The following is a 57671-nucleotide window of genomic DNA, read 5'->3' as shown; positions in this document are numbered from 1 at the left end:
AGGTGATGTCTGGGATCATGGTTATGTGATGTTTGAAGATACAAAGATTCTGGCAGCAGGACCGGAGGAAGAGCTTGAGAAGGCGCTTCAGGCGCTTACTGCGCAGGGGATTTTAAAGGCTGGCGAGACCTTCGAGGAGATCGACGCAAAGCGCGCCGTCGTGATCCCAGGCCTCGTAAACACCCACTGCCACCTCGGCATGATCCCGTTCCGCGGCCTCGGGGACGATTGTAAGGATCGCCTGCGGGTGTTCCTGCTTCCGATGGAGAATCAGGCCATGGACGCGGAGATGGCCAGGCTTTCCACGCGATACGCCATAGGCGAGCTGCTGCTCTCCGGTGTGACGACAGTGCTTGATATGTACTATTTCGAGGAAGTTGTGGCGAAGGTCATGGACGAGATGGGGATCCGCGGAATCGCCGGTGAGACGGTGATGGAAAAGGATTCCTGCGACAGTAAGAACGCGGATGAGGCCATCGAGCGTGGAATTGCACTGATCGAGGCGTACAAAGATCACCCGCGCGTTTCCGGAGCGATCACGCCCCACGGAACGACGACCTGCAGCCCGGAGACTTTAAAACGGGCATATGAGGAGGACGTGAAGGCGGGAACCGTATTTACGCTCCATGTGGCGGAGATGGACTACGAGATGACCCAGTTGAGGGAACAGTATAATATGACGCCCATCGAGTTTATGGAGCATATCGGAGTCCTCGGACCGAATACGCTGGCGGCCCACAGCATCCGCACGACGGAACATGACGTGGAGATCCTCGCGAAGCACGGAGCGTCCGTGGCCCACTGTATCGCCTCCAACACGAAGGCCGCAAAGGGCGTGGCTCCGGTGTCCCTGATGCATAAGCACGGCATGTCCGTCGGCTTCGGTACCGACGGTCCGGCGAGCGGAAATACGCTGGATCTGTTCATCCAGATGCGGATGTGCGAGAACTTCCACAAAAATGAGCTCCACGATCGCAGCGCGTTCCCGGCAAAGGAGGTCGTTTCCATGGCGACGATTGAGGGAGCAAGAGCGTTAGGACTCGGCGATATCACTGGTTCCATCGAGCCCGGAAAACAGGCGGATCTCGTCCTCGTAGAGACCGACTCCCCAAATATGTTCCCGGTATACGACCCGTATTCGGCTCTTGTGTATAGCGCGATTGCATCGAATGTGAGAGATGTTTATGTTGCGGGTGAGTGCCTCGTAAAAGAAAAGAAGCTTGTCCGTGAGGACTTCGCGAAGATCAGGAATGACCTTCGGGAGAAGATGGAGCGGACAGCGTTTAAGGATATGAAGAATCTGGTGTAGAAGATAGAAAAACGGGGCTGTCGCACTAACGTGCGGCAGCTCATTTCATATTCCCAACACAAAACGCCGAGCTTCGAAAAGCCCGGCGTTCGTGGTATACTGTCTGATGCTGCACGGGCTTCGGTATGGGGTTTTCCTGAATGCCATGCCGGTAAAACTGGAAAATGATGAGATCGTTCTGAAGGAAACCCTGATTTTTGAGGTTCCTGGATTTGACGAATATTCGGAAAACTTGATAAAAAGTTCGACGATAGGAGCTCAAAAAATCGCTTTCGGGAAAGAATTTGTTGCGGAAACGCTGGAAATACCGTATAATAATGCGGTCTGATCTGTACATTTAGAGTGGATTTATCCGTAAAATGATGGAAAATCCGAATTGTGCGTATTTCAGAAAAAACTTTTTTTGTCGTAAGAGCGAAAAATATTATGTAAACTGTCCGTGAGATAAAAACGCTTGACAAGAATTTGTGTTTTTACGCTTCCGGAGAAGAGCAGAGAAAAAGAACTAAAAAGAACAAAAAACAGCGATGAACACATCGCAAAAAAACGTGAGAAATGTAGGTAAAATAAGGCTTTATGAGAAAGTTAGCGTTAAGTGATGAAATTTTATTAACGGTTCAACAACCCGCCAGATACATTGGCGGAGAGGTGAACTGCGTCATGAAAGATCCGTCCACTGTGGACATCCGGTTCGCCATGTGTTTCCCGGACGTTTACGAAATCGGCATGTCTCACCTTGGCATGCAGATCCTGTATGCCATGTTTAACAGGCGGGAGGATGTCTGGTGTGAGCGTCTGTTCTCTCCATGGACGGACCTCGATAAGGTGATGCGGGAGCAGCATATCCCGCTGTTTGCGCTGGAATCCCAGGATCCGGTCAAGAATTTTGATTTCCTGGGCTTTACGATCCAGTATGAGATGTGTTACACCAACATCCTGCAGGTGCTGGATTTAAGCGGCATTCCGCTGCATGCGAAAGACCGTACGGAGGAGGACCCGATCGTCATCGGAGGAGGTCCGTGTGCATACAATCCGGAGCCGCTGGCAGCATTCTTTGATATGTTCTACATCGGTGAGGGTGAGACCCAGTACGATGCGCTTTTTGATCTGTACAAAGAGAACAAGAAGAACGGCGGCAGCAGAATGGACTTCCTGGAGGCAGCAGCCAAGCTTCCGGGCATCTATGTGCCGATGTTTTACGATGTGGCTTACAACGAGGATGGCACCATTGCCTCCTTCACCCCGAACAAAGAAGGTATTCCGGCGACCATCACTAAGGAGCTGGTTATGGACATGAACGATGTTCCGTATCTGGAGAAGCCGGTAGTTCCTTATTTAAAGGTTACCCAGGACCGTGTGGTTCTGGAGATCCAGCGCGGCTGCATCCGTGGCTGCCGTTTCTGCCAGGCAGGCAACATTTACCGTCCGCTCCGGGAACGCAGCCTGGAGTATTTAAAGGACCACGCCTATAAGATGTTAAAGAGTACCGGACATGAGGAGATTTCCTTAAGCTCCTTAAGCTCCAGTGACTACAGCCATTTAAAAGAGATCGTAAATTTCCTGATCGATGAATTTCAGGGCAAGGGTGTGAACATTTCCCTGCCTTCCCTGCGGATCGATGCTTTCTCCTTAGATGTCATGAGCAAGGTCCAGGACATCAAGAAGAGCAGTCTGACCTTTGCGCCGGAGGCCGGTACCCAGCGCATGCGCGATGTCATCAATAAGGGACTGACCGAGGAGATCATCTTAAAGGGAGCAGCAGAGGCATTCCACGGAGGCTGGAACCGTGTAAAGCTGTACTTTATGCTCGGACTTCCGACAGAGACCAGAGAGGATATGGAGGGCATTGCCCTGTTATCCGAGAAGGTGGCAGAGCTTTACTACGATGAGATTCCGAAGGAGCAGCGCAACGGCAAGGTACAGGTAGTTGCAAGCTCTTCCTTCTTTGTACCGAAGCCATTTACCCCATTCCAGTGGGCACAGATGTGCACCAAGGAGGAATTTTTAGAGCGTGCCTACATCGTAAAAGATAAGTTCAAGGAAATGTTAAACCGCAAGAGCTTAAAATACAACTACCATGAGGCAGACCTGACGGTGCTGGAGGGTGTTCTGGCCCGCGGTGACCGCAGGGTGGCAGCTGTCGTAGAAGAGGTATATAAGAACGGCGCCATGTTCGATTCCTGGGGTGAGTATTTCAACAACGATACCTGGATGCAGGCCTTTGAAACCTGTGGCGTGGACCCGGATTTCTATACCGTAAGAGAGCGCAGCCTCGATGAGATCTTCCCGTGGGATTTCATTGACGCTGGTGTGACCAAGGAGTTCTTAAAGCGTGAGTGGCTGACCGCCATCAGCGAGAAGGTAACTCCGAACTGCCGTCAGCAGTGTTCCGGCTGCGGCGCGAGAAAATTTGGAGGAGGTGTCTGCTTTGAAGATAAGAATTAAATTTGCCAAGGAAGGCACCATGAAATTCATTGGCCATCTGGATATCATGCGTTATTTCCAGAAGGTCATGCGCCGGGCCGATGTGGATATCCGTTACAGCGAGGGCTTCAGCCCGCACCAGATTATGTCCTTTGCGGCACCGCTTGGCGTAGGCTTAGAGAGCCGCGGTGAATACGTGGATATTGAAGTGCTGAGCACTGATTCTTCCAAAGAGATGCTTCGCCGCATCAATGAAAACATGGTTGAGGGCATGGAGGCACTTTCCTATAAAGCTCTTCCGGATGATGCCGGAAATGCCATGTCCCTGGTAGCAGCAGCCGACTATAAGGTTCGTTTCCGCGAAGGCTACGAGCCTGCTGACCTGGATGCTTTCTTTGCCGGGATTCCAGCGTTCCTGGAGCAGGAAGAGATCGTTATTGTGAAAAAGACCAAAAAGGGAGAGCGTGAGGTGGACATCCGCCCGCAGATCTACCGGATGGAAACACGCCCGGATCATATGATCTTTTTACAGATCGCGACCGGAAGCGCGGCAAACCTGAAGCCGGATGCTGTCCTCCGCGCTTACGCAGAAAGCCGCGGCGAGACCCTGGGTGAGTTTGCCCTGATGGTAACCCGCCTGGAAGTATATGCAGATAAGGGCACAGAGGAATCACATCAGTTTGTGACCCTGGATTCATTTGGAGAAAATATTGAATAAGCTGATCATTACCCGATGGAATAGCCGTGTCCTGACCGCTCTTGTTTCAGAGAAAACTACCATAGAGCTGGGACTTGCGGACACGTCTTCCGTTCTGGGAAATATTTATATTGGAAAAGTAAAAAAGGTTGTCAAAAATTTAAATTCCGCTTTTGTAGATTTTTCCGAAGGCCGCACCGGCTATTACAGTCTTACCGATAATAAAGTGACGCTGTTTGCCGACGGGCATGAGGGAAAACTCAAAGAGGGCGATGAAATCATTGTTCAGGTGGCAAAGGATGCTGTGAAAACCAAGGACCCGGTCCTGACCGGGAACCTGAATTTTTCTGGCAAATATGCTGTCCTGACTGCCGGAAAACAGGTCATCGGATTTTCTTCCAAGATTGAAGACCGGGAATGGAAAGAACAGATGCGTCCGCAGATAGAAGCACTTCTTGAGGGAAAGCATACCGGCATCATCATCCGCACAAACGCATACGGACAGGAAACAAAGCTCCTTCGGGAGCTTTCGGTGTTACTGGAGCTGTTTGAACGGGTCATAAACACGGCCCGCTATCGTACCTGTTACACCCTGCTTTACGAGTCAGAGCCGGATTATATCAAAAGTCTGCGAAACAGTCCTGCCGGAAGTCTGGAGGAAGTCGTGACTGACCAGCCGGATCTGTATGCGCGGCTGCAGGAGTATTTCCGGGTTTCCGACATTTCAGAGACTACCGGTCTGCGCTTTTACGAAGACCATCTGCTGAGCCTTACCAAGCTTTACTCTCTGGATCATGAAATGGAACAATCTTGTCAGAAAAGGGTATGGTTAAAGTCCGGCGGATATCTTATAATAGAATGCACGGAGGCTATGGTGGTCATCGATGTAAATACCGGAAAATATTCCGGAAAAAAGAATCTTGCCGACACCATCCGCCTCATCAACCTGGAGGCCGCAAAGGAGATCGCGCATCAGCTTCGGCTGCGCAACCTTTCCGGCATTATCATGGTTGATTTCATTGATATGGATGCACAGGAAGATAAAACGCTTCTCATGGATACTCTGAGAGCGGCGGTCCGTCCGGACCCGGTTAAGACAACCGTTATTGACATGACGCCGCTCAATCTGGTGGAAATGACAAGAAAAAAAGAAAAGAGACCTCTCTGGGAACAGATCGCGCAGGTTCAGAAAAAATCGTGACCATGTTGCGGGAGGCAGGTAAAGGGGATGTGACATGAAGATTATCATTGTAGGCTGTGGCAAGGTAGGGCTTACCCTGACCGAACAGCTGAATAATGAAGGCCATGATATCACGGTGATCGACAAGGACGGGGCAAAGCTTCGCTCTGTTACTGATAATATCGATGTTATGGGAGTGGAAGGAAATGGCGCAATTTATCAGGTACAGATAGAGGCCGGCATCAAGGAAACCGATCTTCTGATCGCGACCACCAACTCGGATGAATTAAATATGCTCTGCTGCCTGATCGCGAAAAAGGCAGGTAACTGTCACACCATCGCACGAATCCGAAATCCGGAATATGCCAATGAGGTACAGTATATCCGGGAGGAGCTAAACCTTTCCATGGCTATCAACCCGGAGCTGGCTGCAGCGACTGAGATTGCCCGCCTGTTAAAGTTCCCGTCTGTCATCAAGATCGATGCGTTTGCCAAGGGACGTGTAGAGCTCATGAAGTTTATCATACCGGACAATTCCGTGCTGGATAACATGCAGGTCTATGAGGTGGCTCCTCGTCTGCACTGCAGCATCCTGATCTGTGCTGTGGAGCGAGGTGCCGATGTGATCATTCCGGACGGTAATTTCCGTCTGCAGAAAGGGGACAAGATCTCTTTCGTAGCTTCATCCTCCCAGGCATCCGAGTTTTTCCGGCAGGTTGGTATCTCCAACACAACCGTTAAGACGGCCATGCTGGTAGGCGGCGGTAAGATCACATATTATCTGGCGAAGATGTTAGAGGATACCGGCATCAAGATCAAGATCATCGAGCAGGATCTGGCACGCTGCCATGAGCTGAGTGAGCTGCTGCCAAAGGCCATGATCATTCACGGCGATGGTTCCGACCAGCAGCTTCTGATGGAAGAGGGCATTGCCCAGACAGAATCCTTTGCGGCTCTGACCGGCTTCGATGAGGAAAACATCATGTTATCCCTCTACGCAGCCAGTGTATCAAATGCCAAGCTCGTGACCAAGATCAACCGTATTGCTTTTGAGAACATCATCCAGCAGATGAATCTCGGCAGCATCATTTATCCGAAAATGATCACCGCGGACGGCATCATCCGCTATGTCCGTGCTATGCAGAATTCCATGGGAAGCAACGTGGAAACCCTCTACAAGATCGTGCAGAACAAGGCAGAGGCTCTGGAGTTCCGTGTCGGCAAGGATGCGCCTCTCATCGGAATCCCGCTTGAGAAGCTTTCCTTTAAGGACAACCTGCTGATTGCCTGCATCAACCGCGGCGGGCAGATCATTACCCCGCGCGGTAAAGATACCATTGAACCGGGAGATACTGTAATCGTGGTTACCACGCATTCCGGACTGAAGGATTTAAAGGATATCTTAAGGTAAGGGGATGGGTGAATTATGAATATTGGAATCGTGTTTTACTTTTTGGGCTGGGTACTTGGCATAGAGGGCATCCTGATGATCCTTCCCTGTGTGGTGGCTCTGGTCTACCGGGAGCCAAGCGGGTTCTATTTTCTGGGTGTGGCACTGTTCTGCGGCATCAGCGGATGGCTGCTGGCCCACAGAACGTTAAAGAGTACCGTTTTTTATGCAAAAGAGGGCTTTGTAGCCGTGTCCCTGAGCTGGATCGTTCTAAGCTTCTTTGGCGCGCTTCCGTTTTTCCTGAGCGGAGAGATCCCACTTTTAGAAGATGCGCTGTTTGAGGTCATTTCCGGCTTTACCACAACCGGAGCCAGTGTTTTGCCGGATGTAGAGGCCTTAAGCCGCTGCATGCTGATGTGGCGCAGCTTTACCCACTGGATCGGCGGTATGGGTGTGCTGGTCTTTATCCTGGCTGTGCTTCCGCTGGCCGGCGGATATAACATTCATATCATGCGGGCAGAAAGCCCGGGACCATCTGTGGGAAAATTGGTTCCGAGAGTCCGCACCACAGCAAAGATCCTGTATCTGATCTACCTGTTTATCACAGTCGTACAGATCATTCTGCTGCTTTTTACCGGCATGCCGCTGTTTGATGCCATGGCCATGAGCTTTGGCACAGCCGGAACCGGCGGATTCGGCATTGTCAACAGCAGCTGCGGAGATTATACATCCCTTCAGCAGTGGATCTTTACCATTTTCATGATCCTGTTCGGTGTGAATTTTAATGTATATTACCTGTTTCTGATCCGCAAGCCGAAGGATGCCCTGCGCTGTGAGGAGATGAGAGGATATCTCGGGATCATCCTGGTAAGCACGCTGCTTATCACCTGGAATATCCGCGGCATGTTCCCGGATATCCTGACTGCATTAAAGCACGCGGCATTCCAGGTCGGATCCATCATCACCACGACCGGTTATTCCACCACGGACTTTGATCTGTGGCCCGGCTTTTCCCGGACAATCCTTGTGTGCCTGATGTTTATCGGGGCCTGTGCCGGAAGTACCGGAGGCGGCATTAAGGTATCCCGCATTGCCATTGCCGTGAAAACTGTGAACAAGGAGCTCTCCTCCCTGATCCATCCGCGAAATGTCAAGGTATTGAAATATGAAGGAAAGGCCATTGAGCACAATGTGCTGCGTTCCATCAACACCTACCTGGTAGCCTATATCCTGATCTTTTCAGTGTCCCTGCTGCTCATCAGCCTGGACAACTTTGATCTGACCACGAACTTTACGGCTATAGCGGCAACCTTAAACAACATCGGTCCGGGACTTTCCAAAGTCGGGCCGACCTGCAACTTCGGTATTTTCAGCCCCATCAGCAAATATATCCTGATGTTTGACATGCTGGCAGGCCGCCTGGAGCTGTTCCCGATGCTGCTTCTGTTTGCCCCGCGTACCTGGATGAGAGAGTAGCAGACAACGCGTACGTTTCCCGTATTCAGCGATGCAGCCGCGCGGCAAAAAACTTTGAAAAAAGTTGAAATACAGGATTGACAGCCGCGTGGTTTCATGCTAATATACATGAGTATGTGCCGCACAGCGAGGTTTGAAAGTTCCGAGTCCATCGGATCCGGACACCGAAACTGGCGAGTAATGATAATAGGAGGTGCCATATGTACGCGATTATTGCAACAGGTGGTAAGCAGTACAAAGTAGCAGAAGGCGATATCATTAAGGTTGAAAAGCTTGGTGTAGACGCTGGCGAAACCGTTACGTTTGACCAGGTTCTTGCAGTTAACAACGGAGAGTTATCCATCGGATGCCCGACTGTAGCAGGTGCAACTGTTACCGGAACCGTAGTTAAAGAGGCAAAAGCAAAAAAGGTGATCGTTTACAAGTATAAGAGAAAATCTGGCTATCATAAAAAGAATGGTCACAGACAGCTCTTTACCGAGATCAAGATCGACAAGATCAATGCTTAATTAATCATGATTAACGTAACCGTATCTGTTGATTCCGACCATCGTTATCATGGGATTTCTTTTCTGGGTCACGCAGGTTATGCAGATGATCATCAGGAAGGACAAGAGCTGGTTTGTGCAGCTGTGTCTGCCCTGACACTCAATATGGCAAATTCTGTGGAGCATTTCACAGACGACCAGTTTGAGGCAGATGAGGACGAGCAGTCCGGGATGTTCCGTTTCCGGTTTACCGGGGCGATTAGTCCGGAAGCAGCACTCCTTATGAATTCTCTTGTGCTCGGCTTAGAGGACATTGAGGAAACATACGGAGAACCGTATATAAAAATTCGATTTGAGGAGGTGTAAGAGATGTTTAAGATGAACCTTCAGTTATTCGCTCATAAAAAAGGTGTAGGTTCTACCAAGAACGGTAGAGATTCTGAGTCCAAGAGACTTGGCGCTAAAAGAGCAGATGGTCAGTTCGTATTAGCTGGTAACATTCTTTACAGACAGCGCGGTACTAAGATCCATCCGGGTCTGAACGTAGGACGCGGCGGCGATGATACTTTATTCGCTACTGTAGACGGCGTTGTAAGATTTGAGAGAAAGGGCAGAGACAAAAAGCAGGTTTCTGTATACCCAAGAACAATCAACGAATAATGACACTGACAGGGCTTCATACTGATTACTGGTATGAAGCCTTTTTTTGGAAAGGATTTAGGTGAATCCATGTTTGCAGATAATGCAAAAATTTTTATCAAATCAGGAAAAGGCGGAGACGGCCATGTGAGTTTCCGCAAGGAATTGTTTGTGCCGGCAGGCGGTCCTGACGGCGGTGATGGAGGAAAAGGCGGAGACATCATTTTTGAGGTGGATCCGGGTTTAAATACATTAACAGATTTTCGTCATGTTCGGAAATATGTAGCACGAGATGGAGAACAAGGCGGCAAGAAGCGATGCCACGGTGCCAACGCAGAGAACCTGGTGATCAAAGTTCCGGAAGGAACCGTCATCAAGGACTTTGAGACCGGCAAGGTCATCGCAGATATGTCCGGTGAAAATAAACGAGAAACCATTTTACGGGGCGGAAAGGGCGGCCTCGGCAATATGAACTTCGCAACCCCGACCATGCAGGCACCAAAGTATGCACAGCCTGGTCAGCAGGGTCATGAGCTCTGGGTTCAGCTGGAATTAAAGGTCATTGCAGACGTTGGTCTGGTCGGCTTTCCAAACGTGGGAAAATCCACCCTTCTTTCCCGCGTATCCAACGCAAAACCGAAGATTGCAAACTATCATTTCACAACCTTAAACCCGCATCTGGGTGTGGTTGACTTAGACGGCGGAGCCGGCTTTGTTATGGCAGATATCCCGGGCCTGATCGAGGGAGCTTCCCAGGGCATCGGTCTTGGCCATGACTTCCTTCGCCACATTGAGCGCTGCCGCGTTCTGGTCCATGTGGTGGATGCCGCAAGTACCGAAGGACGCGATCCGATTGCAGATATCCGCGCCATCAACGCAGAACTGGAGGCATACAATCCGGAGCTGTTAAAGCGTCCGATGGTCATTGCAGCCAATAAGATTGACGCCGTTTACTCTGAGGACGAGGATCCGGTCGAAATCCTGAAACAGGAGTTTGAGCCGGAAGGCATCAAAGTGTTCCCGATTTCCGCAGTCAGCGGTAAGGGCGTAAAGGAGCTGTTATATGCAGTATATGAGCTTCTTAAGACTGTAAACCTGGATCCGGTGATCTTTGAGAAGGAATTTGAGATTGAGTACGCCGGTGACCGCAACCTGCCGTATACGGTAGAGCAGAACGAGGACGGCGAGTTTGTAGTAGAGGGACCGCGCATCGAGAAGATGCTGGGCTACACGAACCTGGAATCCGAAAAAGGCTTCCAGTTCTTCCAGAAATTCTTAAAAGAGAGTGGTATTTTAGACGAGCTTGAGGCCGCAGGCATCCAGGAGGGCGATACCGTCCGCATGTACGGCCTTGCATTTGATTATTATAAATAACAGGAGATAAAACATGACAAGCAAGCAGAGATCCTATTTAAAGGGACTGGCTATGACCATGGACCCGATTTTCCAGATCGGTAAGTCCAGCGTAACTCCGGAGCTGACCGCTGCCATCGCAGAGGCACTGGAAGCCCGCGAGCTGATCAAGATCACGGTCTTAAAGAACTGCCTCGACGATGGACGTTCCATCGCAGAGGTTCTGGCTGAACGCACCCGTTCTGAGGTGGTTCAGGTGATCGGCAAAAAGATCGTTCTTTACAAGCCGGCCAAAGACGAGGCAAAGCGCAAGATCGTTCTGCCTTAATATCACAAAGAAGGGGCTACGTAAAACCCAGGCCCCTGAGTACATTTTGCGAAGGGAGTGAGCTGCTTGGCCAAGATTGGAATTATGGGCGGTACTTTTGATCCGATCCACAACGCACATCTGATACTGGGCAGACAGGCCTGGAAGGAATACAGCCTGGATGAGGTCTGGTTCATGCCGTCCCACACCCCTCCGCACAAAACCGACCATCAGATCACCGATACAAACGACCGGTGTGAGATGGTGAAACTGGCAATTGCGGAATATCCCTATTTCCGTTTTTCAGATTTTGAGATTTCCAGGACAGGCAATACCTACACGGCCCAGACTTTGCAGCTTTTAAAAGAAGCGTACCCGGAGCACACCTTCTATTTTATTGTAGGCGCGGATTCCCTGTACCACATTGAAACCTGGTATCATCCGGAGCTTGTATTAGGGCACGTTACGATTCTGGCCGCAAGGCGGGAATGTGACGATGCTGCCTGTACTTTGGAGAAGCAGGCGGATTATCTGAAAAACAAATACGGAGCCGCAATTTTTCTTTTACACAGCGCTGCCATGCATATCTCTTCCCAGGAGCTTCGGGAACGACAAAGCAATGGAACCGGAATTCATGATCTGGTTCCGGACAGCGTGGAACGCTATATCAGAGAACACGGCCTGTATCAACATCCTGACCGTAAGAAGGATACATTATGATAAGAGAACAGATCATCACACTGCGCAAGCAGTTAAAATCCAAACTGGAACCGATGCGCTTTGAGCATTCCGTAAGCGTATCGTTCACCTGCACCGCGCTGGCCATGCGTTACGGCTATGATATTCAAAAGGCTGAGCTTGCCGGGCTCATGCACGACTGTGCAAAGCGCTTTACCGACAGCGAGCTGATCCGTAAATGCCAGAAGCATGGGGTGGCCTTAACTGAGGCAGAAATCAAGGCTCCGGCTGTCATTCATGCAAAATACGGTGCCTATCTGGCAGAGAATAAATACGGCATCCAGGACCCGCAGATCATTTCTGCCATTGCATGCCATACCACCGGTAAACCAGACATGTCCACGCTGGACAAGATCTTATACATTGCAGACTATATTGAGCCGCGGCGTGACAAGGCAGATAATCTGCCTCAGATGCGTTATCTGGCATTCCAGGATCTGGATGAGACCATGTACGAGATCTTAAAGGGAACCCTGGAATACCTGGACAAAAAAGGAAACACAATTGACCCGATGACCCTGCAGGCTTATGAATATTTTGCAGAGGCCATGAAACAGAAAAAGGCAAATATGCATATCTAGAAAAGGAGAAAATGAATGAGTCAGACAAACGAAATGGTAAAACTGGCCATCACGGCCCTGGAAGATAAAAAAGGGGAAGATATCCGCGTGATCGACATCCACGAGGTATCCGTTCTGGCTGATTACTTCCTCATTGCAAGCGGTTCCAACGGAAACCAGGTTCAGGCTATGGCTGACAACGTGGAAGAGGAGCTTGGCAAAGCCGGATACCCGTGCAAGCAGGTAGAAGGCTACCAGAGCGCAAACTGGATTTTGATGGACTATGGTGATATCATCGTTCACGTATTTGATAAAGAGAGCCGTTTGTTTTATGATATTGAACGTATCTGGAGAGACGGTAAAATCATGGAGGCGGGTGAGTTCGCAGAACACGCAGGTGTTTAATTCCTTTTATTTCCGAAACAATAAGAAAACCTACTGTTTGAAATCGCTTCATTTTGGAAATTTCAAAAATAGTGGAATGAAATGGGTTACAAGATTAGAATGATTTGGGTTACAAGAATTCCAAAAACCGTTATCCGCAAAAAAGGTTAATATCAGCAGAATGTATTAGGATATGTCCCCCAAATACCCAAAATGGAAAATGTATATCTTTATACAATCACAGAACTTACTTTCCTGATTGTAAATATAAAACAAATGAGGCCGGTCACGGAAATTCCCGTGGCTGACCTTACATTTTGATTTAGGGGGGACGGGTACGGAAAACTTAAAATTTTAGCATCCGTTGGTTCAATGGGGGGCTCCATCAATATGATGGAGCCATTTTTACATCTGTAGCGCAGCAGCTTCTTCAGACCGTACGGATGGAAATGGGATAACATTCTTTGGAAGATGCTGTTCTGCTTCCCAGAGTGTCAGTTTCTGCTGCATATTCATCCAGCTTTCCGGCGATGTGTTCGTTGCTTTTGCAATGCGAATTGCCATATCAGGACTTAACATCGCTTTTTCATTTACAAATTCTGATAATGCTTTCCGGCTTACACCAAGCATTCTGGCTGCATCGGTGATGGTAAGCCCCAGTGGTTTTATAACATCTTCCAAGAGGACAACTCCCGGATGAGTTGGTTTTCTGCTTATCATACATGTTCCTCCTTCTAATGATAGTCCTGGTAATCCACGAGATGCGCATCCTGTCCTTCGAAATAAAATGTTAATCGCCAATTGCCATTAACAGTAACAGACCACATGTCCTGTTTGTCTCCTTTCAGCGGATGCAGCCGGTATCCCGGTAAATCCATATCCTGCGGACTGATACTTGCATCAAGACGATCAAGCATTCTGGCTAATTTAGGCGCATGCTCTGGCTGGATTCCTTTCTTGGAACCGTTCTCAAAAAATTCCTTTAATCCCTCGTGTGCAAATGATTTTATCATATTTATATTATACCGTGTAACGTGGCAGGTGTCAATTATGGATACACTTCTAAGACCGTTATAAAAATTTCAAAAGTATTTCCATATGGAAGGAGGACATCATCTGCATTTACCAGAGAATACGTTATGGATACTGTTACCGTGATACCTGGTCGATCGACCAATGGTTCCTTACGGTTGTCCCAAACATGATCCATGATCTTCGCGTCAACAGCCATGGTTATCCCGGTTTCTTCGAAGGACCGGAAGAAGAGAACATCCGAAAATGGGACCGTATTCTGAAAAGAATGGAATTTCTGTTCCGGGAGGCAAATGAGGACACATGCAGAAAAAAGAATCCGTATGAGGCGGAACATAACCTTGCACAGGAAGCCTTTGAGGCAAAATACGGCATGTTCGGTGAGAAGCTGAAAACAGAAGAGGAGATTGCAAGAGAAATGCGAGAGCATAAGCACCGTTTGTATATGATGGACGATGTGCCGGAATATGCGGAGATCTCGAAAAAGTGGCTGGCGGCCGAGGGTGAACTACGTGAGTACCGGGATCGGTGTCTGAAGCAGGGTATGGAGCTTATGACGAAATATTTCCGGAACCTGTGAGATTGATATGCATGGGCGGACAAAAAGGAAGCGACGGGGAGTCGAAGAATGATTCTCTGCCGCTTCTGGCGTTCGCTTTCTGTTTCTTTCGGCTGTATGCCTTGCCGTTCGGCATGGTCCTCGTTGCCGGGTTCAGGATGCCCCAGGTGGAGCGCTGTAAGGAATGGTATGCTTTTTGTGCTTTCTTACTCTGTTTGCTGATCGGGACAAATGATTTTTTCATGGTCTCCTCCTTTGTGATAGCTGTATGTAAGGAAAAGGCTGCGGAACTTCCATTCCGCAGCCGGTGGTGCCTGAAACCGTACCCCGGCACCGGTGTGATTGCTCACGGGTTTTCTACAGGGGATGATTAACCTCTATAATTTGTCTGATTACTTTACCATGAACCGAAAGATACAACGGATAAAAAATAACAAAACAATCCATGCCACTGAACGTTAACAATCCCATTTGCATTTTTAAAGACCCTGTACGGAAAAATTCTTTAGAGCTCCACTTCAAACAGGAACGTCTGATTGTACTGGTCAAGGGCAATCTGCATTTCCATGATCTTACCGGAGATACGTTCATAATCCCGTTTTACCAGCTCTGGGTCATAGTTGGTGTAGCGGTATTCAGGAACGGCATTTCTGGAGCTGAATGAGTGGGAAGATTCCCTCATTTTCGGCAGGCATTTCCGCATGGTGTCCAGAGTTGTTTTCCGGTAATTAAGCTGTGCCATTTTGACCAGGATGCTGTCCACGCTCATTTCCGTATCACCGACCGGGATCTTTGCGGTGGCGTTGGCCAGGTTCAGTGCGTGCCTGATGATGACGGTTTTCCGGTCAATTTCATTTAAGGTATCGGAAACGGCGGAGTAGTCATACTCCGGGATGACTGGTTCCTCGCCGACGGCAGCAACGTAAGTGCGGGATGCCTCTTCCTTGTTTGTCCAGTAAGATTTTTCATCTGCCAGGCTTTTGAGCAGTTTATTGGCATAAGCCGAAGTCATTTTCATGATGTGTTCGCCTCCTCATCAATTCCTTATGACACGATTATAAGACAGGAGAGGAAAGCTGTCATTGAACCACTGGTTTAAGCCGGCCCATAAACGAGGAATATCCCCGTCAATGACGAGGATATTTTCAATGCTGGTATGTAATAATCTGCTGAGAATGATAAAGTTGTCCAGGCTCGGCAGGGATTTTCCCGCAATCCACTTGTAGATTGCTTGCGGATTTTCAAAGCCGAACGCACCCTGGATCTCTCGGATCGTATAGTTCTGCTCTGAAAGCAGCTGCTTGATCCGCTTCCCGGTTTCCACGGGCTGGATTGACAAATACATCGGTTCCATTTACATCCCTCCATGATTCTGTACCATCCCGAAACACTGTTTTTATTCTATCACGGATGATGCGGAATGAACAGCGGAATTTATCCGGGCGATGGCTTATTTGGAAAATATCCAGGCATAAAAGATGATAAGCCCTAATGGTAGACATGCAGCAAGGTCCTTCACAATGAGCACAGACGGAATTGCTGTGCTCATTGTGTGATTTTAAATTAGATTTATTCTACCGTTACCGATTTCGCCAGGTTTCTCGGCTGGTCTACATCCAGATTCTTTCCGAGAGAAGCATAATAGGCAATCAGCTGCAGCACGACAGCGATCGGGAACACGGTGAAGCGGTCGTCTACATCCGGAATGCGGATTCGGATATCAGCCAGATTGTCATCCACTACAGAGCCTTCTTTTGTCAGCAGAATTACAAAGGCTCCGCGGGCTTTGACCTCACGGATGTTGGAAATGGTCTTGGAGAACACATGTTCCTGAGTTGCAATGGCAATGACCGGTACCTGATCAGAAATCAGGGCAATGGTGCCGTGCTTTAATTCCCCGGCTGCATAAGCCTCCGCATGAATGTAGGAAATCTCTTTCAGTTTCAGGGCACCTTCTAAGGAAAAGGCATAGTCCAGGCCACGGCCGATAAAGAACGCATCCGGACTCTGAATGATGTGGGAAACTACCCCCTTGATCATCTCTTCCTGCGCAATCATGGTCTCCATAGCCGGGATCACATCCAGCAGGTCGGAGAGAAAGTCCATAGCCTGTTTTTCTGTAAACTTACAGCGAACCAGTGCCATGCGGCAGCTGATCATATAGAGAGCGGCAAGCTGCACAGAATATGCCTTGGTGCTGGCTACCGCAATCTCCGGTCCTGCATGGGTGTAAAGCACGTAATCACTTTCTCTGGCGATGGTGGAACCCTTTACATTCACGATTGCCAGGGTCTTTGAGCCGTACTCGTGAGCCAGGCGCAAAGCGGCCAGGGTGTCAATGGTTTCACCGGACTGGGAAATGATCAACACCAGGGTATGCTCGTCAATCAGAGGCTGCTCATAACGAAACTCTGATGCAATGGTTACGGTAACCGGGATCCGCAGGATCGGCTCCATAAGCGCCCGCGCTACCATACCGGTATGCATGGCAGTACCACAAGCCACAATGTGGATCTGATTGCAGTCTTTGAAGATCTCATCCGGGATTTTATCATCGGAGAAATCCGGAAGTCCCTTGCTGATACGCGGGAGGATGGTATTTTTCATAGCCTCCGGCTGCTCATGGATCTCCTTCATCATAAAATGCGGATAACCGTTCTTCATAGCCGCGTCCATATTCCAGTTGACCGTCATGATTTCCGGATATACCTTAGTAAAGTTCTCATCCATATTGTATATATGCACCTTGTAAGGAGTCAGGCGCACGATTTTGTCTTCCGGCACAACAAAATACTGATTGCTGTAGGGGATCAGTGCAGTTAAATCCGATGCAATGATCGCGCCTGCATGGGTGTAGGAGGCAACCAGCGGACTTACTCTGCGGATCGCATATACTGATCCCGGCTGATCATCGAACAGGATGCAGAAGCCGTAAGAACCCACAATCAGCTCCTGAAGCTTCTGAATGGCCTTTAACGGGTCTCCGTCATATAGGGCATCCAGGACTCTTGCAGCCACCTCACTGTCCGTCTGGGAGACGAGCTGTCCTTCTAAATGAAACTGTTCCGTCAGCTCGTGATAGTTTTCAATGATGCCGTTATGGATCAGGGTAACTTTTCCGGCACGATGCGGATGAGCATTGGCATCGGTAACGCCGCCGTGGGTAGCCCATCGGGTATGGCCAATGCCGCTGTGGGCAGTTCCGTGGATATTTGCCACACAGTATTCTCTTAAATTTTTTACTTTTCCGACCTTTTTCGCGATACAGATACTGGTGTCCTCCATACACAGACCGATGCCGGCACTGTCATAGCCACGGTACTCCAGACCGCTGAGGCCGTCTAAGAGGATCTTGCTTGCGTCTAAAGGTCCTGAATATCCAATAATTCCACACATATTATAAAAAATTCCTTTCTGTCTTTCCTGTTGTCATGGTTCAAAATGTAAAATTCGCGCAAAAATGCGTACAAAAAGAAGACTCTCCGGTTATCCTGCGTTTGTTTTGCGGTTGCCCGCATATTTCACAGAATATACACGCCCGGAGAAGCATGGGAGAGTACCCGCCGAATTTTCGATGATCTCTCCACCTCGTTAACCTGAAAAACCAGCTCTGCAGCTTTCACGTTCAGTCATCAGGTGCATGGCGCTATAGCTTTGCTATTGGACATTTCGTTCCTCCTGAAAAACGAAATCGCGTCTATTATAGACCAGAATGGATTTTTCGTCAATCAAATGCAGTTTCTTCATGAAATATTAAAGTTTCTGCTCTGTATTTCCCTGGATTTCTGTGCTAAAATACGAAGTTGTATTATTTATAATCAAACCAGAGAAAAACGAGATAATCATATATGAAACAACATTTTGATTCTGAGCGGATTATGAAACAGCTTCTGGATTCCATAATCCGCTATAAAAGCAAATGGGCGGCCGCAGGAATGGCACTGGTTCTGGGGGCAGGAAGCATCGGCGTTTCGTTTCTGTATCATCCTGCAGAAAAAGCCGCTGTGCCGGAGCCGGAAGTCAAAGAAACCACAGAAGCTGCAGTTATCGAAGCACCGACAGAGGCAGAAACCGAAAGCGTCTGGATTCCGACACTGGACGAATTAAACCTTGCTCACTATTTTCCGGAGGGTGAGGAGGATACCGACATCACCAAAAGCCTGGCCGGACACGTATTCCATGAGCTGATGACCCGGGATGCAAACTGGTCCAGCGCCCTTTACAGCTATTCGGATGTCACACCTGCGGATATGGCGGCAAAGCTTGGCATTTCCAGAGAACGGATTCTTGGAAAATATAACCCGGAAGACGAAAGCCACCAGAAAGAAAATCCTTCTACCTGGACCATTGGCAACTTTCGCAACGTAAAGATCCAGGCTGTAGACGGGGACGGCCATAGCGTTTCTCCTTATTCCAACGTACCTCAGATCATGTCAATGGCCAACGTTTATACCTATTATCATAATCCGCAGGACAGCGACTCGTTCCTGTTCTACGCAAAAGCATTGTGGGAGGCATCCCATTCCTATACCATGTCTATCAGTGATGTGTACTACTGTTCCGGCTGTGTCGGAACGCAGGCGGAGGAGCTGGAAAAGAAGGCATTGCTGGAGGAAGCTGAGGCTGAAAAAGAAAACCCCAATCTGGAACTCCCTTATGAGGAGATTCCAGAGGATGCGAAAGCGACTGCCAGCCAGTCAGAGGAAATCTGCGCAGAAAACCAGACCGGCGTGATCACTGCAGGTCTGGCCACTGCTGAAAAAAAGGCAAAGGAAGAAAGTCAGGCCGAAAGCAGTGCAGCAGAAGCTAAAACGAAGGAAACCATTCCGGAATCTACCAGCGGTGTGATCACGGCACCATCAAAACAGAAAGCTGCTTCTCCTTCCAATGCGGAGTCATCCACTGACTTTGCGAGCACAGAGGGAGAGACTGCTTCCACTACAGAACATGCTATGGCAGATGACCATGCCAAAGCCATGGCGAAAACAGCTACCGAACAGGAAAGCATGCCGAATGACGAGACTTCTGAAAGCACGGAGGAGAAATCTCATGCCGATGCCGGCTTAAGCTGTCCGGGCCATGTGGATCTGACGATCACCATGAAGATTGGAGGTCTGAATGAAAGCGCCGGCCTGTTTGCCCTGGACGCGACAGGAAATGATGAGAGCAAATTCAGTGAGGGCGGCTGGCAGGGATGGACAGAAGAAAATCGTGCAGCAGCTATCTCCCTGGCAGCCGAAGATTGGTACCAGAAATATGGGCTCAGCGTTTCTTCCATTTCAACCGGAATCCCGTTAACAGCCGAAGAGATAGAAGCATATCTGAATGAGCTCCCATCCAATCTTTCAGAAACACGGAAAGAGCTGCTGCGATTTGCGTTAAATTCCGTAGGAAAGGTTCCATATTACTGGGGCGGAAAACCGTCAGCAAAAAACTATGAAAACAATCATTTCGGAACATTAATGCCGCCGGATGTCGATGGACGTACCTTAAAGGGACTGGACTGCTCCGGCTGGATCAGCTGGGTTTACTGGTCTGTGACCGGGGACCATCTCCCCTATGAGGGAACCAGCGGCCTGGCAGCTCTTGGAAAACGCGTCAGCCGCGAAGAACTGCAGCCAGGCGATATTCTGATCCGCACCGGAGCGGATTCCCATGTGGTCATGTTCCTCGGATGGACAGCAGATGGCAGAATCCGCTGCGTACATGAAACCAGCGGTTCCATCAATAACGTTACGGTAGGAACGCGCAACGCCGGTTGGCCTTATTACCGGCGGCTGATCGATTAAACAAACACAATGTATATCATACAGACCGGATGATCCGGTAAGAGAGGAGACGTTTTGAGCTACAGAAAAGACTCTTTTGAAGGTGATGAGCTGGACCGTATGCGGGCCAGACAACAGCGAAAAAAACAGGGCCGGCCGGCCGCACCGACCGGTGATTCCTATGATCTGCGTCCGGACCAGATTGAAGAACTGGATCTGGATGATTATGATACTTATGAAAGCGCATTGAAGCAGGAACTGAACCGTACCATTGCACAGACAAAACAGGAGCAGAAAAATCCAAACAGGAAGGAGAATCGAAACGCCATGAGACAGGATCGTGCCGTTTACGAAAGACCACGAAAAAAACGGAAGAAGAAACATTCCTTCGGAAAAATCCTGCTTCTGGTGGTATGCCTCTTTGCGGGAATCTTTCTGTACCGCCATTTCCGTGCTGGCGGTTACTGGACTATTGCCGTATTTGGAGTAGATTCCCGTGACGGCAATCTCGGAAAGGGAGCCCTTTCCGATGTGGAAATGCTGGCAAGCATTAACAAAAAAACAGGGGAGATCCGCCTGGTATCCGTTTTCCGTGACAGCTATCTGCACATTTCCGAAAAGGAAAATGATTATGACAAGATCAACGAGGCCTATTTCCTCGGCGGCCATGAGCAGGCTGTGAAGGCGCTCGAACGCAACTTAAACCTGCACATTGATGATTATGCTACCTTCAACTGGAAGGCTGTAGTTGACGCCATCAATGTACTGGGAGGCGTGGACATTGAAATCAGTGATAAGGAATTTGCCTACATCAACTCCTTTATCACAGAAACCGTAAATTCTACCGGAGTCGGCTCTTATCAGCTGGAACACAGTGGTATGAACCATCTGGACGGTGTCCAGGCCGTAGCTTACGCAAGACTGCGTCTGATGGATACGGATTTTAACCGTACAGAACGTCAGCGTAAAGTCCTCGGTCAGGCAATGGAAAAGGCAAAGAACTCCAAATTTAAGACACTGCGCACCCTGGTAGGTGCTGTGTACCCGCAGATTTCTACCAGCATCGGCGTGGATGATGTACTTGCACTGGCAAAGGGTGCTAAAAAATATTATATCGGACAGACCTCCGGCTTCCCGTTCTCCCATCAGGAGATGAAGATTGGCAAGAAGTCCTGCGTTATCCCGACCACCCTGGAGAGCAATGTCGTACAGCTGCATATGTTCTTATACGATCAGGAACAGTATGACGCACCGGCATCTGTAAAAGAGATCAGCAATTACATTGCGAAAAAGACCGGTCTGGGTGACCCGGGAAAGGATACGGAAACCGGAAAAAATATCGGTGTAGAAGGCAACAATGGCGGTGGACAGACAGGAGGAAAGTCTGAGCAGCCTGCCGCAGCACCGGCACAGATGGATCCGGCTGTGGAAGAAAGCAGCGAGGCTGCGGTGACATCTTCTGAATCTGCGGAAGAAACCATGGAAAGTTCTGAGGCAGAGGAAACCAAAGAGACGGAAACCTCATCCGGCGTGATCAGCGCGCCGCAGGATCGCCCGGGTTCTTCTGAGACAACCGCCTCCGATCACACCAGTGCAGGGCCGGGACCGTCTGCAGGGCCTGGATTGTCCACCAATGGACCAGGCACCTCAAATGCCCCGACTGCGGCAGAGACCAATGCCGCCTTAGAGGCGCCGGGACAGAATTCCGGAAGCGGAGCCGAAGAGGCCGGACCGGGAGTGTAAAAATTTAACAAAAAATGCGAGTGACTGCCACAGGCAAGCTCGGTGCGGATCTGTGCCCGCTCCTTTCTACGGCAGAAAGTATGCAGGGAACCGTAAAAGGAGAAAATCGTCCGGAAGGCGGCGCTGTGTTTACGCTCACGCTGCAGAGACCGTCATAATATACAGAAATCCGCTTATAGACTTGCAATCTTTGTAGAATGAGACAAAATTCAAAAAAATGGCAAAAAACTATTATACAAAATAAAATTTTTCGCTATAATAGCACCTCGGTAACAACAATACATCATACAGTTTTATGAGAACGCAGTGAGATGCACACCGGAAATCTGTGAACAGCAGCTTTCCGATATCTGAATTCAGAATGCAGTGGAGTCGCAACGAGTTTGACGGCTTCGCTGCATTTTTTTGTTCTCATGCAATCAAGGAGGAAATTACTTATGCCAAAATCTTTGAAACAGGAAATTATTTACGGAATCATGATGGTCTTTGCCATGGTTTACGCCATGGTATGCTACAACGTCACACTGAATGTCGGCGGTATGCAGAACTTTGTTTTCGCAGCAGCACTTCATGAACTTCCGATCATGTGCCCGCTGGCATTTTTATTTGACTTTTTTGTAGTTGGACCGATTGCGAAAAAGATTACCTTCCGCATCTTCAATCCGGCTGAAGATAAGATCATCTTTGTGATCCTGATGATCTCTGTTCTGTCCATCTGGATGATGTGCCCGTACATGAGCCTGATCGCAACCATTTTATTCAAGAATGGCCTGCAGCCGGAATTTTTCAGCATCTGGATCTCCACTACCATCAAGAACTTCCCAATGGCGTTCTTCTGGCAGCTGTTCGCGGCAGGTCCGCTGGTTCGTTTTATCTTTGGAAAAATGTTCAAATAAAAAAGGCATGATTTGAAACACTTGCGTTTTCATGGTAAAATGATGAAAAAAGAAAAGGACAACTGTACATGCGGACCAAGGACGAATTCAACGAACAGAAGCAGCGGCAGCAGCTCTTAAATTCAGCCTGGAAGCTGTTTTACCAGAAGGGTTATCAAAACACTACCATGGAGGATATTCTGAAAGAGGCACATTGCTCAAAGGGCAGATTCTATTATTACTTCCATGCCAAGGCAGAGCTTCTGGATTCCATGTATGAGCTCTTCGATGAAAAATACGAGGAGTTTTACCAGAGCATTGATAAAACATTGGGAAGCTTTGAACAGCTGCTTCTTCTAAACCGTTTCATGTTCGACTTTATGAGCCATCAGATTGGACGGGAGCTTCTTACCAGCCTCTATATCAGCCAGCTTTCCGGGACTACCGGCATCCGGTTCTGGGGAGAACAGCGTTCGTTTGTGAAGATTATTCTGGAGATTGTAAAACGCGGACAGGAGCAGGGCGAGATCCGGACGGATCTTGACTGTCATGCGCTTGCTGCCGACATTGTCGCAGAGGAACGCAGCCAGCTGATTTCCTGGTGCCTGGCAGGCGGCACTTACGATCTGGCGGCGGTGAGTGTTCCAAAGCTGGAGCGTTCCTACATCGGATATTCCTCGCAATATGAAGTGAGAAAAGAACAATAAATAGAGAATTGCTGATTTTTGAATGATTTTGTTGTGTTTGACTTTATTTTGGAAGGTGCAGGCAGGAAATGTTGCACCTTCTTCTTTTATTGTTTATAATAAGACCATGGTCTAAAAATGAAAATTAACAGGAGGTACTTTTATGCAGGCAACGGCACAAAAGAAAAAGAACGGAAAAGTTCTTGATTTTATTGAACGGGTAGGAAACAGGCTCCCTCATCCGTATATCTTATTTTTATGGTTATGTCTGATCCTGGCACTGATCAGTCTGGCATGCAGCATGGCTGGCGTCAGTGTGGTAAACCCGACAAACGGAGAAACGGTTCTTGCCAAGAGTCTCATCAGCAAGGATGGTCTGATCTGGCTGTTGGAAAATCTGCTTTCCAACTTCCAGGGATTCTCACCCCTTGGCCTGGTACTGGCCATGCAGATTGCCATCGGCTTTTCAGAAAAGGTAGGTCTTCTGACAACGGCAATGCGCCGCGCAATCCTCGGTGTTCCGCTGTGGGCACTGACCGCTACCGTATTATTCCTTGGTATCAACGGAAGTATTGCTTCTGAGGCATCCATCATCGTGGTTCCGGCTCTGGCAGCGGCAGCATTTGAGTCCGTTGGCATGCATCCAATTGCTGGACTGCTCGCCGGATACGCGGCAACCAATGCCGGATTTACCGCCTGCGTGATCGTTGCGGGAACCGATGTCCTCTTAGCCGGTGTAACCGAATCTGCAGCCCAGATGATTGATCCGTCCATGACTGTCAACGCCACCTGCAACTGGTACTTCATGTTCGTATCCGTATTCACTCTGACTGCGGTAGGTGTTTTCGTAAATAAGAAATTTATCGTTCCGCGTCTTGGCACCTATGATCCGGCAGACGGAGAGGGCGTTGACGCAGTCGAATCCAGCTCCGAGATCACTCCTGTTCAGGCAAAAGCACTTCGCGCAGCAGGCATTTTCAGTATTCTGTACATCCTGTTATTTGCAATTCTGGTCATCCCGTCCGGTGGCATGCTTCGTGCGGAAGACGGTTCCATCTTAAACGGACCGTTCATCAAAGGACTTGTTCCGATCCTGATGATTTATTTCATTCTGGTAGGCGTTGTATACGGCGTAAAGGCTGGTACCATCAAAAACAGTTCTGACGTTCCGATGCGGATGGCCCAGGCTCTGGAAGGCATGACCGGCTACATTGTTTTAGTATTTGTCATTGCGCAGTTCATCAATATGTTCAGCTACACTAACCTCGGCATGATCATCGCCGTGAAGAGTGCAGATGCCCTGCAGGCAGCAGGCTTTACCGGCATTCCGTTAATGCTGTTCTTCATCCTGCTCTGCTGCGTCGTAAACCTGTTCATGACCAGCGGTTCCGGAAAATGGTACATTTTTGCTCCGATCCTGGTACCCATGATGATGATGCTTGACTACAGCCCGGCTTTCGCGCAGATCGTCTACCGAATCGGTGATTCCACCACCAACGCCATCACCCCGATCTATCCGTATATCCCGATCGCCATCGGAATGGCAAAGAAATACGACAAAAACTTTGGCATGGGAAGCCTGATCTCCATGATGCTTCCATATTCCATTGCGTTTCTTATTGTCTGGGTTATTCAGATGATTGTCTGGGTTCTGTTTAACCTTCCGCTGGGTCCGGGTGTCAGCGTATTCTTATAAGAGGGAGAGACAACATGAAAAAGCACACTATGAGAGCGCGTTATGAAGCAGCAGAAAAGCTTCTGACAAAACATACCCGCACCGCCGTGTTAAACGGAAATCCAAAGATACACTGGAATGCAGACGGTACCACGTTTCAGTATGAACGGCAGGAGCGTTCCGGCAGTGAAGTTACCGCTGTTCTGGCAGAAGTAAACGGACTGACTGGAACAAGACAGATCCTGCAGAAAGCAGAGACAGCAGGGCAGGCAGCAAATGCCGGCTCTGCTTCCGGCTGTCTAAATGAAAAGGCTGTGACCATGTCCCCGGATGGTGCTTACTATCTTTCCTATGACCGACACAACCTGATTCTGACCGAACAGAAAACCGGAGAACGGATCCAGCTTACCTTTGACGGGGAGCCGGATCTGGAATACGGCTGCTATATTGATATCTACAGCCAGATTACCGTAAAACGCCAGGGATACAAGGAACATCCCCAAGTCCTCTGGAGTCCGGACGGTACCCGTTTTATCACCTACTGCGCGGACCGGAGAACCACGAAAAAGCTTCCGCTGATCGCATCCTACGCAGACAGCCTTACCGATCTGCGCCCGGAGCTTTACGAATATCCATGCCCCTTTGTCACGGATACCGACGAAGAGATTCCGCATTACAGCCTATACATCGGTTCCTTATCGAAAAAAGCACTGGTGAAGGCAGACGCGCCGGACTTTCTCTATCCGGTATTTACTTCTCCGGAAAAATCTTCTGTCAAATGGATGAAGGACAGCCGCCATTTCTATTTTACCTGGATTGCGCGAGGTTATCAGGAGGCCTGCCTTTATCTCGGTGATGCATTAAACGGAAGCTGCCGTGCTGTCATCCGTGAGACAACGGAGCAGTTTTTCAACCTTGGCGCCTTCGGCCTGCTGGACGGCTACGGAAGCTATCTGTTTTCCAACTTTATCACCAGTGACAGAGCCTATGCCTTCTGGCAGAGTGAACGAAATGGATTCGCTCATCTTTACCGCTACCGCCTGACAGAAAACGAAAGCATCTGTGAGGGTGATCTTTTTGATGCGTCTGAGAAAGAACTGATCATTCAGAAGCTGATCCGTGTCGATGAGCGGGAGAAGCAGATTTATTTTATGGCAAATAATGTTCCAGAGTGTTCGGATCCCATGTATTACCAGCTGTACCGCATCGGGTTTGACGGAAGCGGCCTGACACGCCTGACGCCGGAAGATGCCGTGCATCAGATCAGCATGGGAAGCCAGTCTTTCGTAGACACCTATTCCCGCGTGGATCTTCCTCCGGTCACGGTTCTGCGGAAAATGGATGGTTCTCTGATCTGCGAACTGGAAACGGCAGATATTTCAGAGCTTCTGGAACTGGGTTATCAGATTCCGGAGCGGATCACGCTGACTGCCGCAGATGGAAAGACGAAGCTGTACGGCATTTTCTTCCGCCCGGATCCGGGGGAAAATGGGAGCCCGAAGAATCCGGCACCAGAATGCATGGATTCTTCCTGGCCGCTCATCGATTACATTTACGGCGGTGCGCAGCTCTACAACGTTCCCCGGGACTTTACCTGGGACAATAGCATGAACCGGGAAATTTACGGTGGCCTGCAGTCTTTCGCGAAGCTGGGCTTTGCCGGACTGATCCTGGATGGCCGGGGCGTTCCAGGCCGGGGCATGGCATTCCACAGATTCAGCTATCATAACATTCACGCCTGCGCAGGCCTGGAAGACCATGTATTCTGCTTAAAAGAATTAAAACAGCGGTATCCGCAGATTGACCTGGTACGCGTTGGCATGTGGGGCAATTCTGCCGGTGGTTACGCAACCGTGTCGGCTATGCTCCAGTATCCGGGCGTATACCGTGTCGGTGTGGCATCCTCCGGCAACTATGACCAGCGGATGTATGAGCATTCCTGGACGGAGCGCTACAACGGACTTTATACCGATGAAGTTTACCAGTATGGCGACATTACCCGCCTGGCCGGAAATCTGAAGGGACATCTGATGCTGGCTTACGGAGCCATGGATGACAATGTGACCATGGCGCAGACGCTACGGCTCTGTGATGAGCTGAATGCCCACAACAAGCGATATGATCTGGTGGTTCTGCCAAGATGCAATCACAATGTCCCGTCCGATGCGTACTTTGTTCGCCGGAAGATGGATTATTTTGTCCGGAACCTTCTGGGAGCAGAAGATTCTGGAATTTTTGAAGAATAAACGTAACTGTGAGGGTACTGAACAGTTATGAATAAACGCGGTGAAGGAGTTCAAACAGTATGAATAAAAAATACCAGGTTCTGCGGTGCGGGCGTCTTTATGACGGCGTGACGCAGGAATGGAAGAGCGGCCAGAGTATTCTGGTAGAAGATCATCTCATTGCGGAAGTTGACAGTGAAGTTTCCGTGCCGGAAGGTGCGGATATCATTGATCTCAGTGACTGTCAGGTGACTCCGGGAATGATTGATGCCCACATGCATATGGATTATTTTGACTGGCATACGGTGCGGGAGGAAGTATACACCCAGAGTGAGGAAGCCAAAACCCTGGCAATCGCGCGCTGCGCGGAAAAGGCACTGTGCAGAGGATTTACCACTGTGCGCCACGTGGGCGGCATTACCAGCAATGGATACGGAGTTCTGGATGTAAAACGGGCCATTGAGCAGGGATATTTTCCGGGAAGCCGCATTGTGGCAGCACCGATGTTTCTCTGTTCTGCCGGAAGCCACGGAGATCTCAGCCAGGGCTTTGCCAGAAATCCGCTGTTATCCCAGAAGCTTCAGCAGGAACGCCTGACTCTGGGTGCCGGAAAGGACTATTTTGTCAATGCCGTGCGGGAACAGGTAAAATACGGCTCAGATTTTTTGAAGATCATGGCCACAGGCGGTTTCTTCACGCCTTATGATACGCCGATCCAGCAGCAGCTCAACGATGAGGAATTAAAGGCCATCATGGATACAGCCCATGCCCTTGGAAAAACCGTGACGGCTCATGTATACACGAATGAGCTGATGCAGAAGCTGATTGCCTTCGGCATCGACGGCATGGAGCACGGAAGCCTGATGAACCGGGAAACCGCGCAGCTCATCGAAGAAAAGGGCCTGTACCTGGTCCCGACCTTCTGTCCATACGAGGAAGCGGTTCATTATGATCCGGAAGAAATCAAGAAAAAACAGCCGGAATTCCGCCGGAAGCTGGAACTGTATAAGGATGCGCTTCAGGCAGGACGGGAAGTAATCTGCAGCAGTAAGATCAAACTGGGCTATGGAACCGATTTTGTGGCAAATCACCAGAATTATGAAAGTGGTTATGAATACGAAGCCTGGTTAAACAGCGGAATGGATCCGTTTGCCGCATTAAAGGCCGCGACATCCGTCAATGCGGATATATTACAGTTATCCGATAAAATCGGAACCATAGAGCCGGGAAAATATGCCGATATTTCTGCATGGAAACGGGATCTCATGCACGACACGAGAGCATTGCTGGACTGCGCATTTGTAATGAAAGAGGGAAAGGTATACGACACGGAAAGCTGTCTGGAATAGCATATAGCATACACAAAAAGGAGTATAATAAAAAGGAACACGCCGCCAGCCGCATGGACTGAACAGCAGTGTTCCTTTGCTATCTCCAACTATTCGCGAAAGAATAGTTTAACGAATAGTTGTACCTGGTTGACATGGTGACGGAACTTCGTCCTATGCACGAAGTTTTTCAACCTGTTCTATTTCCAACTACCGTTTCACTTTCGTTAAACAATGGATTAAGATTGTGTGTGGCTGTGGAAAGGAAATCTGTGTGATTATGGTGGTGGTTGGTACGTTTGGGTGCATGGCTGCAAAATAGCCGTTGACCGAATGAACCCAATGCCGCGATGACCAAGGCTGACAAGGCTCCCATGGCGTACCGCCATCAGAGCCTTGCGGCTTTGCCGAGCCTATCACGGCATTCCCTTCGGTAAACCGCCATTTTACCGCCATGAATCGTAGCGTGCAAATCCAGGGCTTAGATGTTGCCAGATAGCTTTGTAAGGGCTTGTGTGAGGTCCTGTGATGATTGGTTTGGGTGTTGGTATGAAGTGTGTGTGATGTCTTTTCCCAGTACCATCCCGTGATTTCGAATGGCCTCAAGAACTATAATAAATTGTAATGAGTAATTATAAAAAACAGCAATAAAACGAAGTGTATAACCCATATTATAAGTCATACACTCCGTTTTCCGAAACATCAGAACACCGTTCTATACTTCCTGCTCTTCTGCTTTTTCCTCGTTGATCACCACTGCATCTTTGTTGTCTTCCGTATCCGGATTCTGGGCTGCTTCTGAGGAAGCGTCATCATCCACTAACGTGTTTTTCTTGACTTCCTCCGTATCTTCCTCCGCATCGCTATCATTTGTCAGCTGATTTGATGCATTATCATTTGTATCCTTCGATTCTGCAGCATCTGTCTGTTTCTTTTCAACTTCCGCGTCGTTGCTTTCAACAGAATCCATTCTGTCCTGGTCTTTGGCTTTTTCATCACTGTCATCAGAAATGATCGTATCTTCGTCAAGAATCCGATCATCATATTCTGCTTCTTCCTCGTCAGAGACCAACATGATTGCTGCCTCTGAATCTTCTTCAGCAATGAGTGCTCCATCACTATCAAGAATGAAGATCAGATCTTCATAACCATCTGCTGAAATTACGATTTCGTTCTGACTCTCAGTAAGGGAATTCTTACCAATGCGAATCTCGCGATCATTTGGTTTAAGAAGATATTTATTCTGATCAAGATCCCAGGAATAAGAAACTGCGGTAAGTTCCGTGTCATTTATGGTGATTGATTTCATAGCAGCAAACCAGTCATCTAATTCTTCACCGCTTAATCTTACTGTATAATAGTCATCCCATTTTCCTTTTGCATTGGCACTGACTTCCGGCGCTGCTTTTTCCTCACCATCTTCGTTTCCGATATCACCATTCGAACCGTCAGAAATCTTTCCATTCTGATCCAGCATGATCGTCACAGTCAGAGATTCATAACCCTCAGCCTCAATAACAATTTCGTTTTTCTCAGAATTCTCAAAAGCAGAATTGCTTAATGAAATCTGTTTCAGGATCCCGCTCGTGCGATATTCATTACTGTTTAAATCATAATCAGCTTTTGTGTACTCAGTTTCATTAACAGTAACAGAAGTGATCTTGTCAAACCACTCTGCATCATCAAACACAAGTCCGAATCCATCGGTGATATCCTTGGTTTCAACAGGGCCTGCAAGCGTTTCCTTGTTTTCTGTATCCGGATTTTCTGTTTCATCTACCAGTTTTCCTGTTTTGTCAATATAGAAGATCAGATCCTCGTATCCTGCTGCAGAAATTACAATTTCATTTTTATCTTCTGTGATTTTCTTATTTCCGAGCTTAACAAAACCATCGGTCTCTGAAATCGTATACTGGGCATTGCCATAAACAAAGCTTCCTTTTTCGTATGACTGACCATTGACGCTTACATTACTGATATTTTTGATCCAGTCACTGGAAGCTGTGCCAAACTGGAAGGTATATGCTCCCATATTCCAACTGTCTTCCCCATCTACTGCTGCCGGCGGCTCCTTCGCTTCATCCGGATTTGTTTCACCCGGATCTGTCTGGTCTTCTTTTGAAATTTCAAAGGAGATCGTCTGTTTTTCATAATATGCAGCTTCAATTGTTACTTCATATTCACCATCCGTGTCAAACAGATCTTTTCCAAGAATCAGCTGATTTTCCTGTTCCTCACTGATGCTGTAACCCACTTTTTCCGAGATACTCTCCTGACCATCCGGAAGAATGCTTTTCACGGTTCCGTCTGGTTTTTTCAATGACACCTTTGTGATATACTTCCAGATATCTCCGCTTTCATCTGCATCATTTGTAAGAATCACTGCATCGCCAACTTTCAGATTCTCATTTACAGACAGCCGAACATCCTTTTTATCCTTTACAACCGGTACCGAAACGGTATTATCCTGATAGCCATTCAACTTGATCACAAGTGTATTGCTTCCATTTTCAAGACGGAACACATCTGCATCCAGCTGTAATAAGAGACCATTTTCCGTTAATGTATATTTCGTGTTGGAAAGCTCCTGATAATCTCCATTAACATAGAGCTTCGCCTCGTCCGCAACAGTCTGAAGATAAGCAAGATCTTCACAGGAAAGATAAACATCCGTTCCCTCTTTGATCTCTGTGATCGTATTTCCAGTCTCATCTGTCAAATGAATCGCAGGAGCCTCTTTTCCAAGGTAATTGCCATTCATCTGCGTCTCGCCAAGCAGGTTGTCTTCCAGTACATATTTCACTGCATAAGGACGGTTTGCAGTCGTTTCTGCATTTCCTGCTGCTAAATAATCTGCAAAGCTTAAATAAGATCCGGCATTCTTGGCCTGCTCCACTGCATCACGATATGCATCAAAGCTGTAAAAGGTTGTGCTGTCCTCGCCAATAACAGCATCGTAACCAGACATATCGGACAACCACCGATCTGCAATTGCATCGGCAGCTTCATTTTCAACCTGGAGCTCACTTAAAATCAGCGCATTTGCGAGAAGATCAGCATCAAAAAGCAGATCAGCAGTCATCGTAGTGCTTCCGCCGTCTGATCCGTCAGAACTGCCACTGCTGCTTCCGCCGCTGACCGTTGCACTGGAAATTGCATCTACCGCAGCCAGTGTATATGCTGCCTGTGCTTCTTCCCTGGTCGCGCTTGCAGCATCAGATACCGTGAAGGTATAAGACATATCCTTAAATCCGGTAGCATGAACTGTGATGGTATATTGGCCCGGATCCGGAATGTTATTTCTGCCGTCCGTGGCAGATTCATCGTTATAAAGAACAAAGCTGTCACCGATTAGATACCAGTCACGAATCTTTTCCAGTTCTTCAGTAGTTCCGTCCGGTCGTGTCAGCTCAACACGATTCACCGGCATTGTTGCTCCATACGTCATATTCTGAACCGTAAAATGAAGATTTTTTCCGCTGACGATCGCACCGGCTTCACTTAAGATCATAGAAGGCGCCGTGCCGTTTACAACCTCGATTGGAATCAGCGTATCCGTATTTCCTGATTTTACACGAAGATAATACAGGCCATTGGAATAAAAGTTCGTCTGTCCAAGCGGTACTGTGATCTGTCCAACCGTTTTTCCGTGATGATCCGCAAGATCACTGCTCCACGCCAGATCCGCATTGATCGTATTTTTATTTCCGTTTCCGGAAACAAGATCCACATCAGAAATACTGTCAAACCACTGTTTATCTGCCTCAGATGTATAATTAAACATCACGATAGCTTCACCACTGACATGATATATGTTATCTGCTGTCTCATCGTCCTTCAATTCTGCTTTCGGCGCGTAATACCGGATCTCATCCTTTTTCTGTCCGAGCGAAAAAGTAGTTGTTGACGGCTTCACACGAACCTGACCATGATCGTCATAATTGGTCAGCTGATAATCCCATACATTAACAGATCCATGCGCAAGAAATGCTGCAGGTGCTGTATGCTTTCTCACCTGAATCGTGCCAGAACCATTCTGACTGCCTCCAAGGGAAACTGTCTGTGTGTGACCTTCCTGATCCATCGCAGTAATGCTGCCTGGATTTAAAACAGTCAGCTCCCATTTTGCAATTGTGCCGTCCGTATCCACCGGAGTCATTGCCTCGGTGACATCAACTCCATCGATCATAACTCTGCAGTTATTCAGAGAATATCCTTTTGCGAAAGCAACTGACACGTATTGGCTCCAGCCAAGATCTACTACTCTGGTCTGGCTTTCCAGCAGAAGTGAACTTTGCTGTTCATCCTGTCCATTTGAAGTACCAGGAGATGATAGACTGCTGTTCGTATTTCCGGAAGAAGTGCCTGCACCGGTGCCGGACCCATTAGAGCTGCTGCTAGATCCACTGGAGCTGCTGCCGGATCCACCGCCTGAAGAACCGCCACTGCTTGTCTGCGTACTGCCGGAGGCTCTGTTTTGTCCGCTCAGCCCTGTATATCCCTGACCCGGACGTTCCTGAACCTTGCCGTCTTCATCCAGCCATGCTCCATCCTGATTTACCTGATAGCCGTCAGGAGTTGTTCCATCCGTAAACATTTTTCCCGGGTGCTCACCGGATTCCGGTTCAAAATAATAACATCTGCCATCAATCCACTGCCATCCGGATACCATAGCACCCTCGGTCACATCTGCATTCGTACTGTAGAAATACCAGGCGCCTTCCTCATCTTTGATCCATCCGGTATGCATTCTTCCCTCAAGACTATCAGATTGCTGATCAAAATAGTATTGTTTTCCATCAATAACAGCTTTTCCTGTTTTCATAACTCCGGTATCCAGATCCAAATAATACCAGCCGGATGCCGTATGGATCCAGCCCTTCGCAAAGCTTCCATCTGCTGCCTGGTATCTCCAGTTCTGACCTTCACGGACCCAGCTTCCATGATCTGGTGCCGCCCCGGCTGTGATCGTCGCACCGTAACCAGTCATTGTCTGGGCTGCAGTCATAATAGCCAGACATACAGCAAACGCCTGTTTTTGAATCTTGCGTGTTCTCATTTTTCTTCCCCTTCCGTTACGCAATTTCATTCTGTAAATTAGCATACGCTAACTCCGATAACGGATTTAGTATAGAAAGTAGAACTTCGATTGTCAATTTCATATTCGTCAGATGAGAAACATTGCTCAATAAAGATAAGTATGACGCAGAAGCTTTTTTGTGGTAAGATAGTCTTACGTTTTAGAGAAAGGATCCTCGTATAAAAAAGATGAAACTTCAAAAACTACTCAGCCTGCTGCGTCAGGCCATTGACCAATATCATATGATTGAAGCGGAAGATCACATAGCAATAGGAATCTCCGGCGGCAAAGACAGCCTTACCTTGCTGTATGGTCTCGCCAGTCTTCAGAAATTCTATCCGATTCCCTTTACATTATCTGCCATTACCGTAGATCTCGGACTGGAACCTATGAACCTGGGAGCAATTCAGGAACTTTGCAGCAGCTTTCACATTCCTTATGAGATTGTGACCACCGAGATTGGAAAAATCCTCTTCGACATCCGCAAAGAAACAAATCCATGTTCTCTCTGCGCAAAGATGAGAAAAGGCGCGCTAAACCAGAAAGCCATGGAACTCGGATGCAATAAAATTGCCTATGCCCACCACAAGGATGACATCATCGAAACTGCAATGATGTCTCTTATCTACGAAGGCCGTTTCTATGCATTTCCTCCGGTTACCCATTTAGACCGCACAGACCTTACCGTCATTCGGCCGCTGATGCTGGTTTCGGAGGCCGATGTAAAAGGCTTCCGGAATAAGTATCAGCTTCCGGTCTGCAAAAATCCCTGTCCGATGGACGGTCACACCAATCGCGAAGCAATCAAAAATCTGATCCGTTCCATCAATGCAGAGGCACCTGGTGTGCGGGAACGACTGTTTCATGCAGTATCACACGGAAACCTTCCCGGATGGGAAAACCCTGATAAACACAACTAACAAATTCGGAAAGAGACACGATCATGGCAAATATACCTTATTATCAGCAGAAAGACATCGAAAATATCAAAAAGCTCAGGGAAATGATGAAGGCGCTTCCTCCATTTTGTACCGAGTTTTTCCGTGGGATTGAACCGCGCACTTCTACAAGAACCCGGATTGCCTACGCCTATGACTTATCTGTTTTCTTTGATTTTCTGAAAAAAGAAAATCCTGTCTTTGCCAAAATGGAACGAATGGATTTTAAACTGGAACAGCTGGACCAGATCACGGTGACGGATCTTGAAGAATATATGGAATACCTGAAATACCGATTCAACGAACAGAATCATGAGATCATGAATCAGGAACGAGGTATCATGCGTAAAATATCTTCTCTGAAAAGCTTTTATAATTATTTTTTTCGAACAGAAAAGCTTACAACAAACCCGGCAGCTCTCGTCCGGCTCCCAAAGCTGCACGATAAAGAAATCATCCGCCTCGATGTAGATGAAGTAGCCCTTCTTCTGGATGCCGTAGAGCAGGGCGAAGGCCTGACTGAAAAACAAAAAGCCTTTCATAAACGTACACGGCTTCGTGATCTGGCACTCCTGACGCTGCTTCTCGGAACCGGAATCCGCGTTTCCGAATGTGTCGGTCTCGATATCAACGATGTAGACTTTAAAAACGGGGGCATACATATTCATCGCAAAGGCGGAAAAGAAGTAACGGTGTATTTCGGGTCAGAAGTAGAAAATGCACTTCAGGACTATCTTGATGAACGCTTTGGAATCATTCCGGAAGAAGGAAGCGAGCAGGCACTCTTCCTTTCCATCCAGCGCAAACGCATGAATGTCCGCTCGGTAGAAAACCTGGTTAAAAAATACGCTCATATCGTCACACCGCTCAAAAAGATCACCCCGCACAAACTGCGCAGTACCTATGGCACCAATCTGTACCGGGAAACAGGCGATATCTATCTTGTAGCAGATGTTCTCGGACATTCCGATGTAAACACCACCAAAAAACACTACGCCGCACTGGAAGATGAACGGAGAAGAAGTGCCAGAAATGTAGTGAAATTGCGGGAACCATAGAATTAAAAAGTAAATAAATTTTTCACTTTTAAGAACGAAAGGAAGAAACATTATGAATGGAACGTTATACGGTGTTGGTGTTGGTCCTGGAGATCCTCGCCTTATGACCTATCTTGCAGTCGACACAATTAAATGCTGTCCGGTCCTTGCGGTACCGGCAGATGGCAAGGGAAAGGCAGTCGCTTACCGGATTGCAAGCGGCATTGTTAAGAATCTCGATCAGAAAGAATGTCTGGATCTTACTACACCCATGACAAAAGACCGGGCTGTTCTGGACGCTGCATATCAGACCGCAGCGGACCGAATCATAGAAAAGCTGGAACAGGGACTGGATGTAGCCTGTCTTACTCTTGGAGATCCGACCATTTACAGCACTTATATTTACATTCACCGTCTGGTAAAAGCCCGCGGATATGATGCAAAGATCATCAATGGAATTCCATCATTCTGTGCTGTCAGCGCCAGACTTGAAGATAGTCTTGCAGACCGTTCTGAGCAGATCCATATCATCCCATCTACCTATGGAGTCGAAGATGCACTGAACCTTTCGGGAACAAAAGTGCTGATGAAAGCTGCTTCCAAAATGCCGCTTGTAAAGGAAGCTCTAAAACGCAGCAATACAACCTGCTCTATGATTGAAAATTGCGGCATGCCGGACGAGCATATCTATCACTGTATTGACGAAATACCGGATCAGGCAAGCTATTATTCTATTATTGTTGTAAAAGAGGAACCGCATGATTAAATTACAGGATCTAACGAAACAATATGATAAGTTCCTTGCGGTGGATCATCTGAACCTTACGATCGAAACCGGAGAGTTTTTTGGACTTCTTGGGCCAAATGGTGCAGGAAAAACAACAACGATCAGCATGCTGTCTACACTTCTGCTTCCTACCAAAGGCTCCATTCAGATTGACGGAGAACCTTTGACCAGAAAAAATGACCGGTTAAAGAGAAAGCTCAGTGTCGTTACACAGGAGTACTCGATGCGTCAGGACATGACTATGGATGAGATCATGGAATATCAGGGACGCCTTTACTATATGCCATTAAAAAAAATACGGGAACGTTCAGAAGAATTGCTGGACTTTTGCGGACTGCTGGATTACCGGAAAAGAACCGTCCGGAAGCTGTCCGGCGGAATGAAAAGAAAACTGATGGTCTGCCGTGCACTGTTAACAGAACCGGAAATATTATTGCTGGATGAGCCAACAGCCGGAATGGATGCTCTGGCCCGCAGACAGATGTGGAACCTTTTAAAAAAGCTGAACCAACAGAATCTGACGATTCTTCTTACTACACATTATATGGAAGAGGCGGAATCACTCTGCGACCGTGTCGGCTTTATGTGCCGCGGTGTGCTACGAGAAACTGATACGCCCAGGCACATGATTGAAGTGCTTGGGCGCTATGCGGTAGATGAAACAAAACCGGACGGTGTCAGATGTCATTATTTTTCAGAGAAGGAGGAAGCAATCCGTTATCTGTCCGACTCGCCATATGAGACATCACTGCGCAATACAACGCTGGAAGATGTCTTTCTTGAGCACATCGGAAAAGAAATGGAGCGCAGATGACCATGGGAATTCTTACTGTATTATGGGAAAAATGGGTGGAATTCCGCCACAATTTTTTTAAGATCACATCCGCAGCCATGATTGCTCCACTCCTGTATATTCTGGTATTTGGCTTTGGTGTCCAGACCGTATCACACGGCCAACCCTATCTGAACTTTCTGATCCCAGGTGTAGTGGCTCTTACTACCATGAACGGAAGCTTCAATGCCATTGCCCAGACACTGAATGTACAGCGCCTGTATGAAAAGGCATTTGACCAGGTCATGATCTCACCGACTCCTCTCTGGCAGTTTATTGCAGGTCAGATTATTGGCGGAAGTCTGCGCGGTGTCTATGCTGGAAGTGTAATCATACTTCTGGTCCTTCCTCTGCGGACCGGCCTCTGCTTTAACGGCTGGTCATTTCTGTTTATGTTTCTGAACGGAGCGGTGTTCTCCACCATTGGTGTGGTAGTTTCCTTTTACGCAAAAAACCATGCAGATGTGCCGCGGTTTTCAAACTATGTTATCATGCCGATGGCGTATCTGTGCAACACCTTTTTCTCCGCCCAGAATATGCCTGACGGGATCCGCCAGCTGATCAGCTGGCTTCCTCTGTCACAGACCAGCGCTGCCCTGCGGCAGATTGCCAATCAGGAAGCATTCTCCTTCACAGGAATCTGGATTCTGGTATTATATCTGGCCTGCTTTTCTGCTGCCGCATCCTGGTTTCTATACAAAAAGAAAAATCTGTGATCAAAGCTCCTTCACTGCAGCAAGCAGCTCTTCGGCTGCTTTTTTCGGGTCATCTGCTTTCATGATAGCAGATACCACTGCAATACCGTCCGCTCCGCTCCCCTTTAAAATATCCATATTTTTCCGGTTCAGTCCTCCGATAGCAACCGCCGGGATCGGAACGGCCTTGCAGATGGCAGCCAGTGTAGAAACCTCTGTGAGCACGGTGGTCACCTTGGTTGTGGTCGGATAAATTGCTCCGACTCCAAGGTAATCTGCGCCATCCTGGTAAGCCTTCTGCGCAGCTTCAACGGTTTTAGCGGTTGCTCCCACAATTTTATCCGGTCCGAGAAGACGGCGAACCTCTGCTACCGGAAGGTCTGATGCACCAACATGAACACCGGCAGCACCGCAGGCCATGGCAACATCCACACGGTCATCGATGATCAGCGGAATATGATAACGGTCTGTAATCGCACGAAGCTTGCAGGCTTTTTCCAGATAATCCCGCCCGCCGGTATTCTTCTCGCGAAGCTGCACCATGGTAACACCACCCTTGCACGCTTCCTCTACGGTATAAAGAAGAGATTCTTCGGTATGGTAAGTACTGTCAGTTACAAGATATAAGCTTAAATCCAGGTTGTTTTTCATCTTAAGTTCCTCTTTTCTATGAATGGCATCTGTGTTACCCGATACGGCGTATCTGTGCTTGATTCTGGAGCTGACTGTCAGTCATGCAGAAAACCTCATCCAGAAGAGCTGCCTGAAAGCTTCCAGGACCTCTGGAGCCGGATGCAGCATGTTCTCCTGAAATTCCCATGGTAATGGCTGCCAGCAATGCAGCAGGTATACCGGTGAAAGCCAGTGCCACACTTGCGGGAAGGTATGCCGCAGTCAGTGCACCAACCATACAGCCGGTTCCCGTAATGCCGGATAATGCAGTATGCCCGTTGGCGATCAGAAATGCCTGATTCCGGTCTGCGATCAGATCCAGTTTTCCGGTAGCCATGACCGTACACCCCAAATGCTCTGCAAGCTTTTTAGCGGTAGTGCAGTAGCTTGCCTCATTCGCCTGTGATATCGCATCCTGGGAACCGGCATCGATTCCGGTTCCGTGAAAAGGGAGATCTGCCGCAGCCAGGATTTCAGAAATATTCCCCTTGATCACGGCAAACCTTCCATCTGCCAGCAGTTTTCTGGCAAACTCGCGCCGCAGACTGCTGCAGGTGACACCGACAAGATCCAGCAGCACCGGGATTTTTCGCCGGTTTGCTTCTTTCAATGCGCGCTGAATTGACTCAATGCGGGCATCCGTGATATTGCCAAGATTTAGCATCAGTGCAGAGGCAACTGCTGTAATTTCAGCAACTTCTGCCGGATGCTCCGCCATGATCGGGCGGGCACCGGCAGCCAGAATGATATTGGCGCAGTCGTGAATTGAGATTGGATTTGTGATGCAGTGGATCAGAGGCGCTGCTTCTTTAGTATACTTTCGAATTTCCGCTATACTCAGCTCCTGCGGTATTGTGTTCGCTTTTTCTTGTATTTCTGTCATAAACTTTTGCTCCCAGACTTTCCTGAAATTTCGCAAGCATTCCTGTCTGGCTTAACGCCTTCAGAAAGATGTATGCGGCAATTCCGCCCATGATCGTAGCGGAAATAAACATCGGCGTATAATAAAATGCGTTCAGTCCTTCTCTTCCCATCAAAAAGGCCATGACCGGATAAGATACCAGGGAACCGATGATGCCTGTTCCAAAGATCTCACCAAGTACAGCGCAGATGATTTTTCCTTTGGATGCCCGGTAAAATACACCGGAAATAAAGGCGCCAAATACGGCACCGGTCAGCGCTAACGGCGGGATTCCCATAAACATCATGCGGATGACGCCGATCATGCAGGCACACAGCAGAGAATACCATGGTCCCATAAATACAGAACAGGTAATGTTGATCAGATGTGCGGTAGGACACATTCCTTCAATTCGTAAAATGGGAGAGATTACGACACCAATTGCTACCATCATTGCCAGAAACACCATGCGAAACGTTTTCATTCTTTGTTTTTCCATTCTTCATTCCTCCTGTTTTTCCGGATTCCTGCCGCCAAAACTTCGAAATGAATTTCCAGAAAAAAAGCGACAGTTATCCCTTTTTCGGTCGAAGTTCCATTACTTCCTCTCACTCCGAAAACACGGATTCCCATCGCTATGTAAACTCCTTCTGCCCGGCCGCAGGGCGCTCCCCCTCCGGTCTTCTTTGCCAGCACGGAACAGATGTACAGACACTTTCCGCTGTGCAGTTGGATTTTGTGTTCTTTCTATTATACAAAAAAGTACACCCTCCGGCCAATGCCAGAAGATGCACCTGTATTCTTGTTGCTTCCCTCCGTTGGCATGACCCAAATCAGGTACGGTCGAAGATTTATCTTCCTCTCAGCCTGTCACACAGACTCCCGCGCTTTTATTGTTTTTATATCGTAGGTAAGCATAGCACAGACCTTATTTTTTGTCAACAACTGACTTTTAGACAGCAGCAGACTGCTTGCGCAGCTTTTGGATTCCTGTGAATGTAAGCAGCATTATGATTACTTTCCATCTCTCACTGTTTTCATTCCGAGCTGCCAGAATGCAACGGCGCTGGCAGCTGCCACATTCAGGGAATCCACTCCATGAGACATAGGAATACGGATGGTGTAATCGCAATCGGCAATGGTTTTTTGGGCAAGCCCGTCTCCCTCTGTTCCAAGCACAATGGCAAGTTTTTCTTCCGCAAGAACAGATGGATCATCAATACAGACTGACTTGTCCGTCAGAGCCATTGCAGCAGTTTTAAAACCAAGTTTCTGTAATTTTGACATAGCAGGCTGCGGCCATGCGTGTTCACGGTCAAAGATGGTCCATGGAATTTGGAATACAGTGCCCATACTGACACGAATCGCTCTGCGGTATAAAGGATCACTGCAGCCGGAAGTGAGAAGCACGGCATCCATATTCAGAGCCGCAGCAGAACGGAATATGGCTCCAATGTTTGTGGGATTGACAACATTCTCCAGAATGGCAATACGGCTTGCTCCTGCACAAATCTCTGCCACAGAAGGAAGCGACCTGCGGCGCATGGCACAGAGCAGACCACGCGTCAGAGCAAAGCCTGTCAGCTGCGTGAGCACCTCCCCCGGTGCCGTATAAACAGGAATACCTTGACAGCGGCTGATCAGTTCTGCGGAAGCGCCATATAATTCACTTTCTTCTGCCAGAATAGAGATCGGCTCATAACCGGCATCCAGAGCCCGACCGGCTACAATAGGGCTTTCGGCTATAAAGACGCCTGATTCCGGTTCAAAATAATGAAGCAGCTGATTTTCTGAAAATCTGGAATATAACTCCAGTTCCGGCAGCTGCAGATTGGTTACATGTATAATATTTGCATGCGGCATTGATTCTTCCTCGCTCAGTATAGAATAAATAAAATAATAAAACAAATCTAATTATAACCAATACCGCTGCGATATGCAATCTGCAAATTATTCCGCGAAATATACGACCGTCAGATATTCTCCTGAGTGAAGCTGTTCCGATTTTAATCCGTTCATGCGCTTCAGCTCGTCTATGTACTCCTGACGGGAATAACCACTCCCCTGGCGGTATTTGTCTGCAAGGTTCCAGAGACTGTCTCCCTGGCGGATCTGAACACTGGTATAATAACGGTTCCATTCCGGACGCGCCTTCTCCTCTGCTCTTGCGTTCAGCAGTGTGTGGCCGAAAAAGCCGGAACAAAATGCGAGGATCATAAGCAGAATGACAGTAAAATTACGAAGATGGCGTCTGATGGTTCTTCTGGTTCTCATAAGTATTCCCCCTGTTCGGATATTTCGAACGTACGTTTGTTATGTTTCTATTATAGGATCCGAACATTTGTTTGTCAATATGTTTTTGCAGAAAAACCGAACAAAGGTTTGCTTTTTACAGAAAGCTGTGTTACTATATTTGTAGATAAACATACACCACAGAACAGAATACATCCGCATGGAGGAAACAATATGGGTCAGGGTAAGATTACCGCAAAACAGCAGGAAATTTTAACATATATCAAAGAATGCATCTTAAAGAAAGGCTATCCGCCGGCAGTCCGCGAAATCTGCGAGGCTGTTCATTTAAAATCCACATCATCAGTCCACTCTCATCTGGAATCTCTGGAAGCCAACGGCTACATCCGCCGGGATCCCACCAAGCCGCGTGCCATTGAGATCCTGGACGATGAATTTGCGCTGAACCGCCGTGAGATGGTCCAGGTACCCATCATCGGCACCGTGGCCGCAGGAGAACCAATCCTCGCTCAGGAACACATTGAGGACTACTTCCCGATTCCGGCAGAGATCCTGCCGAACACTGACACCTTTATGCTGAAGGTAAAAGGCGAAAGCATGATCAATGCCGGTATCTTCCACGGTGACCGGGTCATCGTGGAACAAACAAATACCGCAGAAAACGGAGAGATCGTCGTTGCGCTGGTGGACGACTCTGCCACGGTTAAGCGTTTTTACAAGGAAAACGGTCATTACCGCCTTCAGCCGGAGAATGACACCATGGAGCCGATTATCGTAGATCACGTGCAGATTCTTGGCAAGGTCATCGGACTGTTCCGCATGATGGCCTGAATCGTCCGTGTCTGATTACAGAAAGAGGGCTTCCCATCATCCGACGGGAAGCCCTCTTTCTGCATATAAGCTGTTATTTTCTGCCTTGTGATACCTGATCTCTATGCCAGGAATATGCACCAGACCGGTACGGTGATCATCGAAAGCAAAGTGGACAATACCACGCATTTCGTCGCAAATACCTCATCCTTACCATATTTTGCCGCAAGAACAGCGGTGACACTGGCAGCAGGCATACCTGATAAAACAACTGAGACACCGGTAACAAGATTGTCAACCTGTGCAAAGTGACACGCCAGCCAGACCAGAAATGGAATAAAAAAGAGACGTATAAAGCTGTAATAGATCGTATCTCTTTCCGGGAGCGTCCGAAGCGGTACCTCGGCCAGAATGGTCCCGACGAGTGCCATGGCAAGGAAGGTGTTTCCGCCGGCAATGTTTTTAATGGTCAGACTGATAAAGCCCGGCAGCGGGATCTGCAGCACCATGATCAGAAGTCCGGCGACTACCGACAAAATACATGGATGCGTAGACACTTTTCTGATCAGCGTCTTGGCGTCCGGTGCCTGTGTAAAATATGTCATGCCGATGGACCACATAAAGGTACGCTGCGGAATTGTATAAATCGATGCATACAAAAGTCCCATACTTCCGAATATCCCTTCTGCAATGGGATTGCCAAGAATTCCCGCATTAGAGCAGATGGTTGCATACTGAAGCACTTTTTTTCGTTCATCCGGAAAGCCCGGGTAGAGGATCATGCCAAGAAGCCACGCACCGATCTGAATTCCAACGGCCACTGCGATCACAGACAGACAGCTGACCAGGATCTGATGGCTGAATTCAATCTGAAAGGATTTCAGAATGCTGGCCGGAAGCGTGACATACAGTACCAGATCCGTAAGCAGCGCCTTGCCACTGTCGCTGATCATTCCCACCTTGCGGAATATATAACCCAGTATCATGATTGTGAATAACATACCCTGCATTTCAAATAATCCGGAAAAATCCATATTTTTCTCCTTAAAACGGCATTTTCCTGCCCGTCTTTTTTGTTTGTTTTGTGTGAAAAATTTACATTTTTTATCTTACTGCAATCGAGAAATCCCGTCAAATATTCTTTTTTGATACCTGCCATAACATAAAATAAGAAATTCACCAAATGTTCACCATTTTGAAGAAAACTTAATAAAAAATCAATGGTTTTTTGAATGCCTTTGTAGTAAACTCATCATTGTCGATTTCTTATTTCCAGTCGGCAAATAAAAATCAGAGGAGTGATATATTATGAAAAAGGCATTACTTATTACTGCTATCGCAGCAGTTTCCATCAGTGCAGCAGCCTGCTCCAGCAAAAAAGCCGCAGAGACCACTGCAGCTCCGGCAGAAACTACTACCACAGCTGCTGAAACTTCCAGCGAAGCTGAGGCTGAGGAGGACTACACCAGCGGCGTGATTACCGCAATTGACGGTGATATCCTTACCGTAAAAGATGATTATGATGACCAGGAAAGAAAATATGATATCTCCAAAGCAGAGGTTACCAAAGATTTTCCTCTCTCCGAAGGTGACTGGGTAGACCTTACCGTCCCGGCAAACACTACAGAGGATCCGATTCCGGCTATAGCAATGGAAGTTACTGCTTCCATGTTGGAGCAGAGCATGGATCCGGTTGCTGACGGCACCGTCAAGGATGTTGCTTCCGATTCCATGACCCTGGAGGTTGACGGAGAAGACTACAAGGTTCTGACCGGCAACGCATATGTTGTTGGCAAGGACGGTATCCAGGCCGGCGCAGCCGCAGAAGTAACCTATCTCGGTGATCTGGATGATGAGCCGTTAGCCATCAAGATCGTTATGGATGACGCAAAGGATACTGACGAAGCCCAGATCGACGCATTTGTCGGCAAGGTTGCACAGCTTGGTGAAGACGGTGATCACATCGTTCTGGAAGCACAGACCGGTGACTTCTTCACATTCGTATCCGACAGCATCGATCTCAGCCAGTACGCTGAGGGTGATACCCTTCAGATCCAGTATGACGGTTCTATCAACGACAAAGAGATCAAGGCTGTAAAAATCACCAAAAAGTAATTTTCTATCATGAAAGCGTGCGCCTCTGGGCGCACAACGCAAAAAAGGCCGCCACTCTGTGACGGTCTTTTTTGCGCGAGAATGTGCCATTCAGATATCATATCCGATCATGCGGATATAATCCTTGATCAGCTCAACGACCTGATCCAGTTCCAGCTTACTTGCATTGATCGGCAGATCATAGTTTGTGACATCTTCCCATTCTTTTCCGGTAAAATACTTATGATAAGATTTACGCTGTTTGGTGATCCTGTTTAATTTGTTAAGTGCTTCCTTGGTATCGGAGATGCCATCGGTTTCCTGGGTTCTGCGTACACAGGTGGAAAGGTCTGCATACACAAAGATCTTGACCAGATCCGTCTTTCCGGAGGTCTCCAGAATATAATCTGCACAGCGGCCCACGATGACGCAGGACTCTGCGGAAGCAAGTTCACGGATAACCTCAGCTTGGAAACGAAACAGGTTATCCGGAGAGGTGACATCTCCTTCTTTTTTCGGTTCCTCAAAAATGCCGACAGGGAAACGGAGATTGCCTACGATCTTACGCAGCAGGTTATTTCCTGCCTTTTCATCAGCAAGACGGAAATACTTCTCTCCTACCGCACTTTTCTCTGCGGTCATACTTAAGATTTCATCATCATAAAAAGAAATACCCAGCTCCTCCGCCAGCTTTTTTCCGACGATACGTCCGCCGCTTCCGTACTGACGCTCAATGGTAATGACCAGTTTGCTTTTATCCATAAGAAATCCTCCTTTGGGAAATCAAAATCCAACTGTATTTATTATCTTTAGTATAGCACAAAACCGGCAGAGTGCCAAATCATTTACACACTGCCGGTCATTCTGTACCAGTCTTTTATTTTGCAAGCATCATACGGTCATTTGCAAACTCCTCGCCGCTGGCCTCCTCAAATTTATGCAGCAGGTCATCCACGGTAAGATTCTTCTTTTCCTCCCCAGCCACATCATAAATGACATTTCCTTCATGCATCATGATCAGGCGGTTGCCCATGTGAATGGCATCACGCATATTGTGCGTGATCATAAGAGTGGTAAGCTTCTGCTCTTCCACCATTTCTGCCGTCAGATCCAGCACCTTCTTTGCGGTTTTCGGATCCAGCGCCGCGGTATGTTCATCTAAAAGCAAAAGCTTTGGACGCTGCAAGGTGGACATAAGAAGCGTCAGTGCCTGACGCTGTCCGCCGGAAAGAAGTCCCACCTTAGAGGTGAGACGGTCCTCCAGACCAAGGCCAAGCCTCTTTAACATATCAACATAAAGCTTGCGTTCTTCGTTTTTGATTCCCGGCTTTAAGCTTCGCATTCTTCCGCGCCGCAAAGCCAGAGCCAGATTTTCCTCAATTCCCATGGTTGCCGCGGTTCCGTTCATCGGATCCTGAAAAACACGGCCGAGAAATGCGGCACGCTTATATTCCGGAAGTCTTGTGACATCCTTTCCGTCTATGACAATGGCACCGCTGTCAACCGGCCAGACACCGGCTATCGCGTTCAGCAATGTGGATTTTCCTGCACCGTTGCCTCCGATCACCGTTACGAAATCCCCGTCATTTAACGTAAGATTCACACCGCGCAGCGCCTTCTTTTCATTGACGGTTCCCTTGTTGAAGGTTTTTGTGATATTTTTTATCTCCAGCATACGTTCCTACCCTCTCTTTCCCATATTTGAAAAATAGCGGCTCTTCCAGGTAGGGATAGCCAGGAACACGGCAACAACTCCTGCGGATAACAGTTTTAACAGATCTGTGTCGATGCCGAGCCAGATCACGACCTGCAAAACCAGGTAATAGATGATCGAGCCCAGAGCAACCGCAAGCAGCTTGAAGCCAAAATTGCGGAACACTTTTCCAAAGATCGCTTCACCGATGATAACTGCAGCCAGGCCGATGACAATAGCACCACGGCCCATATTGATATCTGCAAAGCCCTGATACTGGCAGAGCATGGCACCAGAAAGTGCTACCAGACCATTGGAGATCATAAGTCCCAGCACACGGTTAAAATCAGTGTTGATGCCCTGTGCGCGGGCCATCTTATCGTTGCAGCCGGTAGCGCGTAAGGAGCAGCCAAGTTCAGTACCAAAAAACCAGTATAAGACAACGATCAGAAGAATGATCGCAATCGCCACGATCAGGATCGTGTTTTTATAAAACGGAACCTTCCGGATAAAGCGCAGGGAAACCAGCAGGTCATACTTGTCGACATTGATTGCCTGGTTTGCCTTCCCCATGGTCTTTAAATTGATGGAATACAGACCAAGCTGGGTCAGGATTCCGGCCAGGATCGCCGGGATTCCCATAAAGGTATGAAGGATTCCGGTTGCAAGGCCGGCTGCCATGCCGGCTGCCGTTGCGCCTGCCATGGCTACCCATACATTCTGCCCGGACAGCATCAGCATAATACATACCGCACCGCCGGTTCCGAGGGATCCGTCTACGGTCAGATCTGCGATATCCAGGATACGGAAGGTCAGATACACTCCGATCGCCATAATGCCCCAGATCAGGCCCTGTGCCACTGCGCCAGGCAGGGCATTTATCAAACTCATCATATGTCAGTTACTCCTCGATCGCAATATAATCATCCGGAACGGTAATGCCAAGAGCCTCACAGATGGTCTTGTTATATTTCTTGGTAAACTGCGGAGCATACTCGATCGGCATCTCAGAAATGTCAGCTTCGCCGGTCAGGACCTTCACAGCCATCTTGCCGGTTGCCACACCCAGGTCGTAGTAGCTGATGGACAGAGTAGCCACGCCGCATCCGCTGCAGATTCCTTCCTCACCTGCAATGATCGGCACCCCTGCCGGCTGACAGATGTTGTTGATGATCTCAGTGTTTGCTGCAGCAGTATTATCAGTCGGGATGTAAATCACATCACAGCCGTTTGCTGCGTTCGTGGCAATGGTTGCCAGGTCATTGGAATCAGAGAATGCGTAATATTCACATGTATAGCCAAGCTTCTCCAGCTCTGCCTTTACGGTATCTACCTGATACTGGGAGTTTGCCTCTGCGGAACAGTATAACAGACCTACGTTCTTTGCATCCGGGAACAGCTCTTTTAACATGGCTGCCTGCTCATTCAGCGGCGCAAGATCTGCGGTTCCGGAAATATTTCCGCCGACAGTTCCGTTAAAATCATCAATGCCAAGTGCCACACCATACTCAGTAACTGCGGTTCCGAGAACCGGAATGGTATCGGTACCTGCCTGTGCTGCCTGAAGGGCCGGCGTTGCGTTCGCAAGGATCAGGTCAACATCCTCTGCGACAAAATTGTTGATGATGGTAGAACAGGTATTGGAATCACCCTGGGCATTCTGCTCATCAAAGGTCACCTTGTCACCGAATTCCTCTGTCAGCGCATCTTTGAAGCCTTCTGTCGCTGCGTCCAGCGCCACATGCTGTACCAGCTGGCAGATACCCACTTTATAGGAAGCTCCGTCAGCTGAAGCCTCTTCTTTTGTCTCATCTGCTTTTTCTGCAGCAGTATCTGCAGCAGCCTGTGTGGTTTCTGCAGCTTTACCGGAGCCGCATGCGGTCATGGATGCGGTCATCAGTCCGGCCAGGATCAGTGCGAGTGCTTTCTTTGTCTTTTTCATAATACATCTCTCCCTTTATCTCATATTCTGGCTTCAATGCGAAACGATTGAACTTTTTCCATCATACTACACTTTGAGTACTACGTCAATTTAAAGCTTTAATTTCATGTGGATTCAACGCATTAAAGTGATAGGGACATCTTTATATAGGTCATAACTTATTAAGTATTTGCACTTTATATAGTATTCACCTATAATTATATACGTAACAACTAAGTAGTGTTCTGAAATCCAATACAGCTTCTGTTTCAAAACCGATGGCGTTCAAATCCGATTTCTGCCAAATGATCGTGAAAAGCTTCTGCCATGCGAATGAAATAAGAAGCTTTATTGGCATATATAAATTTATTTATGCACAGGGGGATTTTTATGGAAGAAGTTAGCCTGCAGGAAATGCTTGCTGCCCGCGAACAACGCTCTGCTCTGCAGACCAGACTGCTGCAGCAATACAAAAAAAGTCTGATCAGTTTCACCTTGAACATCCCGGGTCCGGTAAAAGTCCCGGATGGCGTTCCCCAGGCATTTGCCACCGGCTGCCGGCGGATCGAGACATTGCTGAAGGACCGCCTGGTTCTGGTCCAGCATATGGAAACGATCAAAGAAAAAACCGGATATGAGGCGTTCTACTGCATAGACGCGAATCCGGAATTCATCAAGACACTGATGGTCACTCTGGAAGACCAGGACCGCCTTGGCCGCCTGTTCGATATTGATGTCATCCGGCCTGACGGCAGCAAGGTTTCCAGGGAAGAGCTTGGCCGCCCGTCAAGGACCTGCCTGCTGTGTAAAGAACCTGCCCATGCCTGCAGCCGCAGCCGCCGTCACAGCGTGGCAGAGCTCACGGCCGAGATCGGCCATATTTTAAAAGATCTGTATTGATATCTGTATTGGGGAGGAATTCGGGGATTATGATCTCTTCTGTTTTTTCAAAAACATGTGCCTACGCACTGATGGCGGAAGTTGGCGCCACACCAAAGCCGGGCCTGGTAGACCGCTGCGACAGCGGTGCCCACGCCGATATGAACTATGCAACCTTTGAGGCCAGCACAGCTGCCATTGTTCCATATCTGACTCAGATGTTCGAGCAGGGTACAACATGGGAATCCCATGATTACAATATGCTGTTCGAAGCCATCCGTCTTACCGGAATCGAGGCAGAAAAAGCTATGTTCGCTGCCACAGATGGCGTAAACACTCACAAGGGCATGATTTTTTCCATGGGTACCATTGCAGCAGCAGCCGGCCTCTTCTACCGGCGCCACGAACACTTTGAAGCGGAAAAAATCCTGATGCTTGCCGGTTATCTCTGTTATGATGCCGTGCGAAAGGATTTTCAGAAAATCGACCGGAAGAATCCGAAGACTAACGGAGAGCTGCTCTATCTGCGCTACAGCAACAAGGGAATCCGCGGAGAAGCGCAGAAGGGCTTTCCTTCGATCCGCACGCTCTCTCTTCCGGCAATGCGGACTGCCTTCTCTGCAGGCCAGACCGAAAACGAAGCTTACCTGGACACACTTCTGACGCTCATGGCCAATGTCGATGACACCAATGTCTTAAGCCGGACCAACACCGTGACACAGGGATATGTCAAATCCGAGTCTGCCCTGATCCTGAAGATGGGCGGAGCCTCCACCCAGCAGGGAATGGAGGCTCTGAAAAAGCTGAATCAGAAATTTATCCACTTGAATGTCAGTCCCGGCGGCTGCGCCGATCTTCTGGCTGTCACCATACTGCTGTACCGTCTGGAAAACGGTTTATAACAATTCCTTATATACACGCAATACATTTTCAGAAAAGACTGCTTCGATCTCTCCGGTGGAAAAGCCTTCACGGCTCATCTCATCTGCCAGGAGCTGCATTCCGGAGCAGTCTTTCATTTCAACCGGACTTCCAAATCCGTCAAAATCTGATCCGAGACCAATACAGCCGATTCCGCCAATCTGCTTCATGTGCTTCATATGTGCCACCATATCCCTGCAAAGAGAAAGAGCTGCTTTTCCGTCCACACGGTCTTTCACAAAAGCATCAAAATAATTGATTCCGGCTACACCGCCCCGATCAGCCAGGGCGCGGATCATCTCATCCGTCAGATTGCGCGGATGCCCGGCCAGCGCACGCGCATTCGAATGACTGGCAACAAACGGCTTTTTCGTGTAACGGAAAACATCCCAGATGCCTGCATCATTCAGATGCGAAATATCAATAATCATGCCAAGCCGTTCCATCTCCTGCACAAAGGCAATGCCGGTTTCCGTCAGTCCATGCACCGTATCCGGAATGGCCCGGGCCGGAGTCACACTCTCATCTTTTCCGTTTGGAAATCCAAGCTCATTTTGGAAGTTCCAGGTGATCGTCATCATTCTGGCCCCCAGCCGGTAAAAATCCCGCAGGCAGGAAAGATCACCGCGGCAGACGCCTCCCTCTTCGAGGGTCAGCAGGGCTGACATCCTTCCGGCCTTCCGGTTCTCTTCAATCTCATTCCAGTTCTTTACGATGCCGATCCGGTCGGAATATGGTTCCAGTTCCGTGTAAAACAGATCGATCAGTTTCATTGCCGTATAAAACGGATCCTTCTCACGTCCGAGATGCACAAACATGGCAAAATTCTGCAGAAGATAATCTCCCTTCTGCATTTTGTTCAGATCGATCTGGAGATGATTCTCCAGCATGGTGTCATGCTCCCACTGCTTTCTTATATGCAAAAGCTCCGAAATGGTATCACAATGCATATCCACAACCTTCATAATACATCCTCCCTGTTCAGATTCGAAAAAGGACGCGCCTGCAACGCGTCCTCAGTTTCAGGCAGCTTATAAGGTTTCTGCCCGTTCCTCGATATTCCGTTTGAAATTGATGACCTCATGCTGGTAATCTCTGTTCATGAAACAGGATGTGATCATGAAGTCCGCGGTGGCCTTATTGACCGCCATAGGAATGTCGTAGACCTGAGCGATACGCATCAGGGCCTTCACATCCGGATCGTGAGGCTGTGCCGTCAGCGGATCGGAAAAGAATACTACAAAGTCAATCACGCCTTCTACGATCTTGGCTCCGATCTGCTGGTCGCCACCGAGAGGGCCGCTGTTGTAGCCTTTTACGGTAAGACCGGTCTGATCCGTGATCATGCGGGCCGTTGTGCCGGTGCCGTAAAGATTATGCTTCATAAGTTCGTCTTTATGCTCCCTGCACCATTCAATGAGCTTCGGTTTTTCGTTGTCATGAGCGATCAATGCAATGTTCTTTTTGCTGCCAATAGTAAATGTAATGTATTCCTGAGACATATAACAGATCCTCCTTACTTTTCTTTATAGAATGTATAGAATAGTTACAACGTATCACACATTTTAAAAACACTCAAGTGAAATCTTCGTAAAATCTGTCTGATGTTATTCAGACTCTGTCATCGGTTCTGCCATTTCCGGAGCCGGATTCTGCAAAGACTCAATGAGCGCCCAGATTTCATCTCTTCCCTGCTTGGTCTCGGCGGAAAACGGGATCAGAATATCCTCCTTCGCAAGACCAAGTCCTTCACGGACCATCTTCACATGCTTCTGGATCTGGCTGCGTTTCAATTTGTCCAGCTTCGTGGCAATGATAACCGGCTTGTAGCCATTGGATACGATCCAGTCATACATCAGCTTATCGTTCGCTGACGGATCATGGCGTATATCAATGAGCAGGAAGATGCATTTGAGCATCTTCGATTTTTTCAGATAACGCTCGATCATCTTGCCCCATTTTGCTTTTACCTCAACTGATACTTTTGCATATCCGTAACCCGGAAGATCAACAAAATACAGATCATCATTGACATTGTAAAAATTGATCGTCTGGGTCTTTCCGGGCTGTGAGGAAGTCCTCGCCAGCGCACGGCGGTTCAGCAGGCCATTGATCAGGGAAGATTTTCCAACATTGGACTTCCCGGCAAAGGCAAATTCCGGCAGAAGATTTTCCGGCAATGTACTGGTAATGCCGCAGACCGTCTCCAATTCCGCTTTTCTAATAATCATCGTTCTTCCTCACTTTTCCTTTTATGCAAGTGCTGCAGCCAGCACATCCTCCATGCTCTTCATATAGAGAATGGTCAGTCCCTTTGTGATTTCCCGGGAGAGCTCCGCAATATCCGCGCGGTTCTTGTCCGGAACCAGAACAGTCTCCATGTGAGCCATTTTCGCCGCCAGGATCTTCTCCTTCAGGCCGCCGATCGGAAGTACACGGCCGCGCAGCGTGATCTCGCCGGTCATGGCTACTTTAGCCAAGACCTTGCGGTTAACAACGGCTGAGAACATGGCGGTTGCCATAGTGATTCCTGCTGACGGGCCGTCCTTCGGAACTGCTCCCTCCGGGATATGAATATGGATGTCATGCTTTGCAAAATAATCATCCGGCACATCGTACTGCGGACAGATGGAGCGCACGTAAGTCAATGCAGTCATGGCAGATTCCTTCATGACATCGCCCATCTGGCCGGTAAGCTTTAACTCGCCCTTACCCGGCATGACATTCACCTCGATCTGAAGGGTGTCACCGCCCACACTGGTCCATGCAAGTCCCCGGACAATACCAACCTGATCCTCCTCATTGGCATCCTCAAAGGTAATCTTTTCCTTGCCAAGATATTTTTCCAGATTGGATTCTGTCACACGGATGTGCTCTTTTTTATGCTCCAGGTACTCTCTTGCCGTCTTTCTGCAGATTTCTCCTATGCGGCGCTCGAGATTTCGGACACCGGCTTCACGGGTATAATTATGGATGATCTTTTTCAGCGCGGAATCTGAGATTACCAGCTGGTCTTTCTTCAGGCCGCAGCGGTCTTTCTGCTTCTCCACCAGGTAATTGCGGGCAATATGGAACTTCTCATTTTCTGTATAGCTGTTGACCTCAATGACCTCCATACGGTCTAACAGCGGTCCCGGAATAGTCTGGGTCGTATTGGCTGTGGCAATAAACAGTACATTGGAAAGATCGATCGGAAGCTCCACATAATGATCGCGGAACTTCACGTTCTGTTCGCCGTCCAGGACCTCCAGGAGAGCAGAGGACGTATCTCCCTTGTAGTCACTGCTGACCTTATCAATCTCATCCAAAAGCATCAGCGGATTGGATACACCTGCCTGGCGCAGTCCGTCTACCAGACGTCCCGGCATGGCCCCAACGTAGGTCTTTCTGTGGCCGCGGATTTCCGCTTCATCATGGACGCCGCCCAGGCTGATGCGCACATACTTTTTATTCAGGGCCCTGGCTACAGAGCGGGCAATAGACGTTTTTCCCGTTCCCGGAGGTCCCACCAGGCAGATGATCGGGCTGTTGCCCTTCTTTGCCAGAACGCGGACCGCAAGATACTCCAGCACCCGCTCTTTCACCTGCTCGAGACCATAATGGTCCTCCTCCAGGATCTGCTTTGCATGCCTGATATCGTTGTTGTCCTTCGATATTTTATTCCACGGAAGCTCCAGCAGGGTCTCGATATAGGTGCGGATGACATTGCTCTCCTGACCACCGCCCGGCATACTCTTTAAGCGGTCAATCTCCTTCTGGAGCTTCTCCTTGACCTCTTTATCTGCCTTTAAAGATGCCAGCTGCTTTTCGTACTCATCTGCATCCGATAAAGGATCCTCGCCAAGCTCCTCCCGGATTACCTTCAACTGCTCCCGCAAAATGTAATCCTTCTGGTTTTTGTCAATATTCTCCTTAACCTTTTCCTGCAGCTCCCTGTGGATCTGGGATACCTCAATCTCATGGATCAGATTTGAGAGCAGTACCTCGTACTGGCCTGCCAGCGTAGCCTCTTCCAGATATGCCTGCCGGATCCTGTAATCCCACGGAAGGTCACTGGCCATCTTAAGCATCAAACTCTCGAGATCTTCACAGACCATCATGCCAGGCAGGATCTCCTTGGCAAATTTCGGATGCTGGTGTCCATAGGATTCCAGCTTTTCTTTCAGGATGCGGGACATAGCCTCCGCTGCAGCACCGTCAACATCTGCCTCCTGTTCCTGCGTAAACAGGACTTCGCCCATCAGGGACGGCTCTGTGCTGTCAAGATCAAGAAGCTCAGCGCGTTCCTGGCCTTCTGCCATGACGCGTACTATGCCGCCCGGCATTTTTACAAGCTGCTTTATGTAAGAAACCGTGCCAATGTGGTAAAGCTGATCCAGAGACGGATCCATGATTTCCGGATCCTTCTGTGCCACCAGGCAGACTCTCTGGTCACCGACCATCGCCTTTTCCACAGCCGCGATCGATTTCTTTCGGCTGATATCAAAGCTGATGGTCATCTCCGGAAGCATGGTAAGTCCCCGGAGGGCGATCACCGGCATGGTTATAATCTTTGTATCTTCCATCAGGTTCCTCCTAAATAGATATGAACAGACTGAAACATAAAAATGGGAGCTTATAGCTCCCATTCTCGCCATCCGGCATTATGCGATCTCGCCGGATGTTTCTTTCTTCAGTCTCTGGGAGAGTGTTTTGCGCGGCACAGCCGTATCCCGGTATACCAGCTCCGGCTCTCCTGTTTTGTCTACGACATCTTTGGTAATGGTGCAGATGCCGATATTATTGTCAGACGGGATCTCATACATCAGATCCATCATGACGGATTCCAGAATAGAACGAAGTCCTCTGGCTCCGGTTTTTCTCTCTACCGCAAGCTTTGCAACCTCTTCAATGGCTTCCGGGGTAAATTCCAGTTTAACGCCATCCAGCTCAAACAGCTTCTGATACTGCTTGGTCAGGGCATTCTTCGGCTCGGTCAGGATCCGGCTTAAGGAATGCACATCGAGAAGGTCCAGGGAAACCGTTACAGGTACACGGCCGATAAACTCCGGGATCAGACCGAATTTCACAAGATCGTGCGGTTCTACCTGGCGTAAGAGCTCATCGATGTCGGTCTTGTTCTTGTCTAAGACCTCTGCGTTAAATCCAATAGAGCCGGCGCTTAAGCGGCTCTCGATGATGCGCTCCAGACCATCAAACGCTCCTCCGCAGATAAACAGAATATTGGTCGTATCGATCTGCAGAAGCTCCTGATGCGGATGCTTTCTTCCTCCCTGCGGCGGCACACTGGCTACGGTTCCCTCGAGGATTTTTAAAAGTGCCTGCTGGACACCCTCACCGGATACATCGCGGGTGATGGATACGTTCTCAGATTTCTTCGTGATCTTATCAATCTCATCCACGTAGATAATACCATACTCCGCCTTGCTGATATCGTAATCTGCCGCCTGGATCAGCTTTAAGAGAATATTCTCAACATCCTCACCTACATAACCGGCCTCAGTCAGCGCGGTTGCATCCGCGATGGCAAATGGTACATTTAAGATTTTGGCCAGAGTCTGCGCCAGATAAGTCTTACCGGAACCAGTCGGTCCCAGCATAAGAATATTGCTCTTCTGCACGTCCACATCACTGCCTGCACCGGAGGTGATACGTTTATAGTGGTTGTAAACCGCTACAGACAGTACCTTCTTGGCTGCATCCTGTCCAATGACATACTCATCCAGAAATGCCTTGATCTCCTTCGGCTTTAACAGGTTAATGCCAGCTAACGGAGATACCGGCTCCTTCTCTTCCTCCTCTTCCAGCTCCTCCGCGAGGATTTCTCCACAGAGTTCAATACATTCGTCACAGATAAATACATTGTTGGAACCGGCAATCAGTTTTCTTACCTGATCCTGGGTCTTTCCGCAGAAAGAGCATCTGACCCTGTCATCTGTTCTTGTCGGCATAAAATAACACCTTGTCCTTTCCTGGTTGTAAGAATTCTTGAGCGTAAGGCAGCCTTAGTGCTTTGCGATCACCTGGTCGATCAGGCCATATTTTAAGGCTTCTTCCGCGGTCATGTAATTGTCGCGTTCCGTATCGCGGCAGATGACCTCGTAGGGCTGACCGGTATTGGCTGCAAGAATCTCATTTAATTTCTTTTTGGTCTGCAGGATTTTCTCAGCAACGATCTGAATCTCGGTTGCCTGACCCTGAGCACCACCAGACGGCTGGTGGATCATAACCTCTGCATTCGGAAGCGCGAAGCGTTTGCCCTTTGCGCCGCCGGCCAGAAGAAATGCACCCATGCTGGCTGCCATACCGATGCACACGGTAGATACATCGCATTTGATGTAATTCATGGTATCGTAGATGGCCATGCCGGCAGTCACGGATCCGCCCGGACTGTTGATGTATAAGTTAATATCCTTGCCCGGGTCCTCAGACTCCAGGAACAGAAGCTGAGCTACGATCAGGCTTGCGGAAACGTCAGTTACTTCTTCCCCAAGGAAAATAATTCTCTCTTTTAACAAGCGGGAATAGATATCGTAGGAGCGTTCTCCTCTGCTGGTCTGTTCAATTACATAAGGTACCAATGCCATCGTCAGATCCTCCTGTCTTTCATTACTGTCTTTTGCAATGATAGGTGCAGACTCCAGGTCTGGCCCGAAATCTGCACCTAGTCATAGTGTTAGTATTCCTATACTGGAAAATATTATACTAATTTAGCCTCAGCTACCAGGAAATCTACAGCCTCCTGAACAGCCATATCAGCCTTCATCTGAGCCATTCCTGCCTCACCCATGATGGTCTTGATCTGCTCAGCGTCCATCTTGTAGTTCTCGGACATCTTCTTGATCTCAGCCTCAACCAACTCGTCAGACGGCTCGATCTTCTCTGCTGCTACAACAGCCTCGAGTACCAGGCGGGTCCGCAGTCTTAACTCAGCCTGCGGACGCATCTGCTCCTGTAACTGCTCGATGGTGCTGCCGGTGAACTGCAGATACTGGTCAAAGCTGATGCCCTGGCTCTGCAGTCTGCGTGCGTAGTCCTCGATCATGTTGCGAACCTGCTCATCCACCATCGGTGCCGGAATATCCATCTGAGCGTTATCAACAACCTTCTGTACAACGTTGTTCTCGTTCTCAGCGGTAGCCTGTGCCTGCTTGGTCTCAGCCAGTTTGTTCTTAACGTCCTCTTTGTATGCGTCAAGAGTCTCGAACTCAGAAACCTCGCTTGCGAACTCATCGTTCAGCTCCGGAAGCTCTTTCATCTTGATCTCTTTGATCTTAACCTTGAAGGTTGCCGGCTTGCCAGCCAGCTCTGCTGCATGGTAC

At 48.5% G+C, this 57671-nt stretch carries 56 protein-coding genes (2 of these 56 only partly in view); 32 read left to right on the top strand and 24 right to left on the bottom strand.

The genetic code is table 11. From position 1 onward, the window contains the following. From ACMP1L_RS10770 to rsfS, 15 genes are all read left to right on the top strand, one after another. Positions 1-1309: the 3' portion of an amidohydrolase gene (locus tag ACMP1L_RS10770; protein ID WP_118731672.1), read on the top strand. The gene continues 47 nt to the left of window position 1, outside the view; 1309 of the gene's 1356 nt are visible here — the last part of the coding sequence; its start codon lies off the left edge, out of view; it ends in the stop codon at positions 1307-1309. Between the two features lie 145 nt (positions 1310-1454). After that, a complete protein-coding gene (locus tag ACMP1L_RS10765) occupies positions 1455-1637 on the top strand; it encodes a hypothetical protein (protein WP_147353153.1) in 183 nt (60 codons plus the stop codon). A gap of 248 nt (positions 1638-1885) precedes the next feature. Next, positions 1886-3754: a TIGR03960 family B12-binding radical SAM protein gene (locus ACMP1L_RS10760; protein ID WP_118731670.1), complete on the top strand. Its 1869-nt coding sequence runs from the start codon at positions 1886-1888 to the stop codon at positions 3752-3754. Next, on the top strand, positions 3738-4451 hold the full coding sequence (locus tag ACMP1L_RS10755) for a TIGR03936 family radical SAM-associated protein (protein ID WP_177303607.1): 714 nt from the start codon (positions 3738-3740) through the stop codon (positions 4449-4451). The genes ACMP1L_RS10760 and ACMP1L_RS10755 overlap by 17 nt, the downstream gene beginning before the upstream one ends. Further along, entirely contained in the window at positions 4444-5631 is a 1188-nt protein-coding gene (locus ACMP1L_RS10750) for a ribonuclease E/G (RefSeq protein ID WP_418453019.1), read from the top strand. The genes ACMP1L_RS10755 and ACMP1L_RS10750 overlap by 8 nt, the downstream gene beginning before the upstream one ends. Positions 5632-5665: 34 nt before the next feature. Continuing rightward, positions 5666-7021 (top strand): Trk system potassium transporter TrkA, encoded by a 1356-nt coding sequence (gene trkA / locus ACMP1L_RS10745; protein ID WP_118731667.1) that lies wholly within the window; start codon positions 5666-5668, stop codon positions 7019-7021. A 15-nt stretch (positions 7022-7036) separates the two neighbouring features. Beyond that, on the top strand, positions 7037-8476 hold the full coding sequence (locus ACMP1L_RS10740) for a TrkH family potassium uptake protein (protein WP_418453018.1): 1440 nt from the start codon (positions 7037-7039) through the stop codon (positions 8474-8476). 200 nt (positions 8477-8676) lie between these two features. Next, positions 8677-8985, top strand: a complete 309-nt coding sequence (rplU, locus tag ACMP1L_RS10735; protein WP_118534193.1) for a 50S ribosomal protein L21 — start codon at positions 8677-8679, stop codon at positions 8983-8985. 6 nt (positions 8986-8991) lie between these two features. Then, positions 8992-9330, top strand: a complete 339-nt coding sequence (locus ACMP1L_RS10730) for a ribosomal-processing cysteine protease Prp (RefSeq protein ID WP_118534194.1) — start codon at positions 8992-8994, stop codon at positions 9328-9330. Between the two features lie 3 nt (positions 9331-9333). Continuing rightward, positions 9334-9624 carry a 50S ribosomal protein L27 gene (rpmA, locus tag ACMP1L_RS10725; protein ID WP_118534195.1) on the top strand — a complete coding sequence of 97 codons (291 nt, stop codon included), beginning with the start codon at positions 9334-9336 and terminating at the stop codon, positions 9622-9624. Positions 9625-9693: 69 nt separating this feature from the next. After that, positions 9694-10977 (top strand): GTPase ObgE, encoded by a 1284-nt coding sequence (obgE, locus tag ACMP1L_RS10720; protein WP_418453017.1) that lies wholly within the window; start codon positions 9694-9696, stop codon positions 10975-10977. A 13-nt stretch (positions 10978-10990) separates the two neighbouring features. Beyond that, positions 10991-11284 carry a ribosome assembly RNA-binding protein YhbY gene (gene yhbY, locus ACMP1L_RS10715; RefSeq protein ID WP_118534197.1) on the top strand — a complete coding sequence of 98 codons (294 nt, stop codon included), beginning with the start codon at positions 10991-10993 and terminating at the stop codon, positions 11282-11284. A gap of 66 nt (positions 11285-11350) precedes the next feature. Continuing rightward, positions 11351-11983, top strand: a complete 633-nt coding sequence (nadD, locus tag ACMP1L_RS10710; protein WP_418453016.1) for a nicotinate-nucleotide adenylyltransferase — start codon at positions 11351-11353, stop codon at positions 11981-11983. Next, positions 11980-12582 carry a bis(5'-nucleosyl)-tetraphosphatase (symmetrical) YqeK gene (yqeK, locus tag ACMP1L_RS10705; protein ID WP_418453015.1) on the top strand — a complete coding sequence of 201 codons (603 nt, stop codon included), beginning with the start codon at positions 11980-11982 and terminating at the stop codon, positions 12580-12582. Before nadD ends, yqeK begins: the two co-directional genes overlap by 4 nt. A 15-nt stretch (positions 12583-12597) precedes the next feature. Then, a complete protein-coding gene (gene rsfS / locus ACMP1L_RS10700) occupies positions 12598-12966 on the top strand; it encodes a ribosome silencing factor (RefSeq protein ID WP_418453014.1) in 369 nt (122 codons plus the stop codon). A gap of 384 nt (positions 12967-13350) precedes the next feature. Here rsfS and ACMP1L_RS10695 read toward each other — a convergent pair whose 3' ends face one another. Continuing rightward, positions 13351-13665 carry a HigA family addiction module antitoxin gene (locus ACMP1L_RS10695; RefSeq protein WP_177303600.1) on the bottom strand — a complete coding sequence of 105 codons (315 nt, stop codon included), beginning with the start codon at positions 13663-13665 and terminating at the stop codon, positions 13351-13353. A gap of 14 nt (positions 13666-13679) precedes the next feature. Beyond that, positions 13680-13958, bottom strand: a complete 279-nt coding sequence (locus ACMP1L_RS10690) for a type II toxin-antitoxin system RelE/ParE family toxin (protein ID WP_418453013.1) — start codon at positions 13956-13958, stop codon at positions 13680-13682. 188 nt (positions 13959-14146) lie between these two features. Here ACMP1L_RS10690 and ACMP1L_RS10685 point away from each other — a divergent pair, with 188 nt between their 5' ends. Beyond that, positions 14147-14557, top strand: coding sequence for a BAR domain-containing protein (locus ACMP1L_RS10685; RefSeq protein ID WP_418453012.1), 411 nt, complete (start codon positions 14147-14149; stop codon positions 14555-14557). Here the strand turns inward: ACMP1L_RS10685 and ACMP1L_RS10680 are convergent. The 4 genes from ACMP1L_RS10680 to glmS all read right to left on the bottom strand — a co-directional run bounded on the left by ACMP1L_RS10680 (position 14529) and on the right by glmS (position 17932). Beyond that, positions 14529-14780: a hypothetical protein gene (locus ACMP1L_RS10680; protein ID WP_418453011.1), complete on the bottom strand. Its 252-nt coding sequence runs from the start codon at positions 14778-14780 to the stop codon at positions 14529-14531. The genes ACMP1L_RS10685 and ACMP1L_RS10680 overlap by 29 nt on opposite strands. Positions 14781-15041: 261 nt before the next feature. After that, a complete protein-coding gene (locus ACMP1L_RS10675; protein ID WP_178716689.1) occupies positions 15042-15554 on the bottom strand; it encodes a hypothetical protein in 513 nt (170 codons plus the stop codon). An 18-nt stretch (positions 15555-15572) separates the two neighbouring features. Further along, positions 15573-15890 (bottom strand): helix-turn-helix domain-containing protein, encoded by a 318-nt coding sequence (locus ACMP1L_RS10670; protein WP_118532297.1) that lies wholly within the window; start codon positions 15888-15890, stop codon positions 15573-15575. 215 nt (positions 15891-16105) lie between these two features. Further along, complete coding sequence (glmS, locus tag ACMP1L_RS10665) at positions 16106-17932, bottom strand: glutamine--fructose-6-phosphate transaminase (isomerizing) (protein WP_418453010.1); 1827 nt, start codon at positions 17930-17932, stop codon at positions 16106-16108. 452 nt (positions 17933-18384) lie between these two features. Between glmS and ACMP1L_RS10660 the strand changes: the two genes are divergently transcribed. The 7 genes from ACMP1L_RS10660 to ACMP1L_RS10630 all read left to right on the top strand — a co-directional run bounded on the left by ACMP1L_RS10660 (position 18385) and on the right by ACMP1L_RS10630 (position 28857). Continuing rightward, a complete protein-coding gene (locus ACMP1L_RS10660) occupies positions 18385-20325 on the top strand; it encodes an NlpC/P60 family protein (RefSeq protein ID WP_418453009.1) in 1941 nt (646 codons plus the stop codon). Between the two features lie 54 nt (positions 20326-20379). Continuing rightward, the gene (locus ACMP1L_RS10655; RefSeq protein WP_418453008.1) at positions 20380-22047 is read left to right on the top strand and encodes an LCP family glycopolymer transferase; all 1668 of its coding nucleotides are present in this window, start codon (positions 20380-20382) and stop codon (positions 22045-22047) included. Positions 22048-22484: 437 nt separating this feature from the next. Next, on the top strand, positions 22485-22943 hold the full coding sequence (locus tag ACMP1L_RS10650; RefSeq protein ID WP_177303593.1) for a DUF2798 domain-containing protein: 459 nt from the start codon (positions 22485-22487) through the stop codon (positions 22941-22943). Between the two features lie 68 nt (positions 22944-23011). After that, the gene (locus tag ACMP1L_RS10645; RefSeq protein WP_418453007.1) at positions 23012-23629 is read left to right on the top strand and encodes a TetR/AcrR family transcriptional regulator; all 618 of its coding nucleotides are present in this window, start codon (positions 23012-23014) and stop codon (positions 23627-23629) included. Positions 23630-23771: 142 nt separating this feature from the next. Beyond that, a complete protein-coding gene (locus tag ACMP1L_RS10640; protein WP_118731656.1) occupies positions 23772-25304 on the top strand; it encodes an AbgT family transporter in 1533 nt (510 codons plus the stop codon). 14 nt (positions 25305-25318) lie between these two features. Next, entirely contained in the window at positions 25319-27529 is a 2211-nt protein-coding gene (locus ACMP1L_RS10635) for a S9 family peptidase (RefSeq protein WP_418453006.1), read from the top strand. Between the two features lie 59 nt (positions 27530-27588). Next, complete coding sequence (locus tag ACMP1L_RS10630) at positions 27589-28857, top strand: amidohydrolase family protein (RefSeq protein WP_118731654.1); 1269 nt, start codon at positions 27589-27591, stop codon at positions 28855-28857. Positions 28858-29551: 694 nt separating this feature from the next. Here the strand turns inward: ACMP1L_RS10630 and ACMP1L_RS10625 are convergent. Further along, positions 29552-33895 (bottom strand): hemoblobin-interacting domain-containing protein, encoded by a 4344-nt coding sequence (locus ACMP1L_RS10625; RefSeq protein ID WP_418453005.1) that lies wholly within the window; start codon positions 33893-33895, stop codon positions 29552-29554. Positions 33896-34104: 209 nt separating this feature from the next. Between ACMP1L_RS10625 and ACMP1L_RS10620 the strand changes: the two genes are divergently transcribed. From ACMP1L_RS10620 to ACMP1L_RS10600, 5 genes are read left to right on the top strand one after another with little or no spacing between them, the layout of a single operon-like run. Next, positions 34105-34836, top strand: a complete 732-nt coding sequence (locus ACMP1L_RS10620; protein WP_418453004.1) for a tRNA 2-thiocytidine biosynthesis TtcA family protein — start codon at positions 34105-34107, stop codon at positions 34834-34836. 23 nt (positions 34837-34859) lie between these two features. Then, on the top strand, positions 34860-35912 hold the full coding sequence (locus ACMP1L_RS10615) for a tyrosine-type recombinase/integrase (protein WP_418453003.1): 1053 nt from the start codon (positions 34860-34862) through the stop codon (positions 35910-35912). Between the two features lie 52 nt (positions 35913-35964). Then, positions 35965-36657: a precorrin-2 C(20)-methyltransferase gene (gene cobI / locus ACMP1L_RS10610; protein ID WP_418453002.1), complete on the top strand. Its 693-nt coding sequence runs from the start codon at positions 35965-35967 to the stop codon at positions 36655-36657. Continuing rightward, entirely contained in the window at positions 36650-37492 is an 843-nt protein-coding gene (locus tag ACMP1L_RS10605; protein ID WP_418453001.1) for an ABC transporter ATP-binding protein, read from the top strand. Before cobI ends, ACMP1L_RS10605 begins: the two co-directional genes overlap by 8 nt. Positions 37493-37494: 2 nt before the next feature. Next, complete coding sequence (locus tag ACMP1L_RS10600; protein WP_177303585.1) at positions 37495-38226, top strand: ABC transporter permease; 732 nt, start codon at positions 37495-37497, stop codon at positions 38224-38226. Here the strand turns inward: ACMP1L_RS10600 and thiE are convergent, their stop codons facing one another. The 5 genes from thiE to ACMP1L_RS10575 all read right to left on the bottom strand — a co-directional run bounded on the left by thiE (position 38227) and on the right by ACMP1L_RS10575 (position 42052). Beyond that, positions 38227-38856, bottom strand: a complete 630-nt coding sequence (gene thiE, locus ACMP1L_RS10595) for a thiamine phosphate synthase (protein WP_118540610.1) — start codon at positions 38854-38856, stop codon at positions 38227-38229. Positions 38857-38890: 34 nt separating this feature from the next. Further along, positions 38891-39760, bottom strand: coding sequence for a hydroxyethylthiazole kinase (gene thiM, locus ACMP1L_RS10590; protein ID WP_418453000.1), 870 nt, complete (start codon positions 39758-39760; stop codon positions 38891-38893). Then, positions 39687-40277: an energy coupling factor transporter S component ThiW gene (thiW, locus tag ACMP1L_RS10585; RefSeq protein WP_118731646.1), complete on the bottom strand. Its 591-nt coding sequence runs from the start codon at positions 40275-40277 to the stop codon at positions 39687-39689. Before thiW ends, thiM begins: the two co-directional genes overlap by 74 nt. 515 nt (positions 40278-40792) lie before the next feature. Next, complete coding sequence (locus tag ACMP1L_RS10580) at positions 40793-41641, bottom strand: TrmH family RNA methyltransferase (RefSeq protein WP_418452999.1); 849 nt, start codon at positions 41639-41641, stop codon at positions 40793-40795. Positions 41642-41728: 87 nt separating this feature from the next. Continuing rightward, positions 41729-42052, bottom strand: a complete 324-nt coding sequence (locus ACMP1L_RS10575) for a LysM peptidoglycan-binding domain-containing protein (protein ID WP_373243916.1) — start codon at positions 42050-42052, stop codon at positions 41729-41731. 192 nt (positions 42053-42244) lie between these two features. Here ACMP1L_RS10575 and lexA point away from each other — a divergent pair, with 192 nt between their 5' ends. After that, positions 42245-42862, top strand: coding sequence for a transcriptional repressor LexA (gene lexA, locus ACMP1L_RS10570; RefSeq protein ID WP_177303582.1), 618 nt, complete (start codon positions 42245-42247; stop codon positions 42860-42862). 101 nt (positions 42863-42963) lie between these two features. Here the strand turns inward: lexA and ACMP1L_RS10565 are convergent, their stop codons facing one another. Beyond that, complete coding sequence (locus tag ACMP1L_RS10565; RefSeq protein ID WP_418452998.1) at positions 42964-43875, bottom strand: AEC family transporter; 912 nt, start codon at positions 43873-43875, stop codon at positions 42964-42966. A 274-nt stretch (positions 43876-44149) separates the two neighbouring features. Here ACMP1L_RS10565 and ACMP1L_RS10560 point away from each other — a divergent pair, with 274 nt between their 5' ends. Further along, the gene (locus ACMP1L_RS10560; protein WP_177303581.1) at positions 44150-44956 is read left to right on the top strand and encodes a hypothetical protein; all 807 of its coding nucleotides are present in this window, start codon (positions 44150-44152) and stop codon (positions 44954-44956) included. Positions 44957-45046: 90 nt separating this feature from the next. On the opposite strand, the gene ACMP1L_RS10555 is transcribed toward ACMP1L_RS10560, so the two are convergent. The 4 genes from ACMP1L_RS10555 to ACMP1L_RS10540 form a co-directional block, all read right to left on the bottom strand. Next, entirely contained in the window at positions 45047-45697 is a 651-nt protein-coding gene (locus tag ACMP1L_RS10555; RefSeq protein ID WP_418452997.1) for a cytidylate kinase-like family protein, read from the bottom strand. Positions 45698-45812: 115 nt separating this feature from the next. Beyond that, complete coding sequence (locus ACMP1L_RS10550; protein WP_118731640.1) at positions 45813-46610, bottom strand: ABC transporter ATP-binding protein; 798 nt, start codon at positions 46608-46610, stop codon at positions 45813-45815. A 6-nt stretch (positions 46611-46616) separates the two neighbouring features. Continuing rightward, the gene (locus ACMP1L_RS10545) at positions 46617-47522 is read right to left on the bottom strand and encodes an ABC transporter permease (RefSeq protein ID WP_118731639.1); all 906 of its coding nucleotides are present in this window, start codon (positions 47520-47522) and stop codon (positions 46617-46619) included. Between the two features lie 7 nt (positions 47523-47529). Continuing rightward, positions 47530-48570: an ABC transporter substrate-binding protein gene (locus tag ACMP1L_RS10540; RefSeq protein WP_418452996.1), complete on the bottom strand. Its 1041-nt coding sequence runs from the start codon at positions 48568-48570 to the stop codon at positions 47530-47532. Between the two features lie 369 nt (positions 48571-48939). Between ACMP1L_RS10540 and citX the strand changes: the two genes are divergently transcribed. Both citX and citG read left to right on the top strand, forming a co-directional pair. Further along, positions 48940-49449 carry a citrate lyase holo-[acyl-carrier protein] synthase gene (gene citX, locus ACMP1L_RS10535; RefSeq protein ID WP_418452995.1) on the top strand — a complete coding sequence of 170 codons (510 nt, stop codon included), beginning with the start codon at positions 48940-48942 and terminating at the stop codon, positions 49447-49449. Between the two features lie 29 nt (positions 49450-49478). Beyond that, the gene (gene citG, locus ACMP1L_RS10530; protein ID WP_418452994.1) at positions 49479-50330 is read left to right on the top strand and encodes a triphosphoribosyl-dephospho-CoA synthase CitG; all 852 of its coding nucleotides are present in this window, start codon (positions 49479-49481) and stop codon (positions 50328-50330) included. Here the strand turns inward: citG and ACMP1L_RS10525 are convergent. From ACMP1L_RS10525 to tig, 7 genes are all read right to left on the bottom strand, one after another. Then, on the bottom strand, positions 50325-51314 hold the full coding sequence (locus tag ACMP1L_RS10525; protein WP_418452993.1) for a dipeptidase: 990 nt from the start codon (positions 51312-51314) through the stop codon (positions 50325-50327). The two genes, citG and ACMP1L_RS10525, sit on opposite strands and share 6 nt — an antisense overlap. A gap of 66 nt (positions 51315-51380) precedes the next feature. Beyond that, positions 51381-51851: a methylglyoxal synthase gene (locus tag ACMP1L_RS10520; protein ID WP_177303576.1), complete on the bottom strand. Its 471-nt coding sequence runs from the start codon at positions 51849-51851 to the stop codon at positions 51381-51383. A 105-nt stretch (positions 51852-51956) separates the two neighbouring features. After that, on the bottom strand, positions 51957-52580 hold the full coding sequence (gene yihA / locus ACMP1L_RS10515) for a ribosome biogenesis GTP-binding protein YihA/YsxC (RefSeq protein WP_177303575.1): 624 nt from the start codon (positions 52578-52580) through the stop codon (positions 51957-51959). 21 nt (positions 52581-52601) lie between these two features. Continuing rightward, on the bottom strand, positions 52602-54914 hold the full coding sequence (gene lon, locus ACMP1L_RS10510) for an endopeptidase La (RefSeq protein ID WP_418452992.1): 2313 nt from the start codon (positions 54912-54914) through the stop codon (positions 52602-52604). 78 nt (positions 54915-54992) lie between these two features. Beyond that, positions 54993-56300, bottom strand: coding sequence for an ATP-dependent Clp protease ATP-binding subunit ClpX (gene clpX, locus ACMP1L_RS10505; RefSeq protein ID WP_118731632.1), 1308 nt, complete (start codon positions 56298-56300; stop codon positions 54993-54995). Between the two features lie 54 nt (positions 56301-56354). Further along, a complete protein-coding gene (gene clpP, locus ACMP1L_RS10500) occupies positions 56355-56975 on the bottom strand; it encodes an ATP-dependent Clp endopeptidase proteolytic subunit ClpP (RefSeq protein ID WP_279220323.1) in 621 nt (206 codons plus the stop codon). A 74-nt stretch (positions 56976-57049) separates the two neighbouring features. After that, positions 57050-57671, bottom strand: partial view of a trigger factor gene (gene tig, locus ACMP1L_RS10495; protein ID WP_118731631.1) — the final stretch only. The gene runs 665 nt beyond the window's last position; the window shows 622 of its 1287 coding nt (coding positions 666-1287); its start codon lies beyond the right edge, outside the window — the gene reads right to left on this strand; its stop codon occupies positions 57050-57052.

This window comes from Ventrimonas sp. (assembly GCF_048380235.1).
GTDB lineage: Bacteria > Bacillota > Clostridia > Lachnospirales > Lachnospiraceae > Brotaphodocola.
Note: the sequence above shows the minus strand (reverse complement) of the source record. Positions and strands in the feature narration are given on the sequence as shown.

Coding starts and splice junctions, on each gene's coding strand:
- ACMP1L_RS10765 (WP_147353153.1), top strand. CDS start 1,455: ATGCCGGTAAAACTGGAAAATGATGAGATCGTTCTGAAGGAAACCCTG.
- ACMP1L_RS10760 (WP_118731670.1), top strand. CDS start 1,886: ATGAGAAAGTTAGCGTTAAGTGATGAAATTTTATTAACGGTTCAACAA.
- trkA (WP_118731667.1), top strand. CDS start 5,666: ATGAAGATTATCATTGTAGGCTGTGGCAAGGTAGGGCTTACCCTGACC.
- ACMP1L_RS10740 (WP_418453018.1), top strand. CDS start 7,037: ATGAATATTGGAATCGTGTTTTACTTTTTGGGCTGGGTACTTGGCATA.
- rplU (WP_118534193.1), top strand. CDS start 8,677: ATGTACGCGATTATTGCAACAGGTGGTAAGCAGTACAAAGTAGCAGAA.
- ACMP1L_RS10730 (WP_118534194.1), top strand. CDS start 8,992: ATGATTAACGTAACCGTATCTGTTGATTCCGACCATCGTTATCATGGG.
- rpmA (WP_118534195.1), top strand. CDS start 9,334: ATGTTTAAGATGAACCTTCAGTTATTCGCTCATAAAAAAGGTGTAGGT.
- obgE (WP_418453017.1), top strand. CDS start 9,694: ATGTTTGCAGATAATGCAAAAATTTTTATCAAATCAGGAAAAGGCGGA.
- yhbY (WP_118534197.1), top strand. CDS start 10,991: ATGACAAGCAAGCAGAGATCCTATTTAAAGGGACTGGCTATGACCATG.
- yqeK (WP_418453015.1), top strand. CDS start 11,980: ATGATAAGAGAACAGATCATCACACTGCGCAAGCAGTTAAAATCCAAA.
- rsfS (WP_418453014.1), top strand. CDS start 12,598: ATGAGTCAGACAAACGAAATGGTAAAACTGGCCATCACGGCCCTGGAA.
- ACMP1L_RS10695 (WP_177303600.1), bottom strand. CDS start 13,665: ATGATAAGCAGAAAACCAACTCATCCGGGAGTTGTCCTCTTGGAAGAT.
- ACMP1L_RS10690 (WP_418453013.1), bottom strand. CDS start 13,958: ATGATAAAATCATTTGCACACGAGGGATTAAAGGAATTTTTTGAGAAC.
- ACMP1L_RS10685 (WP_418453012.1), top strand. CDS start 14,147: ATGATCCATGATCTTCGCGTCAACAGCCATGGTTATCCCGGTTTCTTC.
- ACMP1L_RS10680 (WP_418453011.1), bottom strand. CDS start 14,780: ATGAAAAAATCATTTGTCCCGATCAGCAAACAGAGTAAGAAAGCACAA.
- ACMP1L_RS10675 (WP_178716689.1), bottom strand. CDS start 15,554: ATGAAAATGACTTCGGCTTATGCCAATAAACTGCTCAAAAGCCTGGCA.
- ACMP1L_RS10670 (WP_118532297.1), bottom strand. CDS start 15,890: ATGGAACCGATGTATTTGTCAATCCAGCCCGTGGAAACCGGGAAGCGG.
- glmS (WP_418453010.1), bottom strand. CDS start 17,932: ATGTGTGGAATTATTGGATATTCAGGACCTTTAGACGCAAGCAAGATC.
- ACMP1L_RS10660 (WP_418453009.1), top strand. CDS start 18,385: ATGAAACAACATTTTGATTCTGAGCGGATTATGAAACAGCTTCTGGAT.
- ACMP1L_RS10650 (WP_177303593.1), top strand. CDS start 22,485: ATGCCAAAATCTTTGAAACAGGAAATTATTTACGGAATCATGATGGTC.
- ACMP1L_RS10645 (WP_418453007.1), top strand. CDS start 23,012: ATGCGGACCAAGGACGAATTCAACGAACAGAAGCAGCGGCAGCAGCTC.
- ACMP1L_RS10640 (WP_118731656.1), top strand. CDS start 23,772: ATGCAGGCAACGGCACAAAAGAAAAAGAACGGAAAAGTTCTTGATTTT.
- ACMP1L_RS10635 (WP_418453006.1), top strand. CDS start 25,319: ATGAAAAAGCACACTATGAGAGCGCGTTATGAAGCAGCAGAAAAGCTT.
- ACMP1L_RS10630 (WP_118731654.1), top strand. CDS start 27,589: ATGAATAAAAAATACCAGGTTCTGCGGTGCGGGCGTCTTTATGACGGC.
- ACMP1L_RS10625 (WP_418453005.1), bottom strand. CDS start 33,895: ATGAGAACACGCAAGATTCAAAAACAGGCGTTTGCTGTATGTCTGGCT.
- ACMP1L_RS10620 (WP_418453004.1), top strand. CDS start 34,105: ATGAAACTTCAAAAACTACTCAGCCTGCTGCGTCAGGCCATTGACCAA.
- ACMP1L_RS10615 (WP_418453003.1), top strand. CDS start 34,860: ATGGCAAATATACCTTATTATCAGCAGAAAGACATCGAAAATATCAAA.
- cobI (WP_418453002.1), top strand. CDS start 35,965: ATGAATGGAACGTTATACGGTGTTGGTGTTGGTCCTGGAGATCCTCGC.
- ACMP1L_RS10605 (WP_418453001.1), top strand. CDS start 36,650: ATGATTAAATTACAGGATCTAACGAAACAATATGATAAGTTCCTTGCG.
- ACMP1L_RS10600 (WP_177303585.1), top strand. CDS start 37,495: ATGGGAATTCTTACTGTATTATGGGAAAAATGGGTGGAATTCCGCCAC.
- thiE (WP_118540610.1), bottom strand. CDS start 38,856: ATGAAAAACAACCTGGATTTAAGCTTATATCTTGTAACTGACAGTACT.
- thiM (WP_418453000.1), bottom strand. CDS start 39,760: ATGACAGAAATACAAGAAAAAGCGAACACAATACCGCAGGAGCTGAGT.
- thiW (WP_118731646.1), bottom strand. CDS start 40,277: ATGGAAAAACAAAGAATGAAAACGTTTCGCATGGTGTTTCTGGCAATG.
- ACMP1L_RS10580 (WP_418452999.1), bottom strand. CDS start 41,641: ATGCCGCATGCAAATATTATACATGTAACCAATCTGCAGCTGCCGGAA.
- ACMP1L_RS10575 (WP_373243916.1), bottom strand. CDS start 42,052: ATGAGAACCAGAAGAACCATCAGACGCCATCTTCGTAATTTTACTGTC.
- lexA (WP_177303582.1), top strand. CDS start 42,245: ATGGGTCAGGGTAAGATTACCGCAAAACAGCAGGAAATTTTAACATAT.
- ACMP1L_RS10565 (WP_418452998.1), bottom strand. CDS start 43,875: ATGGATTTTTCCGGATTATTTGAAATGCAGGGTATGTTATTCACAATC.
- ACMP1L_RS10560 (WP_177303581.1), top strand. CDS start 44,150: ATGAAAAAGGCATTACTTATTACTGCTATCGCAGCAGTTTCCATCAGT.
- ACMP1L_RS10555 (WP_418452997.1), bottom strand. CDS start 45,697: ATGGATAAAAGCAAACTGGTCATTACCATTGAGCGTCAGTACGGAAGC.
- ACMP1L_RS10550 (WP_118731640.1), bottom strand. CDS start 46,610: ATGCTGGAGATAAAAAATATCACAAAAACCTTCAACAAGGGAACCGTC.
- ACMP1L_RS10545 (WP_118731639.1), bottom strand. CDS start 47,522: ATGATGAGTTTGATAAATGCCCTGCCTGGCGCAGTGGCACAGGGCCTG.
- ACMP1L_RS10540 (WP_418452996.1), bottom strand. CDS start 48,570: ATGAAAAAGACAAAGAAAGCACTCGCACTGATCCTGGCCGGACTGATG.
- citX (WP_418452995.1), top strand. CDS start 48,940: ATGGAAGAAGTTAGCCTGCAGGAAATGCTTGCTGCCCGCGAACAACGC.
- citG (WP_418452994.1), top strand. CDS start 49,479: ATGATCTCTTCTGTTTTTTCAAAAACATGTGCCTACGCACTGATGGCG.
- ACMP1L_RS10525 (WP_418452993.1), bottom strand. CDS start 51,314: ATGAAGGTTGTGGATATGCATTGTGATACCATTTCGGAGCTTTTGCAT.
- ACMP1L_RS10520 (WP_177303576.1), bottom strand. CDS start 51,851: ATGTCTCAGGAATACATTACATTTACTATTGGCAGCAAAAAGAACATT.
- yihA (WP_177303575.1), bottom strand. CDS start 52,580: ATGATTATTAGAAAAGCGGAATTGGAGACGGTCTGCGGCATTACCAGT.
- lon (WP_418452992.1), bottom strand. CDS start 54,914: ATGGAAGATACAAAGATTATAACCATGCCGGTGATCGCCCTCCGGGGA.
- clpX (WP_118731632.1), bottom strand. CDS start 56,300: ATGCCGACAAGAACAGATGACAGGGTCAGATGCTCTTTCTGCGGAAAG.